46 protein-coding genes, 4 tRNA genes and 3 pseudogenes are annotated in these 56158 nt (G+C 71.1%); 39 read left to right on the forward strand and 14 right to left on the reverse strand.

The genetic code is table 11. From position 1 onward, the window contains the following. Positions 1-479: 479 nt before the first annotated feature. Positions 480-896 carry a hypothetical protein gene (locus tag ACWCXH_RS31725; protein WP_449804948.1) on the reverse strand — a complete coding sequence of 139 codons (417 nt, stop codon included), beginning with the start codon at positions 894-896 and terminating at the stop codon, positions 480-482. A 570-nt stretch (positions 897-1466) separates the two neighbouring features. On the opposite strand from ACWCXH_RS31725, the gene ACWCXH_RS31730 reads away from it, so the two are divergent. Then, the gene (locus ACWCXH_RS31730; RefSeq protein ID WP_449804949.1) at positions 1467-2147 is read left to right on the forward strand and encodes an IS5 family transposase; all 681 of its coding nucleotides are present in this window, start codon (positions 1467-1469) and stop codon (positions 2145-2147) included. Here ACWCXH_RS31730 and ACWCXH_RS31735 read toward each other — a convergent pair. Beyond that, positions 2128-2544, reverse strand: coding sequence for a hypothetical protein (locus ACWCXH_RS31735; RefSeq protein ID WP_449804950.1), 417 nt, complete (start codon positions 2542-2544; stop codon positions 2128-2130). The genes ACWCXH_RS31730 and ACWCXH_RS31735 overlap by 20 nt on opposite strands. Before the next feature lie 345 nt (positions 2545-2889). On the opposite strand from ACWCXH_RS31735, the gene ACWCXH_RS31740 reads away from it, so the two are divergent. From ACWCXH_RS31740 to ACWCXH_RS31765, 6 genes and pseudogenes are all read left to right on the forward strand, one after another. Further along, positions 2890-5091 (forward strand): protein kinase domain-containing protein, encoded by a 2202-nt coding sequence (locus ACWCXH_RS31740; protein ID WP_449804951.1) that lies wholly within the window; start codon positions 2890-2892, stop codon positions 5089-5091. After that, on the forward strand, positions 5088-7208 hold the full coding sequence (locus tag ACWCXH_RS31745; protein WP_449804952.1) for a protein kinase domain-containing protein: 2121 nt from the start codon (positions 5088-5090) through the stop codon (positions 7206-7208). The genes ACWCXH_RS31740 and ACWCXH_RS31745 overlap by 4 nt, the downstream gene beginning before the upstream one ends. Positions 7209-7233: 25 nt before the next feature. Further along, a complete protein-coding gene (locus ACWCXH_RS31750) occupies positions 7234-8088 on the forward strand; it encodes a hypothetical protein (RefSeq protein WP_449804953.1) in 855 nt (284 codons plus the stop codon). 432 nt (positions 8089-8520) lie between these two features. Next, complete coding sequence (locus tag ACWCXH_RS31755; protein ID WP_449804954.1) at positions 8521-9306, forward strand: helix-turn-helix domain-containing protein; 786 nt, start codon at positions 8521-8523, stop codon at positions 9304-9306. Positions 9307-9385: 79 nt separating this feature from the next. Beyond that, a complete protein-coding gene (locus ACWCXH_RS31760) occupies positions 9386-10003 on the forward strand; it encodes a LysE family translocator (protein ID WP_449804955.1) in 618 nt (205 codons plus the stop codon). A 288-nt stretch (positions 10004-10291) separates the two neighbouring features. Further along, a pseudogene (locus ACWCXH_RS31765) lies at positions 10292-10489 on the forward strand (PHP domain-containing protein); the annotation flags it as partial. A gap of 156 nt (positions 10490-10645) precedes the next feature. On the opposite strand, the gene ACWCXH_RS31770 reads toward ACWCXH_RS31765, so the two are convergent. The 3 genes and pseudogenes from ACWCXH_RS31770 to ACWCXH_RS31780 form a co-directional block, all read right to left on the reverse strand. Further along, the gene (locus tag ACWCXH_RS31770; RefSeq protein ID WP_449804992.1) at positions 10646-11167 is read right to left on the reverse strand and encodes a hypothetical protein; all 522 of its coding nucleotides are present in this window, start codon (positions 11165-11167) and stop codon (positions 10646-10648) included. A 202-nt stretch (positions 11168-11369) separates the two neighbouring features. Further along, positions 11370-11897: pseudogene (locus tag ACWCXH_RS31775) on the reverse strand (transposase); the annotation flags it as partial. Positions 11898-11960: 63 nt separating this feature from the next. After that, positions 11961-13403 carry an FAD-dependent monooxygenase gene (locus ACWCXH_RS31780; protein ID WP_449804956.1) on the reverse strand — a complete coding sequence of 481 codons (1443 nt, stop codon included), beginning with the start codon at positions 13401-13403 and terminating at the stop codon, positions 11961-11963. Between the two features lie 132 nt (positions 13404-13535). Between ACWCXH_RS31780 and ACWCXH_RS31785 the strand changes: the two genes are divergently transcribed. Together ACWCXH_RS31785 and ACWCXH_RS31790 are read left to right on the forward strand one after the other, a co-directional pair. After that, complete coding sequence (locus tag ACWCXH_RS31785; protein WP_449804957.1) at positions 13536-14498, forward strand: Lrp/AsnC family transcriptional regulator; 963 nt, start codon at positions 13536-13538, stop codon at positions 14496-14498. A gap of 835 nt (positions 14499-15333) precedes the next feature. Then, positions 15334-15723 carry a barstar family protein gene (locus tag ACWCXH_RS31790; protein ID WP_449804958.1) on the forward strand — a complete coding sequence of 130 codons (390 nt, stop codon included), beginning with the start codon at positions 15334-15336 and terminating at the stop codon, positions 15721-15723. Positions 15724-15732: 9 nt separating this feature from the next. Here the strand turns inward: ACWCXH_RS31790 and ACWCXH_RS31795 are convergent, their stop codons facing one another. Together ACWCXH_RS31795 and ACWCXH_RS31800 are read right to left on the reverse strand one after the other, a co-directional pair. Next, positions 15733-18147 carry a hypothetical protein gene (locus ACWCXH_RS31795; RefSeq protein WP_449804959.1) on the reverse strand — a complete coding sequence of 805 codons (2415 nt, stop codon included), beginning with the start codon at positions 18145-18147 and terminating at the stop codon, positions 15733-15735. A gap of 796 nt (positions 18148-18943) precedes the next feature. Continuing rightward, positions 18944-19360, reverse strand: a complete 417-nt coding sequence (locus ACWCXH_RS31800; protein WP_449804993.1) for a hypothetical protein — start codon at positions 19358-19360, stop codon at positions 18944-18946. A gap of 102 nt (positions 19361-19462) precedes the next feature. Here ACWCXH_RS31800 and ACWCXH_RS31805 point away from each other — a divergent pair. From ACWCXH_RS31805 to ACWCXH_RS31825, 5 genes and pseudogenes are all read left to right on the forward strand, one after another. Further along, positions 19463-19705, forward strand: a pseudogene (locus ACWCXH_RS31805) (steroid 3-ketoacyl-CoA thiolase); the annotation flags it as partial. Positions 19706-19819: 114 nt separating this feature from the next. Then, a complete protein-coding gene (locus tag ACWCXH_RS31810; protein ID WP_449804960.1) occupies positions 19820-21007 on the forward strand; it encodes an alpha/beta hydrolase family protein in 1188 nt (395 codons plus the stop codon). A gap of 347 nt (positions 21008-21354) precedes the next feature. Beyond that, complete coding sequence (locus ACWCXH_RS31815; protein ID WP_449804961.1) at positions 21355-22272, forward strand: aminoglycoside phosphotransferase family protein; 918 nt, start codon at positions 21355-21357, stop codon at positions 22270-22272. Positions 22273-22470: 198 nt separating this feature from the next. Beyond that, positions 22471-23358: a NucA/NucB deoxyribonuclease domain-containing protein gene (locus tag ACWCXH_RS31820; protein ID WP_449804962.1), complete on the forward strand. Its 888-nt coding sequence runs from the start codon at positions 22471-22473 to the stop codon at positions 23356-23358. 33 nt (positions 23359-23391) lie between these two features. Further along, a complete protein-coding gene (locus ACWCXH_RS31825; RefSeq protein WP_449804963.1) occupies positions 23392-24093 on the forward strand; it encodes a hypothetical protein in 702 nt (233 codons plus the stop codon). 74 nt (positions 24094-24167) lie between these two features. On the opposite strand, the gene ACWCXH_RS31830 is transcribed toward ACWCXH_RS31825, so the two are convergent. Both ACWCXH_RS31830 and ACWCXH_RS31835 read right to left on the reverse strand, forming a co-directional pair. Then, complete coding sequence (locus ACWCXH_RS31830; RefSeq protein WP_449804964.1) at positions 24168-24479, reverse strand: hypothetical protein; 312 nt, start codon at positions 24477-24479, stop codon at positions 24168-24170. 288 nt (positions 24480-24767) lie between these two features. Beyond that, positions 24768-25052 (reverse strand): hypothetical protein, encoded by a 285-nt coding sequence (locus ACWCXH_RS31835; RefSeq protein ID WP_449804965.1) that lies wholly within the window; start codon positions 25050-25052, stop codon positions 24768-24770. A 420-nt stretch (positions 25053-25472) separates the two neighbouring features. On the opposite strand from ACWCXH_RS31835, the gene ACWCXH_RS31840 reads away from it, so the two are divergent. The 5 genes from ACWCXH_RS31840 (at position 25473) to ACWCXH_RS31860 (ending at position 27254) form a co-directional block, all read left to right on the forward strand. Then, positions 25473-26474 carry a hypothetical protein gene (locus ACWCXH_RS31840; protein WP_449804966.1) on the forward strand — a complete coding sequence of 334 codons (1002 nt, stop codon included), beginning with the start codon at positions 25473-25475 and terminating at the stop codon, positions 26472-26474. A gap of 402 nt (positions 26475-26876) precedes the next feature. Next, positions 26877-26948, forward strand: a tRNA-Gln gene (locus ACWCXH_RS31845). A gap of 11 nt (positions 26949-26959) precedes the next feature. After that, positions 26960-27046: transfer RNA gene (locus ACWCXH_RS31850), tRNA-Ala, on the forward strand. Positions 27047-27075: 29 nt separating this feature from the next. Further along, positions 27076-27170 (forward strand) — tRNA-Ser (locus tag ACWCXH_RS31855). Position 27171: 1 nt separating this feature from the next. Continuing rightward, a tRNA-Tyr gene (locus ACWCXH_RS31860) sits at positions 27172-27254 on the forward strand. Positions 27255-27528: 274 nt separating this feature from the next. On the opposite strand, the gene ACWCXH_RS31865 is transcribed toward ACWCXH_RS31860, so the two are convergent. Continuing rightward, the gene (locus ACWCXH_RS31865; protein ID WP_449804967.1) at positions 27529-28368 is read right to left on the reverse strand and encodes a hypothetical protein; all 840 of its coding nucleotides are present in this window, start codon (positions 28366-28368) and stop codon (positions 27529-27531) included. Positions 28369-29047: 679 nt separating this feature from the next. On the opposite strand from ACWCXH_RS31865, the gene ACWCXH_RS31870 reads away from it, so the two are divergent. The 5 genes from ACWCXH_RS31870 (at position 29048) to ACWCXH_RS31890 (ending at position 33555) form a co-directional block, all read left to right on the forward strand. Continuing rightward, on the forward strand, positions 29048-30211 hold the full coding sequence (locus ACWCXH_RS31870; RefSeq protein ID WP_449804968.1) for an ATP-binding protein: 1164 nt from the start codon (positions 29048-29050) through the stop codon (positions 30209-30211). Positions 30212-31172: 961 nt separating this feature from the next. Then, a complete protein-coding gene (locus ACWCXH_RS31875; protein WP_449804969.1) occupies positions 31173-31385 on the forward strand; it encodes a hypothetical protein in 213 nt (70 codons plus the stop codon). A gap of 42 nt (positions 31386-31427) precedes the next feature. Further along, a complete protein-coding gene (locus ACWCXH_RS31880; protein ID WP_449804970.1) occupies positions 31428-31949 on the forward strand; it encodes a DUF6228 family protein in 522 nt (173 codons plus the stop codon). Continuing rightward, on the forward strand, positions 31885-32355 hold the full coding sequence (locus tag ACWCXH_RS31885; RefSeq protein ID WP_449804971.1) for a hypothetical protein: 471 nt from the start codon (positions 31885-31887) through the stop codon (positions 32353-32355). Before ACWCXH_RS31880 ends, ACWCXH_RS31885 begins: the two co-directional genes overlap by 65 nt. Positions 32356-32688: 333 nt before the next feature. After that, entirely contained in the window at positions 32689-33555 is an 867-nt protein-coding gene (locus ACWCXH_RS31890) for a hypothetical protein (protein WP_449804972.1), read from the forward strand. 311 nt (positions 33556-33866) lie between these two features. Here ACWCXH_RS31890 and ACWCXH_RS31895 read toward each other — a convergent pair whose 3' ends face one another. Both ACWCXH_RS31895 and ACWCXH_RS31900 read right to left on the reverse strand, forming a co-directional pair. Next, the gene (locus tag ACWCXH_RS31895; RefSeq protein ID WP_449804973.1) at positions 33867-34553 is read right to left on the reverse strand and encodes a response regulator; all 687 of its coding nucleotides are present in this window, start codon (positions 34551-34553) and stop codon (positions 33867-33869) included. Then, positions 34550-35764, reverse strand: a complete 1215-nt coding sequence (locus ACWCXH_RS31900) for a sensor histidine kinase (RefSeq protein ID WP_449804974.1) — start codon at positions 35762-35764, stop codon at positions 34550-34552. Before ACWCXH_RS31900 ends, ACWCXH_RS31895 begins: the two co-directional genes overlap by 4 nt. A gap of 142 nt (positions 35765-35906) precedes the next feature. Here ACWCXH_RS31900 and ACWCXH_RS31905 point away from each other — a divergent pair, with 142 nt between their 5' ends. The 15 genes from ACWCXH_RS31905 (at position 35907) to ACWCXH_RS31975 (ending at position 54940) form a co-directional block, all read left to right on the forward strand. Then, the gene (locus ACWCXH_RS31905; RefSeq protein WP_449804975.1) at positions 35907-36653 is read left to right on the forward strand and encodes an ABC transporter ATP-binding protein; all 747 of its coding nucleotides are present in this window, start codon (positions 35907-35909) and stop codon (positions 36651-36653) included. Further along, positions 36650-39049, forward strand: a complete 2400-nt coding sequence (locus ACWCXH_RS31910; RefSeq protein ID WP_449804976.1) for an ABC transporter permease — start codon at positions 36650-36652, stop codon at positions 39047-39049. The genes ACWCXH_RS31905 and ACWCXH_RS31910 overlap by 4 nt, the downstream gene beginning before the upstream one ends. 410 nt (positions 39050-39459) lie before the next feature. Next, positions 39460-39777, forward strand: a complete 318-nt coding sequence (locus ACWCXH_RS31915) for a hypothetical protein (RefSeq protein WP_449804977.1) — start codon at positions 39460-39462, stop codon at positions 39775-39777. Between the two features lie 135 nt (positions 39778-39912). Then, positions 39913-40608 carry a response regulator transcription factor gene (locus ACWCXH_RS31920; protein WP_449804978.1) on the forward strand — a complete coding sequence of 232 codons (696 nt, stop codon included), beginning with the start codon at positions 39913-39915 and terminating at the stop codon, positions 40606-40608. Next, positions 40601-41695, forward strand: coding sequence for a sensor histidine kinase (locus ACWCXH_RS31925; RefSeq protein WP_449804979.1), 1095 nt, complete (start codon positions 40601-40603; stop codon positions 41693-41695). Before ACWCXH_RS31920 ends, ACWCXH_RS31925 begins: the two co-directional genes overlap by 8 nt. A 70-nt stretch (positions 41696-41765) precedes the next feature. Beyond that, positions 41766-43301, forward strand: a complete 1536-nt coding sequence (locus ACWCXH_RS31930; RefSeq protein WP_449804980.1) for an ISKra4 family transposase — start codon at positions 41766-41768, stop codon at positions 43299-43301. Positions 43302-43413: 112 nt separating this feature from the next. Beyond that, on the forward strand, positions 43414-43947 hold the full coding sequence (locus ACWCXH_RS31935) for a CbrC family protein (protein WP_449804981.1): 534 nt from the start codon (positions 43414-43416) through the stop codon (positions 43945-43947). Between the two features lie 853 nt (positions 43948-44800). Continuing rightward, on the forward strand, positions 44801-45736 hold the full coding sequence (locus ACWCXH_RS31940) for an NADP-dependent oxidoreductase (RefSeq protein ID WP_449804982.1): 936 nt from the start codon (positions 44801-44803) through the stop codon (positions 45734-45736). 92 nt (positions 45737-45828) lie between these two features. Further along, positions 45829-46860 carry a guanitoxin biosynthesis L-enduracididine beta-hydroxylase GntD gene (gene gntD, locus ACWCXH_RS31945; protein ID WP_449804983.1) on the forward strand — a complete coding sequence of 344 codons (1032 nt, stop codon included), beginning with the start codon at positions 45829-45831 and terminating at the stop codon, positions 46858-46860. Between the two features lie 37 nt (positions 46861-46897). After that, positions 46898-48451: a pyridoxal phosphate-dependent decarboxylase family protein gene (locus tag ACWCXH_RS31950; protein WP_449804984.1), complete on the forward strand. Its 1554-nt coding sequence runs from the start codon at positions 46898-46900 to the stop codon at positions 48449-48451. 23 nt (positions 48452-48474) lie between these two features. After that, complete coding sequence (locus ACWCXH_RS31955; protein WP_449804985.1) at positions 48475-48879, forward strand: hypothetical protein; 405 nt, start codon at positions 48475-48477, stop codon at positions 48877-48879. 36 nt (positions 48880-48915) lie between these two features. Next, positions 48916-50688 carry a hypothetical protein gene (locus ACWCXH_RS31960; RefSeq protein ID WP_449804986.1) on the forward strand — a complete coding sequence of 591 codons (1773 nt, stop codon included), beginning with the start codon at positions 48916-48918 and terminating at the stop codon, positions 50686-50688. Between the two features lie 40 nt (positions 50689-50728). After that, positions 50729-51583: a dimethylargininase gene (gene ddaH / locus ACWCXH_RS31965; RefSeq protein ID WP_449804987.1), complete on the forward strand. Its 855-nt coding sequence runs from the start codon at positions 50729-50731 to the stop codon at positions 51581-51583. Between the two features lie 25 nt (positions 51584-51608). Continuing rightward, entirely contained in the window at positions 51609-52868 is a 1260-nt protein-coding gene (locus ACWCXH_RS31970) for a cation:proton antiporter domain-containing protein (protein ID WP_449804988.1), read from the forward strand. Positions 52869-53350: 482 nt separating this feature from the next. Next, positions 53351-54940, forward strand: coding sequence for an ISL3 family transposase (locus tag ACWCXH_RS31975; protein WP_449804989.1), 1590 nt, complete (start codon positions 53351-53353; stop codon positions 54938-54940). A gap of 45 nt (positions 54941-54985) precedes the next feature. Here the strand turns inward: ACWCXH_RS31975 and ACWCXH_RS31980 are convergent, their stop codons facing one another. After that, on the reverse strand, positions 54986-55810 hold the full coding sequence (locus ACWCXH_RS31980) for a hypothetical protein (protein ID WP_449804990.1): 825 nt from the start codon (positions 55808-55810) through the stop codon (positions 54986-54988). Positions 55811-55983: 173 nt separating this feature from the next. Beyond that, positions 55984-56133, reverse strand: coding sequence for a hypothetical protein (locus ACWCXH_RS31985; protein WP_449804991.1), 150 nt, complete (start codon positions 56131-56133; stop codon positions 55984-55986). Between the last annotated feature and the right edge of the window lie 25 nt (positions 56134-56158).

Consider the following 56158-nt stretch of genomic DNA (forward strand, 5'->3'; position numbering starts at 1 on the left):
TCACCCACGGGCGCAGGGATTTGGGAGGGGGGTGCGGGGAGTCGCCGAAGGCGACCGTGCCGGGCGCTGCGACAGCGGCCGTCAGGGCCAGGACGGTGAGCACACGGTAGAGCCGCCTGAGGCGGCCGGGACGGTGGGACATGAGACCCCTTTCCGAACGACACGGCGGGAGCCGGAACGCCGAACCCGTACACCGGCGGTCTCCCCGCCCCGAGCCGTGACCGACAAGCACAGCGTGACGGCCGAAAGCCCGCCCTGCCCCGATTGCTTCGAAAGCGGTATGTCACACACGGACAACGTGGCGCTCATCCGGTATGAAGAATCCCCCGGAAACCGCATGAAACACCCACAAACACCAGACGGACAGGGTGAGCTGTAGGCGCCGGGGCTGGAGGGGTGTGGTGGTCTACCGTCCGGTGCGGAAGCAAAGCCAGTGAGGCGGCCGCCCTGGCGCGAGCGGTCGGCGCTCTGCCGGAGCGTCAGTCGGCGATGATGCGGGCGAGGGTCGCCTGGAGGCGGCGGACAGCGTCCTCGGCTTCGGTGTAGTGCTCGGGGGTCGGGGGGACGGTGCCGAAGGCGTGGTCGTCTGCGGCGGGCAGGGCGCGCCAGCGCAGGACGGGTTCGAGCGCGGTGATGGCGCCGGAGAGGAACCAGGCCAGGCGGCCGTGGGTACTGGCAAGGGCGATGGCGAGGACGGCGAGGACTTCCCGCAGGTGTTCCAGCCGGTCCTTCTCCGGCAGCACCTCCTGGGCGTCCGGCGGGCCGACGGCCTCGCCCAGCCCGGCCTCGACCCGGACCGCGAGGCCGCGGTCGCCCGGGGTCAGTTCCCATACGCGGGCGCGGATCTGCTGCTCGGCTTCCTCAGCCAGGCGCGCGACCGCCGTCTGCATGTCCATGTGGATCACCGTAGTGCGCGTGTCCAGTGGGGCGTCGTCGGACAACGGGTGGACCGGGACACATGGTGGACGAGCATCGATCTCGGCAGCGCCTACATCGTGATGTCCGCCTCGGTCGAGGTGCTCGAAGTACTGGAGGCCCAGCCGCCCACCCACGCGTAAGAAGCGATTCCCAAACCGAGGGATACAGCTGCCGCTCGAACTTCCGTGCTGATCGGGCTCGTTCGGGTGAAGGCTCTGCGGCTGGCGCATAGGAGAAGGGCCTCCTGCACAGTTCGGTGATGTCGAGTCAACGAACCAACAGGAGGCCCTCGTGTCCCACTGTGGCGCGCTTGCTCCGTCCGCGTCCAGCTCCGGCATGTCGTGCGATTGCCTCGCGCACCGACTCGGGAACACCGCCGATCAGCCGGACCGGACCCGCCGCTACGGTTCTGACCTCACCGACGCCGAATGGCATCTGGTCCGGCCGCTTCTTCCGGTGCCGGCCTGGCTGAACGGAATCGGCGGGCGACCGGAGGGCTTCTGCCACCGTCAGATGATCGACGCGGTGGCTACCTGGTCGCCGAGGGCGTGCGCTGGGCCAGCCTGCCCGCCGACCTCCCCAAGTGGCGGGCGGTGTACCGGTTCTTCCGCCGCTGGCGCGACAACGACTACATCAAGGAGCTCTACGGCCGACTGCGCAAGCGTCTGCGCGAACTGGCCGGCAAGAAGGAGGAGCCGACCGCCGCGATCATCGACTCGCAGTCGGTCAAGGCCGACGCCACCGTGCCCGCCGCCTCGCGCGGCTACGACGCCGGGAAGAAGATCAACGGGAGGAAGCGGCACATCGCCGTGGACACCCTGGGCCTGCTGCTGACCGTGCTGGTCACCGCCGCCTCGGTCAAGGACAACGACGCCGGCCGCGACCTCCTCGAACAACTGCGCGCCGAACACCACCGCATCACCCTGGTCTGGGCCGACGGCGGCTACACCGGCTGGCTGGTCGCCTTCGCCACCACCGTCCTGGCGCTCGCGCTGACCGTCGTCAAGCGCAGCGACGACGCCACCGGATTCGTGGTGCTGCCACGCCGCTGGATCGTGGAACGATCGTTTTCCTGGCTGATCCGGGCCCGTCGCCTGGCCCGGGACTACGAGGGGCGCATCGACAGCGCCGAGGCCATGGCCTGGTGGGCCGCGAGCATCCCGGCCACCCGCCGCCTGGCCCGCTCCGGCCGACCGGCACCCCGCCGCGTCAAGCGGTCCGCGGCCTGAACAGCCCCGGACGCACCTCGGTCAACCAGCCCCGCTCCACCAGCCGCTTCGCCCGGAACCGGGCGGCCTGCTCCTTCGCATCGCTCGACGGCCAGCCCAGATGCTCACGCATGACCCGCGCCCGCACTCCCTCCCCACCACCGGTCGCGTCGCGCTCGACCAGGGCCACGATTCGCGCGCAGTCGAGCGGGAGTTCCTCGGTCCCCGCGCCCTCGCGCCACTGCGGCACCTCCACCCGCGGCCCCGCAGCCCCCACGACCGGCACCTCCACCGGCACGTCGACCGCGCCGGCCTCATCGGCCACCTCGGCCAGGGCCTCGACCGTCTCCTCGCGGGCGATGACCGCGCGCCGCGCGCTCTCCTCCGCCTCGGCCAACGCGGCCTGGAGCCGCTCCACTTCGGAGCCTCCGCCCGGGCCAGCGCCATCCGCTCACGCTTCTCCAGCACTCCCAACACCGACGGCATCCGCCACCTCCGAGCACGCCCCGCACCGACACAACGATCCGAGCATGCCTACCGGAGGACGACCACGCACCTCACCTGGGAAAACGTGACCCTACCTTCGGTTTGGGAATCGCTTCTGAAGGACTCTCCTTCGTCTTCGGCCTGTCGAGCAACGCGTCGGACGCCTCCAGCCTGCCCGGCCGGCAGATGGGATCCCACAATGCGGGGAAGGGAACCGCTTGATGAGCTCTACGTGTCACTCTGTCCGTGACGGCGGCGACATACTGGGGGAGGCTTGGTGGCTGCCAATGGTGACACCGAAGGAATAGCGGCGCAGCCGGCCGTGTTCGTGGGCCCCCATCAGTTGCTGCGGCCGTTGGGCGAGGGCGGGATGGGGGTGGTGTACCTGGCCCGCTCGCCTGGACTGAGGCTGCTCGCGGTGAAGGTCATCCGGCTCGAGTACGCGGAGGACCCGCAGTTCCAGCGCCGGTTCCAGCAGGAGGTGGAGGCCGCCCGGCGGGTGACGGGGTTCCACACGCCGCCCGTGGTGGACGCGCAGCCGCGCGGTTCCCGGCCGTGGATGGCCACGGCGTACCTGCCGGCGCCGTCGCTCGGCGAGGTGGTCAGGCGGTTCGGCCCGCTCAGCGAGGCGGGTGCGCGGGCCTTGGGGGCGGCGCTGGCGGAGGCGCTGGCCGCGATCCACGCGGTGGGCGTGGTGCACCGTGACCTCAAGCCGGGCAATGTGCTGATCGCGCGGGACGGTCCGCGTGTCATCGACTTCGGGATCAGCCGTGCCTTCGACGCCGTTCACCTGACCCGGACCGGCATGGTGTGCGGCACGCCCGGATACATCGCTCCCGAGCGCATCGTCTCCGCATCCGTCACCTTAGCCTCGTCGGACGTGTTCTCGCTCGGCTGCCTGCTGGTGTACGCGCTCACCGGCCGTGCCCCGTTCGGCACCGGTGAGCCCGCGCAGATCAACCGGCGGGCGGTCTACGAGGAGCCCGAACTCGCCGGTGTGCCGGCCGTGTTGCGCCCGCTGGTGGCCGCGTGCCTGGACAAGGAGCCTGCCCGGCGGCCTGCGGCGGCGGCCGTGCTGGCCGCACTGGCTCCGGTCGATCCGGCGGCACTGCTGAGTCCGGGCCTGCTGGCCGACCTTGACGCCCGGGAGCGGCAGGCCGCGATCGACCTGGCCGCGCCGCCCGCCGATCCGCCCGCGCTGCCGGTGCGGACGTGGCAGTCGCTCAGCCGCCGCGGCCTGTTCGGCCTCGGTGCCGGGCTCGGCGCGGGTGCGGCCGCCGCCGTCGGCGTCCCGCTGCTGCTCACCCGTCGGGCACGGGTGGCCGCCGGGACGGCGACGGTCGGCAATCCCGTGGACGCATGGGGAGCCGACACGGGAGGCGCGAGCCCCTCGCCCGAAGCCCCGGCCCCGCTGTGGAGCCGGCCGTTCAGCGGTGTGGCGGTCGGCCATCAGCTGTCCGTCCTCGGGCCCACCCCGGTGTGGTGGTCCGAGGGGCTGGGCGCGACCGGCCTCGACGGCTCGACGGGGCGTCAGGCGTGGTCCCGCAAGGACGTCCAGTTCTTCCAGGCGCAGAACGGGCTGCCCTACGGGACGTCCATGGACTTCAAGAGCCTGGTGTGGCTGAACGCCACGGCCGAGGACCACCGGATCCCGCTCACCGTGCCCGCCGAGCAGCGGATGGACGCCGAGATGAGCATCCGGGTCTTCGGCGCGGACGACCGGACCGTGGTGATGGCCCGGCCGACGGCCTTCGCCGGCGGCGGAGTCGTCGTCGGGGCCGATCCGGGCACTGGGGAGGTGCTGTGGCAGCACGACGTCGCCCAGAACATGGCGGTGCCCATGGCCCGCGACTATGAGCCCTTGTACAGCGGTTCCGGCAGCTCGATGGGCCTGGTCGCCGACGGCAGGTGCTACTACCGCGACGGTGACGTCCTGCACGCGGTGGACCTGCGGACCGGCGCGTCACAGTGGCAGGCCGCCGGCCTCGCGGGCGGCGGCGCCGGGCTGCCCTCACGGCTGATCCGCACCGGCGAACTGCTGCTGGTCGTCAACGGCCAGACGGTGGTGGCCCTCGAAACGGCCACCGGGCGGCAGCGCTGGCTGGCTCCCCCCGTCCCGCAGGCGGTCTTCGGCTGTGCACTGGGTGCCGGCAGGCTGCTGCTGTCCGGGAACCTGGGCACCGCCTACTGCCTGGACGTCACGACCGGCAAAGGGCTGTGGCACTCCACCGTGGCGACGGCGACCTCGGCGGGCACGGGGATGGACTTCCGGGTGCCGTCGGCAGGCGACGGCTTCTTCGGCGTCCCCCTGCTGGGCGGGTCGTCGGGGGCCGCCGTCCTGGACGCCACCAGTGGCGCGGTCCGCTGGGTGTCACGCCCGTCCTCCGACGAGGGCCAGTGGACCACCGCGGCCGTCGGCGGAACGCTCTACTGCGCCTCCTCCACAACGCTGCGCGCCTTCCGGGCCGGCGCCGCATGAGCGCGCAGAGCATCGGTCCCTATCGCATCCTGCGAAAGCTCGGCGCGGGGGGCATGGGCGCCGTCTACCTGGCCGCCACCGGCAGCGGGCGCCCCGTCGCGGTGAAGACCGTGCAGCAGGAGTACGCGGCCGACGCCGAGTTCCGGCGCAGGTTCACCCAGGAGGTGGCGGCGGCCAGGTCGGTCAACGGGGCCTACACAGTGGCGGTGGTGGACGCCGACACCGAGGCGGAAGTCCCGTGGCTGGCCACCGAGTTCGTCGCCGGGCCGTCGCTGTACGAGGCCGTGGTACGGCACGGCGCGCTCGCCGGGCCCGCGCTGCAGGTACTGGGAGCGGGCCTGGTGGAGGCGCTCGCCGCGATCCATCGCGCCCGGATCATCCACCGGGACCTGAAGCCCTCGAACATCCTGGTCGCCCGGGACGGCCCGAGGGTCATCGACTTCGGGATCAGCAAGCCGACGGCCGACGCGCTGCCCACCGCGAGCGGCCAGATCATCGGCACCCCCGGGTTCATGTCTCCCGAACACGCGGCAGGGCTGGATCTCACCCCCGCCAGCGACCTGTTCTCACTGGGCGCCGTGCTGGCCTTCGCCGGGACCGGCCGCACGCCCTTCGGCGAGGGGCCGCCGGCGGTGCTGATCTACCGGGCCTCCGAGGAACCTCCGGACCTCGACGGAGTGCCACCGGAGCTGACGGGACTGCTGGTGCGCTGTCTGGACCGGGATCCGGCCCGGCGGCCCGCACCGGCCGAGCTCGCCGAGGCCTTCCGGTACGGCCCGGCCGTCGGCACCGACTGGCTGGGAGGGGCGGAGCGGACCGTACGCCGGCGTGAGCGCGAACTGGCCCGGGTGCTGAGCGATCCGAACGGCACCCGGCGCCGGCTGCTCGTCCTCGGCGGAGCACTGCTCGCCACGGCCGCCGCGGGCGGTGCCACCCGGGCGCTGTGGCCGGGCACGTCGGGGGCGCCCCCGAGAGCCTGGTCGGTGACCCTTCCGCGGGCCGGCATGACACCGGTCGGCTGCGGCCCGGTGGCGGTGGTGTGCGCGGACCGCACGGGGGCCGTCGGCTACGACCGTTCCGACGGACGGGTGCTGTGGAGCAGCACCGCGGAGGCGGGGATGGTCCCGGTCGGCGACGGCGGGCGGCTCTGGTCCGTGGACTCCGACGGCTCGGTGCGGGCACGCGACGCGCGCAGCGGCGACACGGTCTGGCGTTCGTCCGACCCGGTTCCCGGTGCGCAGTCCGTCGCCCTGCCGCTGCCGGGCCTGCTGCTGGTCACCGGAGCGGACGGAACGCTGCACGGCTACGACGCGGCCGGAGGGCGCCGACTGTGGAGCAGTACGGCGCTGGGCACTTCGTTCCGCATCCAGGGCATGCCGTCGGCGGGGTTGCTGATCGTCACGCTCCTCGGGGACCCGGCCCGGCTCGCCAAGGGTGCCCTCCGGTTCGTGGCACTCGACAGCGCGACCGGACGCCAACGCTGGTCGCTCGACGCCCAGGACCTGTACGCGCCGCCGGACGGGAGCCGGCTGTACGCCCTGGGCGCGGATCTCGCCCTCACCGCCGTGGACGGCCAGAACGCAACCGCGCTCTGGAGCCGGCCCACCGGTCTTCCGTCCGGGACCATGTACACCGGTTTCTACCAGGGTTCGCTCTCACTCCGCCAAGGAGTGGTCACCTGCCTGCCCCTCACCGCGACGACGGCCACGGACGGGAAGGTCGTGACGGCGGCCTTCGACACCGAGGGCGCCCGGCTCTGGACCGGCTCGCGCACCGGCGTCATCACCGGGTGCGCGGACGCCGGAACCGTCGTCGTGACCGGCGGCCCGCAGGACGCGTCCGCCCTCGACCTGCGCACCGGGCACACCGCGTGGACCTGGCCGTCGCCACACGGCGCCGCCACCGTGTGGGGCGCCGTCGGAGGGTCGTTCCTGATCACTGCGCCCACCGCCGCCGACGGGATCACCGTGCAGTCGCTCACCAGCGCCGCCGGCAAACCGCAATGGCACCAGACGTTCGCCCGGCAGCCAGGGGCCCCGCAAGTCCTCGTCCAGGACTCGGCCCTGCTGGTCGGCTACGGGACCACCCTGACCGCCTATCACCTGTCAGCCGGCTGACAGCCTCCGAAGGGTTCATCACGAGATGGCCGAGATCGAGGACACCCCACCCGCCACCGAACCGCTGCCGACCCTCCCGGGCACCCGCCCTCTGCCGCCACAGCCCACTCCCGCCACCCTCCCCGACCCGGCGGACCTGCGCCCGGCCGGACCCACCCGGCGGTGGACCTGGCTGCTCGGGGGCCTCACGGCCGGGGCGGGCACCGCAGCGCTCGTCCTGGGCCTGGTGGCCAACCTCGTCACCCCGGCGGCGACCGCGACGACCGTCTCCGCCGCTACGACGGTCTCCGCCGCTACGACGGTCTCCGCAGCGACGACGGTCTCGGCCACGACGGCCGTCTCGCCCGCGCCGACCCTCGCGGTCACGCCCGGACCGGCGAGCCCTACGACGGCGCCCTACACCACCTTGGCTGCGGGCTGCGCCCTGGTCCGCCCCGAGACGGTCGACCGCTATGCGAAGGGAACCTCCTGCAGCGAGCAAAAGGACGTCGGGGGCATGACCAATGCGAGCGCGGGCTGGCACAGCAATGACGGAGGCTGGACCATGATGCAGGTCATGGTCTTGCTGTCCCCGGTCGCCGAGAGTCTCTACGAGACCACCGTGGCCGGGCACCGGAACGGGGGGGCCACCGTCGGAATGAAGGTCACTGACGACCGGGCCGTGCCCGGCATAGGGGAGAAGGCAACCCTGTTCTACACCACCATGAATGGGTACAACCACGCCGACCTCGTGGTGCTCCAGCGCAACGCCCTCATCACCATCGGCTATGAAAAGGGCACCTTTTCCGGGGTCACCCTGAAGGACATCCCGCCCGCCGAGGCCGAAGCCGCCGCCACCGCCTGCGCCCAGGATGTCGTGGCCACGCTCGCCGCCTCGTGAAACCCGCGACGCCACCAACCCCGGCCGTACGTCGATCCAGCTAGTGTCCTGCGCCAGGAATTCGTTCAAGATATGAGGCGAGTCGTTCGAGGATCGCCGCCCCATACGCGCCATGAACAAAGATATGAAGCGAATTCCTGGCGCAGGACACTAGGTCGTGCGGCGGCGCGCCCGGCGGCGACGGCTTGCTACAGGGGTCGCGCCGTTCCCGGGTCTGCCGCGGAGGCTTGGAAGCCGAGCGCCGCGCCGCGCCGACCGACCCGTGCCGTGGCCTCATACGACTGCCTTTGGGCGCGGTGTGCCTCCGGTCCAAGGGCCTTTGACAGGCCGCAGAGGACGCCGATAGCGTCATTTCAGACATTTCAGCGTCGGCGGCAGCCCGGCCGGGGCGGTCCCTGTCCCTTGACACGAGTACGAGGTGGGTGACGGCCGATGCCCGAGTTCTGGCACAGCCCGCTGCTACCGCACCTGGAGTCGCGGCGTTCCTGCCAGCAGATCACCTGCTACCGGCCACACACCCACGACCGCTTCTCGATCGGGCTGATCGACTCCGGCACGACCGTTTTCACCGGGGCGGCAGGCCCGGCCCTCCCGCTCACGGCGGGCGACGTGATCCTCATCCCCGCCGGGCACGTCCACGCCTGCAACCCGGAGCACGGCCGCTGGACGTACCAGATGGTCCAGGCCGATCAGGACTGGATCACGACGCTCCTGTCCGACGGGCCGGGGGACGTGCCCATCGGGATCAACGTCTACCGCCACCCGGGCCTGCACGACCGGTTCAGCGCCGTCAATGACCTGCTCTTCCTCGACACCGATGCCGAACGCGCCGAAGCCAAGTTCCGCCAGGTCCTTCGGGACTGCGCGGAGCTCGAACCGCACCACCGGATCGTTCCCACCGCGGACGCGGCCCTCCTGGCCCGCCTGGGCACGGTGATCGACCGGCTGCACCAGGACGAGCCGATGCCGGTGCTCGACGAACTGGCCGAGACCGTCGGGATGGACAAGTACCAGCTCATCCGGGCGATGAAGCGAGCCACCGGGCTGCCGCCGCTGGCATGGCGGCAGAACGACCGCGTCATCGCCGCGCGGGCGATGCTCCGCGACGGGCGGTCGCTCGCCGAGACCGCGTACGCGCTCGGTTTCTCCGACCAAAGCCACTTCCACCGGGTCTTCCGGGCCCACGTCGCCGCCACTCCCGGCGCCTACCGCCGCTGACGCAACTTCGTACAAGACCCTACCGGGCGGCCGCTCCAGAGTTGGCGGGACAGATCGTCGTCAAGCCCCTGGAGCAACGGTGGAGCAGTTCCTCGCCATCGCGGTCGCGCACTTCCTCGCCCTCTTGATCCCCGGGGTGGACTTCTTCCTCATCGCCCGCACCGCGACGACCAGCGGCCGACGCAGCGCCGGCGGCGTCTGCGTCGGGATCGCCGGCGCGAACGGCATCCTCATCGCGGCGGCGTTCTCGGGGCTGTCGCTGATCTCGGCGCCCGTGGTCCTGCACGTCATCCAGGCGGCCGGCGGCGCGTTCCTCATCTGGATCGGGATCGTGTTCTTCCGGGCCGAGGTCAGCGTCGAGCTCGCGGACCAGCCGCGAGCCGGACGCGCCGGCTGGGTGAGGAGCCTGGGTCTCGGGCTCGCCTCGGGCCTGCTCAATCCGAAGAACGCACTGTTCTACATCAGCCTGGCCGCAGCTCTCACCGACGCCGGTCCGGTCTCGCTGGTGCTCTACGGGACGTGGATGGTCGCGGTCGTGCTCGCCTGGGATCTCTTCATCGCCGTCGCCCTCGGCTCCAGGCGCGCGCTCGCGAAGCTCACCCGCGCCCTCCCGTGGCTGACGAAGGCCGCCGGCGGCTTCCTCACCGCCCTGGGCCTCGGGATGGTCCTCACCCTCGCCACCGGCCGGATCCACTGACCGGCGTTCCGCTCCTCAACCCATCGACCGGTGCGTCGGCGGCTGCCGCGGTCTCGCCCGGTGGACCTCCGTCCAAGCCCAGCCGCACCTCAGGTCGTCCTGGGTCGCGTCGAACCGGCCCCGCCCCGTGTGCATCGCGGTGAACGTCACCGCGTCTCCTCTTCCCACCGTCGGCGTCCCCCGGCCGCCGAGCATCCTCTCCCTCCCCGCCGCACTGCACTGTGGCACCGGGCGGCCGGCCGAGATCGACGACACGAAGGGGGCGACCGGATTAGGAGGCGGTGCAGGGTGTTCACGGCTCATCTGCACACCGCCTCGGACTACTCGGTCCACTACGACGCGTCCCTGCCGACCGCACTCGCCGATCGGGCCGCCGAGCGCGGCGTCACCGAGCTCGCGCTGACCGACCGGGACACCGTCTCCGGTGCCGTCCGGCACGCGAAGGCCTGCGTAGCCGCCAATGTGCGGCCGCTGTTCGGCGCCGACCTCGCCGTCGGCCTGGTCGAACCCCAGCCCGACTGGCCCGCCGCTGCGAAGCCCCGCACCCCGGCCAGGGGAGGCGCGGGGCGCGCGCGAGCCTGCGTCAGATGGTGCGGGCCGCGAGCACCGACTCCAGTGCGCCCCAGTGACCTCGCGAGGGACTCAACTGCCACTGGGCCCGAAGGTGCTGGAAAGGCGGAACGCGTCACCGCTCCCCAGGATCGACGCGCGGTGCTCCATGTACGCGTGGAACCGGGACACCGCCAGGTCCGGGTCGCCGGCCGGGCCGGCCGTTCCCGGCTCCTGCCCGAAGCCCGGTTGGGGCAGCCGGTAGTCGTGGTCGAGCACGACCTGGAAGCCGGCGCCGTACCCGTGGGCGTTGGTGACCGCATCCGGGAATGCGACCAGGTCGAACTCACCCGTTGGCCGCCACCGAACCTCCATGCCGGCGTGCTCCCAGCCCCGGCTGGCGCGAATGGCCTCCGCCCGGCTCCACAGCTCGGGGTAGAAGCCGTAGCGGAGGAACGGCTGCCAGGGTGCCCCAGCGACGGCGTATCCACCGGACCTCAAGCTCCCACCGACACCCGCAACGCAGTTCAGCACCGCCTCGGTCCAGCCCTCCGGCGCATGCCTGACGACCTCCGTGGCGATCCGCCGGACGACCTGCTCGGCCAGCTCAATCACGTCCTGTGCCCCCTCCTGTCGGCTTTGGCGGCCATCATCGCAGTGGGTCGTGACAGGGCACTCCACCGGTGTACGGGCTGGTGGCGAGAGGCCGAACTCGGTGGCGATGGCCGCGCTGGCCGGCCTCGGCGCACTCATCCGCGCGATGGGAGTGTCGACTTAACGGCTCTGTTCCGTAGTCGGTGGTGACGCTGTGTCCCCGCTATGGGAGAAGGATGCGGTGGCGGAGCAGGGGAAATCCGGCTCGGCCGTGCATCTGGCGCATGATCCGCTTTGTTCGCGTGTTGACGCCCTCGGTGCGGCCGTTGTGGTACGGGAGGGTGAGGCCGGCTTCGACGGCGGCGCGGTCGAGTTCGAGGCCGTTGCAGAAGCTCTGAAGGTGGGGCAGGTCGGCGGCGCGGACTCGGGCGATCCAGTCGGTGAGCTTGGCGTCGTTGCCCTCGGCTGGGGTCAGTAGCTTTGCGAAGTCGCCGGTGAGGCCGGCGAGTTCGGTCATCTCGGGGCAGGTTCTGGTGAGTTCCCGCAGGAGGGCGGTGTCCTTGTCGCGCAGGTTCTCGGGGCGGGTGAGCAGGAGGCGGGCGAAGCGCTGCGGGGTGGTGACCGGCCGCTCGCCCTCGGCACGGCCTTGGGTGATGTAGCGGTAGAGCAGGTTGAGGCTGCCGGCGTATCCCCGTTCCTGGATCTCCCGGAACAGCTGCTTGACGGGGACGGCCGGGTCGGCGGCGCGTCGGGCGCCAGCTGTTCGGCGCCCGTACGCGGCGGCGGGCAGTTCTCCGGTGGCGCAGGCCGCTGGTCATCGACGGGGCTCGCCGAACCAGCGGCCGAGCGCGGATTCGATATCACCCGCACCGCCCGCCCAGCACACGTAGCCGTCCGGCCGGATGAGCATCGGCTCGGTGTCGGCGCACTGGGACACGCGGTCCACCCGGTTCGGCCAGAGCGCGGCGACCTCGGCGAACGTGTCGGCCGGGTCGAGCAGGACACCGCGCCCGGACCGCAGCAGTTCGTGGACCCGGACCGAGCCCAGGTCCAGATCCGGCGCAGGCCGGCCGACGAGCGGGTGGGCTTCGGTGCCCGGCATCGGGTAGCGGACGGCCATCCCGGACAGCATCTCGGCGAGATGGCGCTGAACGTCGGGCAGTTGCGCCAGGGCCGTGAAGATCTCCCTGACGGCCGCCACGTCCGGGTCGCGGGTGCCCGCCCAGTCCATCAGCAGGCTCTGTGCCTGGACGTTGTGCAGCACGGCGGCCCCGACCGGGTGTCGCTCCGCGTGGTACGTGTCGAGCAGGTCCTGCGGTGCCCAGCCGTGCACGGCGGCGCCGAGCTTCCATCCGAGATTGAGCGCGTCCTGCATCCCGGTGTTCATGCCCTGTGCGCCGAGTGGAAGATGGACGTGGGCGGCGTCGCCCGCCAGGAACACCCGCCCGTGGCGGTACCGCGCGACCTGCCGAGCCGCGTCGGTGATGCGGCGGGCGTAGCGCAGTTCGAGCAGGCGCACCCGCGATCCGAACACGATGCGCAGGCCCTCGCGGATCTCCTCCTCGGTGACCGGGGCCTCCCTGGGCAGCGGCCGGCCCGGCCCGCTCAGAGCGAGCCGACGCAGCGGCCTGCCCTGCGGATCGGTGCCGAGCGCGAACAGCGCCGCCATGTGCCCGTCGTCGCTCCAGGTGTGCGACATCAATTGTTCGGCGCCGCTCAACCGCACGTCGGCGGCGATCACGGTCGACGTGCCCGGTCGACCGGGGAACTCGACCCCCAGCAGCGAACGCACCGTGCTGTGGGCACCGTCGGCGGCGACGAGGTACCGGGACCGTACGGTGGCGCCGTCGGCGAAGGTCGCGGTGACCCCGTCCGCGTCCTGGACGATGCCGACCAACTCGTGGTCCCGCCGGACGTGGAGGCCGCGTGCGGCAAGGTGTTCCTCGAAGAACCCCTCGATCACCACCTGCGGCACGGACCGCCAGGGCAGACGGTGCAGAGCGGGATCGGTTGGCAGCGGTATCCCGGCGAAGTGGCCGTCGACGACCGGATGGTCGCCGGTGGCCAGCAGCGGTTCCAGCAGGCCGCGCTGGTCGAGTGCCTCCAGCGTGCGGGACTGCATGCCGCCTGCCTTGGACAATTCGCTGCGCACCGGCAGCTTGTCGACCAGCACGGTCGACACCCCCGCCAGCAGCAGCTCGTTGGCCAGGGTCATTCCGGTCGGGCCCGCGCCGACGACGAGCACATCGGTGTCCATGGATTCTCTCCTCGGTTGGGTCGGTCCTTGCCTGTGTCGATCAGGACAGGAGCAACACTCCGCCCGCCGGGAAAACCGAGCCAGAAACCTGCTTGATTGCGCCGGAAACTGACGCTCAGTAGGCTCAGCTCGGTGGAATCCGACTACGACGACCTGGATCGTCGACTCGCGCACGCCCTGCAGATCGACGGTCGGGCCTCGTTCAGCACCATCGCCGAGGTGCTCGGCGTGTCGGATCGCACCATTGCCCGCCGCTACGCCAAGTTGCGATCGGCCGGGGCGTTGCGGGTGCTCGGCGGGGTCGACCCGACCGCACTGGGCGGGGTGCTGTGGTTCCTCCGGGTGCGCTGCGCGCCCACCGCGTCGGTCCCGATCGCCGAGGCCCTGGCCGGACGCCCCGATACGTCCTGGGTGAGCCTCACCTCCGGCGGTACCGAGATCACCTGCACGGTCCGTATCGAGACCGAGGCCGACGGCGAGGCGCTGCTGCTGGCCAAGCTCCCCCGCACCCCGCGCGTGGAGGGGGTCACCGCGCACTCCGTGCTGCACGCCTTCTACGGCGGCCCGGACAACCTGATCGCCAAGCTCGGCTCACTGGACGAGGAGGCGATCGAGCGACTGAGCCCGCCACCTGTGCAGAACCGACCGGGACCGGCGCGGCTCGACGAAGGCGACCGGAAGCTGCTGGCCGCGCTCGCGACCGACGGTCGGGCCGGGTTCGAGGAGTTGGCCGCGGTGACCGGCTGGTCGCCGACGACGGTCCGGCGCCGCATGGCGGAGCTGCGTGAACGCGGGGTGCTCTACCTGGACATCGACTGCGACCGGAGCCTGTTCGGCCTCGGCACCCGAACCCTGCTCTGGCTCTCGGTCGCCCCCGCGTACCTGGAGCAGGTCGGCGAGGCCCTGGCCGGGCACCCGGAGATCGCCTTCGCCGCCGCCACGACCGGTCCGACCAACCTGTGCGCGAGCGTGGTCTGCGCGAACCAGCGGGAGCTGTACCGCTACCTGACCACCCGGGTCGCCGCGCTGCCGGCTGTCACGCACGTCGAGACGGCACCGGTGATCAGAACCGTCAAGCGCGCCGGGGCCCGATGACGGACACGCCCGGCCGCTGCCCCGTCGACTCAAGGGCCGTACGCGCGGGCCGGTGTTCGTCACCGGGCCTGATCTACTTGGATCTTTGGGCCAGTCCTTGGCGTGGAACATCGGGGGCTGGTTCTTGCCCGGCCGGGGCGGGTTGAGGGTGCGTACCGCGGCGCAGTCCGGGCTGAGCGTCATGATGACCTTCTTGCCGGTCAGGATGATGGCGTCGCGATCGATGACCACGGCGTCCCGTGTCGGTGCGCGCATGAGGCGGTCGAGGACACGGTGAAGGGCCTCGCACCGGTGCTCGACGGGTACCTCGCGGAAATACGGGCTGTTCAGTGCGACGACGAGGGGTAGGCGGGCGACGTGGCGGATCCGGGCCTCGTCGGTGATCGGCCGCCGGCGTGCGAGCTCGGGAGCCGGATTGCCGCGTTGGTCGTAGTAGCCGTCCGGCAGCAGCGGCCACGTCGGCACGGGCAGGGCCGACGCCCGTCGGACCGCGGCCTCCTGTGCTCGCTGCTGCTCCTGTTCACGGCGCCGCCGGTTGGCCAGGTCGCGACGGAGATCCTCCAGCGGCACGTGGGCATCTTCGAACCAGGAGCCGCCCAGGCTGCTGTAGCCGAGGACATGCCCAGTGGTCAGGTCCAGGAGGAAGGAGTACGCGTTGTCCCCGTCAACCTTGGGGCTGCGGGCCCGCACGAGCCGCTACGAACGCGCCTCGGTGATCGTGACCAGCAACAAGCCGAAGCGCACATGTTCCGGCGAACCCGTGCAAGGTGGTGCCTGAACAGCACAGGTTCAATCCAGATGATCGTGACTCCGAGGCGGACGTATCCTGCGGATCGTGATGGCAACTTTCGTGCTGGACGGCACTCGGATTCGATCGTTGGATGACTTCTGGCGGGTCCTCATGGACGCGTTCGACAGCCCGGGACGCCAGTACTTCGGCCGAAACCTCGACGCCTTCGCGGACTGCCTCAGTGGCGGGCCCGGGGGCCCCGAAGCGGATGACTATGTCGTCGAGTGGCACGACCATGTCGTATCGCGCGAGCACCTCGGCTGCCCAGAAACGGTGCGCCAGTTGGAGCTTCGCCTGGCGCGGTGCCACCCCTCGAACCGGGCGGCCGTCGAAGCCAGGTTGGCCGCCGCACACGACCGACGCGGACAGACCGTCTTCGACCAGATCGTCGAGATCTTCGAGAGTCGTGCCCCCGGCGCTTTGCACCTGCAGTAGCGGGATGGCTCACCGCTCAGGGAGCCTCCCGGCATCGACGTGATCGGCGAGATAGAAGAGGGCGGCCTGCGGGTCCATGCCGAAGGCCGCGGCGACGAGCTTGCGATCCATGGTGTTGACGAGGTCGACCAGGCGGGTGCCGCGGACCATTCGGGGTGGGTGGCCGTAATCGTCAAGGACGTGGGACAGATAGGCCGTTGAAGCCGCACTCCGGCCGACCTTCGTCCTCTTGGTGACCATGACGTGGGGGTTCTCCGTCGACCAAGCCGCGCGGTGGGCAAGGCACCTCTGCAGCAGCGTCCAAGATGCCGGGTCGAGCGGGATCGGGTGCGGTCGTTTGCCGAGCCGGACCGTTCGTGCCGCTGGGTCGATGTCGTTGACCTGCAGTATGCGGATCTCGGCACTGGAGGCGCCGTGCAGCAGGGCAAGCATGCCGAGCAGGGCCTCGTGGGGGTGGGCCTTGTCGTCGCAGGTCCACCGCCGGAACAGGTCCCGCTGCTGGTCGAGCGTGAGGGGCCGGCCCCGGTAGCCTTTCGTCTCCTTCGCGGTCAGTCCGTGGGTCGGATCGACGAGGATCAGGTGCTGCGAGCGGGCGAAGCCGAAGAACTGCCACAGCACGTCAGCCGGCGCTTGCGGCCCTTCGGCAGCGTGGCGCCTGCGGGGCGCGGGCTGGCCTCTACAGGCCCGCTGCGGATCAGGGGACGGCGTCGCAGCATTCACGGTGGCGCCAGCCCGGGCGCAGGCCGTTTCGGCGGCCGAGCCCCGACAGCCAGCCCGCCTCGAGGAGCAGCCTGACGGCCTCATGGTGCTCGGGCTCCATCCGCTCAGGGTCGCGGTGGGGAAAGTGCGCGTTGCGCAGTTCCCTCCAAGTCGGCCCGTGCCCGTGCGCGGCGCGGTACTCGGCCACCCACTGCGCCAGTCGCGGGCCCGGTCTTCGACCAGCGTGGCGGCGCGGGCCCGCATCTGCGGATCGGGGAACGGTGGAGTGGCCGTGGCATGGACGGGAGTTTGAGTCGGGGCGAAGGGCGTCGCGCCCGCACCGAGGACCACCCGGACACGACCGTCCTCGAACACCGGGGGAGCACCGAGCCACCCGATCCGGTGCAGGCCGGCCACCGCGCTCTTCACCTGCCCGCCGTCGCCGCTGCCGAGGAGAAGCTGCAAGTCCTCGACGGAGGTCTCAGCCCGGTGCAGCACGTCGCTGTGCGCCAGGAAGTGAATGGCGACAAGCCGGGAGGCCGACGCGGCAGCAGCCAGTGGCGCCGAGATCAGGAGCCGGCACTGCCACGACGCGACGTAGTCCGCCGAGGCACGCCCGATGTCCAAGGCCTCGGTGCGCACCGCCATCGAGGGGACGGCCACGAGCTCGGGGTCCGCACCGGTGGCCGCGGCCAGGGCCCGCGAATCCAGGCGCAGCCAGCCGGCCGCCGTCAGCTGCCGCAGGCACTCGGCGGCGCCCGGGACCGGGATGCTGCCGATCCGGAGCCGGGTCATCGCCAGTTCCCCGGCCCACAGCGCCCGGGTAGCGCACCACAGCGCCGCCAGCCGCACGTCCGCGCCGAGATCGGGCGCCGTTCGGGCGACCGTGGCCAGGGCGGCCTGGAGTACGGCGGCCTGCCGGCCGGTGAGCGACGAGCGGCCGGGAAAGGCGGGCCGCCGCTGTGCGGGAACTGAACCTTCCCGGTCCGGGTGGTCGCACATTGGGCAGGCCAGCGCGCGCTCGGTGTCCCCGTCCGGCTTCGGGACGTGCGCACGTCGCCGCCCGGGCCGCTTGCCGGGGCGGTGCTGCCGAGGCCCGGGCAGGCAGCCCGGCCCGTCGGCGGGGGCGAGCTCGTCCCGCAGGTGATACAGGAGTCGGCCATCGCCGCTCTCGTGGCCGGTGACCAGCCCGGTCTCCACCAGGGCCGCCACAGCCGCGGCTACCGTCGCACGATCCACCAGGCAGGCGGCGGCCAGGTCCCCGAGACCGGCCGCGCCACGGCCTTCGGGCCCCACATGGGCGGTGAGATAGGCGGCGGCCAGCCGGATCTCAGCGGGCAGTTGCCGTAGCCGCCTGCACCCGAGCACCCGCTGCGCCAGGCCGGACATCCGGGACCGCAGTTTCTCGGGCACATCAATCGGCCTCACCCCGCCGTCGGCGATGTTGCGGAGGCGGAACTCCACCGCGCGGCACGGATCGCCGTCCAAGAGCGCCTCACGGGGTCCGGACATCCACCCGGAGGCCAGCAGACCGTCGAGCGCCCCGGCCGGGTCGACCAGGGCGAGCGGGCCGGCCAGGTCCCGCGAGGTCAGGTTCACCCGTCCCGCCCGATCGCCCTGCCCGGCGGCCCGGCACACACAGACCAGGGCCAGCAGACGCTGCTCGGGCGTCGTGCCGACGCCTTGGCTGGCCAGGTAGTGCCATGCCTGTCGCAGCGCCGTCACGTGGGCGGCCGGCTCTCCGGTGCCTCGGCGACCTCCGGGACCGCGGGGGGCTTAGCGATCGAATCCCCTGCCAGTGGGGCCGGATTGACGGCCGGGCGGGTACCTGTCGGCGTGTTCACGGTGGTCCGGGGCGAGTCCGCCTGGCCGCGCCCGCCGGTGGCAACCGGGGCGGTGATCACCGCTGCCGCGTTCGCGGGCACGCGGCCCGGCCGGTCCGGCGGGACCGCCGCAGGGACGGGCACGGGCACGGGTTTGGCGTTCGGCACGGCGGCGGCGCAGCGGGTGCAGACCTCCGCGAGGCGCCACACCCGCCTGAGGCGGTCGGGCGCGACGATCAGACGTACGGGCCCGCCGCAGTGTCCGTTGCGCGGGTGCCAGGCGCAGCCGGCATCCCTGTAGCTGCAGGCGGCGCTGGGCGGGGGCGGGCCTGCAGTGCGGGCGTGGACGGCCAGGTGTGTCAACGCCGCCGTGCGGGCGGCGGCCGGTTCCCTGATCGGCCCGGCGGTCCCGGCGGCGCATGCCCGGGCCGAGCACTGGAGGGTGACCACCCCCTCGGCGGGCCGCCCGCGAGGCACGATGCGTACCACCCACAGCCGCCCGGCAGGTCGCTTCTCCACGGAATCCGGCATCGACAGTCCCCCTGGCCGGCTCGGGCCCAGCGGTATCGGAGCCTCTGGCCCATGGTGGCGCAGCAACAGGCCGCGCACCGCGCAGGCACGCGCGACCACCCGGCCACACCCGTCGCCCGCCGGTCGACACCCGGCATGCCGCGAGGCACCCGCCGGCTGGCGCCGCTCTACACCGGGCGCAGGGTGGCGCGGGGCCGATGGACGGCGCAGTCCGGGGACGGCATGGTCGTGCACGCCCAGATTCCACAGTTGGCCTGGTAAATCCCCTCCCACAGCTCCTCGCTGTACTCCACGATGCGTACCGGCTCGGCGGCCGCCATTCCCTTGTCGTGCAGGGCCGTGAAAGGGAACCGGTGCCGGGCGGCAGCGATCCGGGGGTCGGTCCCGCCCCGGCATCCCACTGCCGGGTTGACCCACAGCCGCATGACGTTGTCCACGGCGCCGTCCAGGGCCAGGAAGCGGTGCTTCACCAGCCAGTCGATCTCCGCCAGCAGGTGCCCCTCGGTGCGCCCGATCTCCTCGGCCCAGTACGGCACGTCGAAGCGCACGGCCGTGTCCCCCGCCAACGAACCGGCGAGGATCATCAGCGGGAGGTCGGGCTCGAGGTCGCTCCTGCGGGACCGGAACCTCTTGCCGGTCGCAGTGCGCTCCGCCTGGATCTGGCACCGATACAGGAAGCTCGCGGCGAGAGGAACGAGGCCTTCGCCAGTGCGGTCCTTGCCTGGCTGCAGGAGACCGGCGCCGATCCGGCCCGGCTCAACGTCAACGGCGGCGCGAGCGCCCTCGGCCATCCACTGGGCGCCAGCGGCACCCGGCTGATGACCACCCTGGTACACGAACTGCGGCGCAGCGGCGGGCGGTTCGCACTGCAGACGATGTGTGAGGCGGGCGGCCTGGCCAACGCGACGATCCTGGAGGCGATCCGCTGACCCCGTCCGTCCGCCTGCCCGTCCCCTAGGGGGCGCTCCGGGCGCATCCCGGAAGGGATCAGTACACCGCTGAGGCGACGTCAGTTCCCGTGCCCGCGCACTACCGTCGCTCATATGAGCCGACTTCGCACGACCGCCGCCGCGGCAGCCCTGCTGCTCGCGCTCCCCTTGTCCGTCGCCGCCGCACCGGCCCTGGCCGCGCCCGCCGCATCGGTCGCCGCCGGTGCCTCCGCCACCACCCCCAACGCCCTCCACCTCGAACTCCCGCGCCCGACCGGGCCGTACGCGGTCGGGCAGGAGGTCCTGCACCTGGTCGACGAGAACCGTCCGGACCCGTGGGTCCCCTCCGCCGGGCCGCGTCAGCTGATGGTCACGATGTACTACCCCGCCCACACCGGAACCGGCAGCCCGGCCCCGTACATGACCGCCGCAGCCGCCCGGATGCTGCTGGACTCCGGGTCCTCGACCAGCACCATCCCGACCGAGTCGGTCACCAACACCCGGACGTGGTCCAGCACCGACGCCCGCCCCCAGGGCGGCCACTACCCGCTGGTGGTGCTGTCGCCAGGCTTCAGCAAGCCTCGCGCCTCGCTCACCAGCCTCGCCGAGGACCTGGGCAGCCGCGGGTACGTCGTGGCGCTGGTCGACCACACCTACGAGAACACCGGGACCACCTTCCCGGACGGGCAGACGCTCCCCTGCGTGATGTGCGGCCAGCTCAAGACCCTGGAGGCCTGGAAGGGCCTGGACGAGAGCCGGGCGAAGGACGTGTCCTTCGTCATCGACCAGCTGACCGGCCGCCCCCACCCGGCCTGGCGCTACGCCCGCATGATCGACCGCGACCGGATCGGCATGGCCGGGCACTCCGCCGGCGGCGCGGCCAGCGTTCCCGCACTGGTGACCGACGACCGGATCCAGGCCGGGGTGGACCTGGACGGCAGCATGAACTACCTGGTGCCCGAGTCCGGCATCGGCGGCAAGCCGTTCCTGATGATGAACCACCAGGACGCCGGCAGCAGCGGCGACGACGACAGCTGGTCCAAGAGCTGGCCCCGGCTCGACGGCTGGAAGCGGTGGCTGAGCTTCGACGGCGCCAACCACGGCAGCTTCACCGACTTCCCGATGTTCTACGACGCGCTCGGCATGCCCCAGGACCCGGGCACCACCATGTCGGGCCGGCGCGGGGTGGAGCTCACCCGCCAGTATGTCGGGGCGTTCTTCGACCTCCAGTTGAAGGGCATCGACCAGCCGCTGTTCGACGGGCCGACCGCCGCCAACCCGGAGGTCCGGTTCCACTCCTGACCGGCCTGCGACTCCCCTGGAGGCCTACCGAACCAACCTCGCTGCCCTCGTCTGACGCCGGGCTACGCACCGCCTACGCCGGCCCGTACCTGGCCGTCGTGCACCCTGACCTGGTGATCCCGGGCAAGGTTCACCTGGTGGAGGCGATTGGTGTCGGTCGTACTCGGTGCGGGTCCGGAGGAAGGGGTGACCGTGCTTGTGTCCTCGAGCGCATGGGGCAAGTGGGCCGGACGGGCCCAGCCGGGCGGTGATGACGCTGCCTGAATTTCCCACCTCGCGCTGAGTGGGGGGACGGACCTGCTGGTTTTGATTCCCCGGAGGCCGCCGCAGGGCTACGGTTGCTCCGCATGACCCACACCGAGATCGAGGTCACCGCAGAGCTGATCCGGGATCTGCTGCGCGACCAGCACCCCGACCTGGCCGACCGTCCGTTGAGCCTTGGCGCGCGCGGTTGGGACAACCAACTGTGGCGCCTCGGCGACGACCTCGCCGTGCGGCTGCCCTGGGCGACGCAGTCCGCGGACGAGCTGCTGCGCAAGGAGCACGCCTGGCTTCCCGCACTTGCCCCGCACCTCCCGCTGCCGGTCCCCGTCCCGCAGCGCCTCGGCGAGCCCTCCGAGCGGTTTCCGCGGCCCTGGATCGTCACCACCTGGGTGCCGGGCGAGCCCGCCGACCGGGCCCCTGCCACGCGCGCCACGGAGGCGGCCGACGCCCTGGCCGGCTTCCTCACCGCTCTTCACCGACCCGCTCCCAGCGGGGCTCCCGCCGGTCGTGACCGCGGCGGGCCGCTGGCCGAGTACGCCGAGGGGTTCGCCGGGCAGCTCGCCTCGGCCACCGAGATGGGGCTGATCCCCGACCCGGACGCCGTCCGCACGGTCTGGGAAGACGCCGCCGCTGCGCCCGGCTGGGCGGGCCCGCCGATGTGGCTCCACGGCGACCTGCATCCGGCCAACGTCCTCACCGAGGACGGCACTTTCTGCGGCGTGATCGACTTCGGCGACCTCTGCGCCGGCGATCCCGCCTGCGACCTCGCCGCCGCATGGATCCTGCTGCCGGACGGCGCCGCCGACCGCTTCTATGCCGCATACGAGCCGGCTCCGGACGCAGCGACCCTGCGCCGCGCCCGCGGCTGGGCGGTGCTGAAAGCCCTCGCCGGGATCCTCATCGGAGAGGCCGGCGTCCACGGCCGCCCCGGTGGCAAGCCCACCTGGGGCCCACCCGCCCATGCCGCCCTGCGACGCCTCGTCGCGGCGGACCGCCCCTGAACGTCGGCCGCACACTCAGGAGACAGGCGACTCCGATCCATCAGTGATGCCTCAACCAACCGGGGAGCGAAGAGCACCCCTGGCCGTTTTCGACCGTCCGCATCAGCGGGCCGCTCTTCCTCTTGGGGCTCACACGGCCTGACCTACACGACCCGCCAGACCGCGAACGGTACGACGACCGTCACCGGCGAGGCGCAGATGAACGTGATCAACTACGAGTACTCCGACGCCGGGCAGCCGGTCTGGGCGCACCAGATCGAGATCTCGGCGTACTCCGGATGGGGCGCTGCTCTCAACGCCACCGTTGAGGGCGCTGCCACCTCGAACGGGTCGTGCACGACGAACAACTCGAACTTCCCGGCGCAGGGCGTCTCGCCGCTGCAGAGCTGGCGGATCGGCGAGGCGTTCTTCACGACCACGGCCACAACGCCGGGGGCGATCGGAACCTGCACCACCACTTGGCAGCTCACCTTCCAGAACGGTGCGTACACGCCGGCGCAGGCGGCGTACAACGCCAACGATGTCCGGTGCGACAACGCCACCGCGGGCAACCCGTACGTCGGCTGTGTGGTGCCGTGGTACGCGGCGCCTGTGTCCTACAGCCAGGCCGCGAACCCGACCCTGGCCGGTCACGTCTCGCGGGCTCAGGCGTCCGGTCTGCCCGGTGCCACGTTCGAGGCGCCGCTTTACCGCACGACCAACGACGCCATCAACAACGCCAACCGGACCCAGGCGTGCGGGGATGCGCCGAGCATCGCGGGGCTCAGCTGCGACGAGTACCCGCTCGCTTCCTCCTACCAGGGGCTCAGCGCCGGGGGAACACGCCGGACCTTTGACGGATGCAACTTCAGTCTGCCGAGTCAGACCGGGCCCACCGGGGTCAGCGTCTGCATGATCGCCGAGGGCGACAACAACTCGCAGGGCGGGATCATGTCGCAGTTCTACCGCTGGCAGCGAGTCCTCGACGGAGACCCCTTCCGGGTCCTGGTGCTGACCGCACGCCTGAAGGCTGCCCGCAGCGCGATCCGGTCGCGCTGCGGGCAGCCGTTGTGCGGTTCGGCTTCTTCCCGCCCGCCGGATTGCTAGCGTGGAAACGCCACCTCACAAAGGGAGTTGATCATGTCGTCGGACTGGGTCCACGTGCGCGCAGTCGACCACTCGCTCGGCGTGCTGGACAGCGGACGGATCCCCGCCGAGACCTCCGACTACTCCACCGGCCTGATCGTCCTGATGTCTGCCGGCGCACGGATCTACACCGGCATCGACACCGGCCCGGTCCGCGTCCGGGCCTCGGCCCACGGCGAGCGGCCACCGATGCCCGACCTGGACGACTCCTGGTCGGACATCGTCGAGGCCAGCGTCTTCGCCCCGCTCGGCAACCTGCGCGTGGACTCACTCGCCCACGGCCCGGCCCCGCGCCTGCCGAACCTCAGCGCATCCGGCCCCGGCTGGTACCGGATACGGGTCTGCGCCCGCGGCCGGGACACCGCGTTCGACCAGGTCTGCGAGGAACCGGTCGAGGACTACGTCATCGCCGTCTGGCCGCAGGGGTCCTCCGCACCCGTGACGGTCCGCTCCGGGGACCGGTGCGGGCAGAGCTTGCGCATGTTTGCTGCCGGCCGGGCGAGTCAGCCGACCGCACCGTCCACGACACCCGTGGGGCCGGCCGACGCAGAGCAGGAACGCCAGGCCGCGCTCAGGCGCAGGCTTCTGCAAGCCGCCGGCCGGACCGATGCCACGGTCGCCCCTGAGCTCGGGGCGACGGCGTCCCTCCCCCAGGAGCCGGCTGCCCGGCCGACAGACTGGCGACCAGGCCGCTGAGCAGTCGGGCACACAGCGGTTCCGGCGGGTCCATCGGCGGAGGCGCGGTGTTCGAGGCTCTGGACCGGCCCTTCTCACCGGGGGCTGGGGTTGAGGTGTTGGCACAGTCTCCGCTGGCGGTAGGCGCCGTCGACGCCGGTTCCGACGAAGTTCCAGAAGGGTTTGGCGGCGAACATGTGGCTGCCGAGGGTGTGCCAGGCGATGCCGGGGTGCTCGGTGCGCAGCTGGGCGAGGCCGGCGGCTGCTAGGCCGAGTCGTTGGTAGGCCTCGTGGGTGTGTGGTTCCTCGACCCAGCCGAGGCGGCAGCGGGTGCAGATCCTGTAGTCGACTTCGAAGACGGGCTCGCCGTTGAGGTAGGCGCTGCGGCAGCGCCACGTGGAACGCAAGGGTGACGGGGTGTCCTGCCAGGGGGTGCCTAGTTCAGGCGCGGTGTAAGGGCTGCGACGTCGGCCGAGGCGGCCACGGGTGAGGCGGCGCAGGACTGCTCGCAATGGCTCGCGTCCGGGGTCCCGGCCGACCTGATGGACCTGGGAGAGGAGGTGCCGTGCTGCCTGCAGATCCTCTTCGGTCGCCATGTGCTCAAGCCTGCCCGGGCCTGTTCAACGCAACCCTCCTGTGCGTTGTGGCACGGCACGTGGGTGGGTGGGTGCCCGGCCTGCGGCCGGGCACCCGGGTTAGTTCGGTGCAGCGGCTTTGCCACCGTCCCGGACAGCGACGAGGACGCGCTGGTGGTACGCCGCGAGAGTCTCGCCGTCGGGCAGGGGAGCGGGGGTGCCCGTGAGGGTGTACCACTCCTCGGCGTCGCGGTACTGGACCGCGACCCAGGCCTGTCCGTTGGGGAAGGCGGTGGTGACGACAGTCAGATACCCGGTGACGCAGCCGACCTCCTCGGTCATCACCCCGCCGGGCCCGGCGGTCACGTGCGCCTGGTGGCGTTCAGCGGCAGGTGGTTCGATCACTGGTTGCAGGTGTCGAGCATGTCGGACAGGGCCTGCTTCTCGGGGGAGGTTCTCGGTACCGGCTCGGCGGACACTGCTCGCAATGGCGGCGGCCGCGGCGGAAGCGGCCGCGAGGTGGGACCAGCCGGTGTACGCCGCGGCCGTCCCCTTGTCCGCCTGGCACCTGCGTCACGCCGCGGCACACCTGGTGGCGGTGGGGGAGGGGGATCGCGGCCGGTGCGGCATCAAGCGGCCCGACGTTCCTGCCGCCGCAGCGTGTGGCGCCATGTGACGGCCCGGTGCCGGGGCCGCGACCGAGCCGATGATCGGCGGTCAACCTCTGGGGGCACTGCCGCTGTCACCTGGGCGGGTGACGGCCGGAGCGGTGGGCATCCGGTGGGCGACGGTGAGCCTGTCAGTGGCGCTCGGTTGACTGAGGCCATGGACGACGCCACCGATCACCTCCACCGCATCGACGCCCTGCTGGCCAGCCCGACGCCGGGCATCGCCCGCCTGTCGGTCGGCGGCGACCTCGACGCCGCCCACCGGCGGCTCGTCGAGGCGCTGCGCCCGCGCTGGGGGTCGTCGCGCAACCTCGCGACCGGTGGCTTCGTCGACCCGACTCTCGATGACGACCGCGGACTGCCGCTGGCGGCCCCGTTCGGCGGGCGCCTGGTCGAGCTGTGCGGATGGGCGGTGCGTGAGCGCTGGATCGGCTGCGGGATCGTCCGGGACGACGGTGGCGCACCGTACCTGGTGGCGGTGACGGCCCACCGGGCCGACCCGGCGACGGCCTGCCTGCCCGCCGGGGACGTCGGGGACACGGAGGACGCAGAGGCCGGGGACGAGGCTCCGGGCGCCCGCTGGCTGCGGGGGCTCGCCGTGGTGACCGGCCGGCCGCGGTCGCGGCAGTGGCCCGTCGACTGGCCCTCGGCCCAAGCCCGGCTCGGCACCGCCCTGCCCACCGACTACCGGGACCTGGCTGAGTACTTCGGCCCCGGCACGTTCGCCGGCTTCCTCGACGTCTTCCTGCCCAGCGCGCCGCCCGGCTCCGACGACCCGTTCCCGAACGTCCCGTGCCTCGTCAAGAACGCCCGCAGCCTCGCCAGTCTCGCCACCGACCCCGGCATCGCCGACCTCTACCACCCCTACCGGCTCCACCCCGCCCCCGGCGGGCTCCTGCAGTGGGCCGGCTCCGAACAGGCCGACCAGTTCTACTGGCTGACAGATGGCCCGGACCCGAACCGGTGGCCCGTCATCGCCCGCAACGACGACGGCGACCACCAGGCCCGGTTCGACGGCTCCACCACCGAGTTCATCCACCGGCTCCTCACCGACCACCGGCACCCCTTCTCGATCTCGGAGCTCCTCGACAGCCCCGAGTTCGAGCCCTACGAGCCCTGCGGACCCCACGACTCTTCCGAAGACCGGCGACTTCCGTAAGGCCCTCAACCCCGTGTCCGCAGCGGCTGCCCCGCCTCGGGCACGTGGTTGGGCCGGCAGACCATCGCCGTGCGACCTCCGGCAGCAGTCGGGAAACGGTGCCGCTGCAGGTCTCTCTGACGCCGCCGAAGCCCGTCGCCAACCTGTGCTCCGGACCTGGGGCTTTCGCCGTGAAAAGCGGTTGTCCCCGCCACCGGCGGTGCGCCACAGTGGACGCATTGCGCCAAGCAACCAGGAAGGAGCGCGACCGTGAACGCCGTCATCTGTGGCCAGTCGTATCAGCGCTTTTCGAGTTCCCAGAGCAGCGGGACGTCCTCGTAGCGCGCTGACCGGCTTCTTGCCGGGCCGCCCCGGGGATCGTTCCCCGCCCGGGCGGCCCTTTTCGTGCCGCCCATCCGTCCGTGCCGGATGGTGTAACTGGCAGCACGCCTGACTCTGGATCAGGCAATCGGGGTTCGAATCCTCGTCCGGCAGCGCAGTAGCCGGGAGAGTCGGCCGAGTGGTCAGGCAGTGGCTTGGCTCAAGCCGTCGTCGGGGTCGCACCCGCGCGCGTTCGATCCGCGCACTCTCCGCGCAGTACAGCAGGACAAGAGCAGTTCTCGGAGGAGCCAGCCGACAGGTGGCGCCGGCCTCGGTCTTGAAAACCGTTGGGGCGCGTGAGCATCCGTGTGGGTTCGACCCCCACCTCCTCCGCCAAGGGCGAGCTGGGCACGGGAGAGCCCAAGGGTCTGTAACACCCCCGCTTCGGCTGTGGCGGTTCGAATCCGCCCTCGCCCACCACTCCAGAGCCGAAAACACCTGCACCGAAGAGCCGGGCCCGGCGCGACCAGCTTCGAAGCCGCCGCCGACGAAGGTGCCGACGGAAGCCGACGTCCGGCTCCAGGACACGGCCGAACCGTGTGGTCCGGCCGTCGGTGCGGACGGGGGCCTTCCGCCTGCGGTCCGACGGTTGAGCGGGAGCGTCCGCGCGAATCCCCCCAAATCGCCGGGGCGGTGCCGAGGTACCCATCGGCACCACCCGAACCGGCCAGGTCCGCCAGCGGCGGGACGGCCGTCAGCCGGCCACCGCGTCGTACAAGCCGCGACCCGTCCGCTGCGCCCGTCCGGTCTTGGCGAGGCGCTCGAGCATCGCGCGCACCGCGTCGAGTGCTCCGTCCTGGCCGTCGAGACCGAGCAGGACGGTCACCTCCCGGGCCCGCAGCGGGCCCTTGCCCCGTCCGAGGACGGCCAGCACACTCTGTGCGTCGGTCAGGCGCCGACGGCCCGCCGCCGTGCGCGCGGGCGTCGTCCGGCTGCCTGCACCCTCCGTGGCTTGCGCGGTCGCCGCCTTTCCTCGGGCGGCCGTCGTGCCCGCCCTCTTGGAGGCGCCTCGGGCAGCCTTCCTCACGGCCGGGGCCGAGGCCGGCGCGGGCGCGGGCGTCGCATCCTGTTCCCGGGCGCCCGCCGCCGGCACCTTGCCCGCGGCGGCCTTTGCGGCCGCTCGCTTCGCGGGGGCGGCCACCTTCCGCGTGGCCGTCGTCTTCTTCGCTGCTGCCTTCTTGGAGACGGCCCTGCGCGGGCCCGCGCCCCGGCCCGCAGCCGGTGCCCCAGCAGAGCCGGACTCGGCAACGGGCGACTCGGAGGACTCCTGCGCCGACCGTGCCCGGGCGGCAGACGGCTCGTCCGCGACGCCTACCCGCGCGGCGCCCGGAACCCGGTCCCGCTCCCCGAGCGGAGCCTGGGCCAGAACATCCAACCCCTCCAACACAGCCACCATCGCGTCCTCCTGGGCGATGAGGACCGCCAGCTGCTCCTCAAGCCGCCGCCGCTGCTCCCGTACGGCCGGCAGCCGTGCCTCCACGAGGGCCCGCGTCGATCCGACGCTGCTGTCCGAGTCGAACGTGCGTCCGTCCACAAGTGCTCCTTCAACTTCTGTTCGTGTCAGCGAATGTACGGCGATCACGAGGATCGGCTCAGCGGGATGGCGAAATCCGACCCGTGAGGGTTGCATCGCACCCGTTCGGCAGCAGACTCCGTCGACCCGGCCGGCCGAGCGCCCACTCGGCCAGGGTGCCCGTCCAGGAGAACTCGTGGCCGACGAGGCCCGATACGTCAACCGAAGGGTCAGCTACAACATCCGCCGGGCGCATGACACTTCGATCCCGCTCCAAGTCGTCCTCCTTACCCGCCGTTGACGAGCCGGAGTCGGAGACAACGTCACCGAGATCATCAAGGGTTACCAAGGCTGACCCGCTGCTGATGTGACTGCGCGTTCCGGTTGGCCTCGTCCGGCCTCGTAGGTGCTCGGTCAGGGACCGGATCAGTGCGGCGGCGAAGCCGACGGGCATGGGATCCCGGGCTGACGCGCAAATTGATGAAATTGGGGACCTCGGGGCCGCCAGAAACGGTGTCGTACGCGGCTTCGCCGGGCCCGTGGCAGCGATCCGGCACCAGTTTGCGACCTCGGGATCGACCGTCTCCCGACAGGCTCTCACCCGCCCGTCTACGCACTCGGCAAACATGGTCTGACCTGGTGCTTTCCAGGGATTCGCCTAGGCTGAGGAGTTCTGCCGGACAGCATCGGAGGGGACATCATGAGCGAGGAAGCCAGCAAGTACGACGCCAGCCAGATCCAGGTGCTGGAGGGGTGGAAGGCCATTCGGAAGCGGCCCGGGATGTACATCGGCTCGACCGGTGAACGCGGCCTGCACCACATGGTGTTCGAGGTCGCCGACCAGGCCGTCAACGAGGTCCTGGCCGGCCACGCCGGCCGCGTCGACATCACCCTCACACCCGACAACGGTGTATGTGTGGCCGACGATGGACGAGGCATCCGCATCGACGAAGCGGCGGACACCGGCATCTCCGGCCTCGAAGCCCTGCTGACCCGCATGCAGACCGGGACGGGGCGCGGTGGCCGCCACGACGTGACGCTCGGCTTCTGCGGGGTAGGGCCCTTCGTCGTCAATGCCCTGTCGAGCCGAATGACAGCCGAGGTACGGCGTGGGGGAGCCCGCTGGGTTCAGGAGTACGCGCGCGGCGTGGCTGTCACCCCGCTCACCGAGGCGGGCACGTCGACTGGAAGCGGGACCACCATCACCTTCTGGCCCGACGCCGACATCTTCGGAGCCGCGGAGTACTCGTTCGACGGGCTGGCCGAGCGCTTCCGGGAACTGGCTTTGCTGAACCGGGGCTTGGAGATCTCTCTGACCGATCAGCGCCGCCGAGGCGAGGCCCGATCGGTGCGGTTCCGGTACCCCGACGGCGCGCGGGACTTCGTGGCCATCCTCGACGAGCAGGAGGAGACACCCGTTCATTCGCACATCATCGGCTGCGAGCGGGAAGATCCGCGGATGGCGGGGACGGTGGAGGTGGCCTTCCGCTGGCGTGCCTCCCGCGAGGAGCGGGTCCGGAGCTTTGCGAACAGCCGGCCCACCATCGGCGGCACACACGAGCGCGGCTTCCGCGACGGAGTGGCGGCCGCAGTCACCGCATACGCACGGGAGCGGCAGCTGCTGACAGCGACAGACCCCGACCTTGACGCCGATCGGATCAGCGAAGGTCTGACAGCGGTCGTGTCGGTGAAGCTGGACCATCCCGAGTTCGAGGGCTCCACGCGCGGCTGGCTGAGTAACGCCGCCGTGCGCGCCTGCGTCGAACAGACCGTCCAGGAACACCTCGGCAGGTGGCTGGGAGGACACCCGGAGCAGGCCGCAGCCGCCATCGACCGGATCATCCAGGGCGCCCGCCGGGACTGACCAGGAACAGGCCGCCCTGCCGGTCCCCGGGAATCGGGGCCGACAGGGCGGCCTGCAGCACACGGCGGTCGCCCCTGTATGTGGTCGCCTCTCCTTGGGGCGGGATGGGCAGGCAGCCGCCCTGGTGAGGGGCGGCAGCCGGCCGCCCCCACATCCGCGGGACACCAACGTCTTGCCCAGCCGACTGCCTCTGCTCGCCGACCGCTTCGGCGGACCAGCGCAGCAGTCCCGCCGAACGCCACCCCTGCAACGAGCACCCCGGTGGAACCACCCCTGGACGCTGCCGCTGCACAGCTCATCGCGGACATCGAGCAGGCCGGAGGCGTCCTGCGCATCGCCGACCCACCGCCTGCCGAACGAGCCCGGCTGCGCCAGGCCCTGCACGCTGCGAGGACATCCAGTGCCCTGCCACTTGGGCACTGTCTGGCCCACACCGGGCGCGACAGGGGCGATCTCGTCATCCGGCTCCTTCCCGGCGAGCGGCCGGCCCGAGCCCGGCCGTCCGTTCCTTTAGTGCCCGTGGATGGTGACCTGCCCGTCACAGCCCTTCACCCAGCGGTGCGCGACTGCCCGCTGCCGGTGTGCCCCGACTGAGAGGGGCGTGCCCGCCGCATTCTGCGCGCCCCTGCGGCTGCCGCCGAGAGCAGCGCAGGGCCATCACGAGTTCGCGGGCCAGCAGGTTCCAGGCCGGGTCGGTGAGGCCGGTAGTGAAGGTGATCCGCCACGCGTAGCGGCCCTTTTGGGCGGGCCGCTGGATCACGTCGTTGAAGTCCCACACCGCGGTGTCGCCGCACAGCGGCCCCGGCGTCTCGCCCGCGCCGGGTAGCAGCGGGTGGCTCTGGACGACCGACGACTGGCTCGTCGTCGCGGAACACGGAGCTCGCGAGCGCCGCCGGAGCCGGCAGGGCGGAGGGAGAGGAGAGGGTCATGCGTCGAACCCCGCGGAGGCAAACAGGGGAAGGTGCAGCCGCACGCCCTGGGCGGCGGCCTGGTGGGCAGGTCCTGGCCCGTGACGGCGTTCAGTGCCCCCGGGCCGTTGCGATGCACCCGCCTTGCCGACCTCGTGAACACCCTGGACCCCAAACTCGTCGCCGCAGCCCTCGGCATGGATCCCGAGGGCGTCATGATCTACCTCGCCGACCAGGTCGATGTAGGACGCCTCCCCGATACGTAATCTCCGCGACGGGTGGGGCCTCCGTGATCTACCGTTCAACCGATGAGCTCCCACGACACCGACCTCGACACGCCGACCGCCGTGACCGTCCGCTGCCAGAACCACCGCTCCGTCAGCGTGCGGCTCTGCGACTCTTCCCGGCCTGACGAGGACCGCGTGCAGTACGCCGTCGAGGCGTCCGCGCCGGGGCTGACCATTCGCGTTGACGGGGTGGTCGCCTGGAACTGGGGCGCCGACCTGGCGCCTTTCCTGGAGGGACTGGCGGCCGATTTCCGCGGCTGGGACGGGCAGCGGGTCTGGCAGACCAACGACCGCGATTTCACCATCAGCGCGGTCTTCCGTTCCGGCGGTCACATCGGGCTGACCTGGACTCTTCATCCATGGCGAAGTGCGGCCGGTGGTTGGGAGGCATCCGTCACAACCTGGCTCGACGCAGGCGAGCAGATGTCTGCCCTCGCGGTCGATGTCCGACGCTTCCTCACACAGCAGGACGGTGGCCGTGGCTTATCTGCAACTCGTCTGGACTCTCAACGGACACGGGTGGGCGGACTGCAGCATCGCTGACGGTCAAGCCGATGCCGAAGTCACAGCCTCGTACATCACCAGCGCCCCCGAGGACCTCCTGACGGCGGTCGCCCGACTGGTCAGCGGTGAAGCCGAGACACGTGCCCAGTTCGAGGCAGAGCCCACCGCTTTCCGGTGGATCTTCTACCGCGCAGGCGACGACGTGTGGATCCGCCTCCTTCAACTACCCGACGGCGCCAAGCACGACAACGCCGGGATCGAGATCTGGTCGACCCAGCAGAGCGTCGACGCCGTGGCGCGAGCAGTGATCCGCTGCTTCGACGAAGTCGCCACGAAGTACAGCGAGAGCGGATATCGCGGCAAGTGGGGCGAACACTTCCCCCGTGCCGAACTCGAAGCCCTGAGGTCGCTCTGGCGCACACACCGGTCCGACGCGGCAGCCTGAACTCCCGGAACGGTCGGGGTGAACGCCCGCCCTTCCCGGAGCCCGGGAACGCCGTCTCCGCGCCCGTGCAGGCCCTCGCGCGGGTCCGTGAGCGCCGCCACCAGCCGGTAGAAGGTGGCCTGCGAGCACATCGCGACCGCATCCCCGTGCCGCTCCGTGAGGATCCGGGCGGCCACGGGGAACAGCGCCTTGACGGTTCCCTGGGAGCGGTCGCGCCGGCGCCGGATCGCCTCTTTCACCGCGGCCACGACCCGCTCATCGGTGCGCCCGGCGGGATTGCGCCTACGGGCGCGTACCCTTGTCGGCGATTAAGGATTACGGCGGGAGGGCTCCGTGGCCGGCGACGCCGGAGCGGCCGAGACCAGGATCCGGGAACTTCTGGCGGCCGTCCGCTGGTCGAACAGCCGTTGGCAGGCCGTCCACAACAGCAACCACAACAGATCGACGGGGATGAACCGGCTGATCCAGGAAGCCGATTCCCTTCCCCGGCCGGCACCGAAACGGCGAAAGCCGGAGCGACGGAACGTTCCGCCCAGCCACAGCGGCAGCTTCACCTGGCACCACATCCCGCAGTACCTCTTCGAGGTGTGGCTCCACCAGCACTTCGACGCGCCGCCCGACGCGCACGAGGCGCTTCGGCGTGCCGCGCCTGCCTACCTGGTCCGGATGATCACCGGCGGATCGGTGCAAGCCTGTGCCGATCGGCTCGACCTGTCGTTCGCCACTGTGGCCTGGGCCATGGGCAATGTCCGCCGTCGTCTCGCTGCCGCCGACGCTCTCGGGGCGCTGGAGGCCGGTCTCCAACGGCTCGCTGACCACCTCGACGCAGCGTCGCAACTGGTCGACTACCACCAGCGCCGCCATGCACTCGCCATCTGGTCGCTGCCCGAGCCCGACTGGCACCGCCTGAGCGAACACCTGCCGGAACGCACCGGCCGGCGCTTCGACGACGCCGTCCGCCGCGACACGGCCGCCGTCCTGATCTGGATGGACGTCACCCAGGGCCACCCCCATCAAGCCCCCGTCGTCCGGCAGGCACGGGCCAAGGCGCACCTCTCCCGCAGCAGGCTCCTCAGGTCGATCGCCGAGACCCGCTACCGACGCCGCAATGACCGCTCCTGGGAGCTGCGGCCGATCGCCGCCTACATCGACGCCTACGCGCGCGAACTCGCCGACAAGATCGACGGGCCGAGCAACTGAGCGCAGACACGCTGTTCCGGGCAGCCAGGTCGTGAGCTGGGACGCGATAGCCGGAACCGGAAGGACATCGGGAGCTGGCGTTTCGTGGCCCACGGGACGAGCTTGTTGGTATCAGATGGCCAGGCTTCCTGTAACCATCCACGAACGCCGAAGGCGGCTGCGTGCTGTGTGTGGGGGCGGGGACATGGATCCCAGGTGGGGTCCGTGACTTCCGAACAACCTCGACTCGAATCCCGCTGCGGCCAGGTGGGTGTGCTGGCGCATCTGGAACGCGGCGAACTCGTGGTCTCGATCGTTCTTCTCCCCCTGCCCTACCGTCTGCGCGGCACGAGTCCGGCCTCGAAGGCGGTGATCGCCAGGTGGACGCGGTCCCGAGCTTCGAGCTTGGCGAACAGACAAGAGACATGCGTCTTCGCCGTCGCCGCGCTGATCACCAACCGCTCGGCTATCTCAGCGTTCGACAGTCCCTGTCCGACCAGTGCCAGTACCTCGCGCTCCCGGTCGGTGATCCCCGCGATGAGACTTGAGTCCGCGGCGGGCTCGGTGTCCGGTGCGGGGGCCGCGGGGGTGGCGGAGGTTCCGGCGAAGTCCGCGATCAGCCGTCGGGTCACGCTCGGCGCGATCAACGCGTCGCCGGCCGCTACCACGCGGATCGCGTCCAGGATCGCGTCCAGGGCCATGCTCTTGAGCAGGAATCCGCTGGCCCCGGCGCGCAGTGCGCCGTAGACGTACTCGTCGTCGTCGAAGGTCGTCAGCACCAGCACCTTGGGCGGGTCCGGCTCGGCGGTCGCCTGCCGGGTCGCCTCGATCCCGTCCATGCCCGGCATCCGGATGTCCATCACCACGACGTCCGGCCGCAGTTCACGCACCAGGCGCACCGCCTCGCGGCCGTCGCCGGCCTCGCCGACCACCTCCAGGTCGTCGGTGTCGCCGATCAGGATCGCGAGCCCGACCAGCATCAGCGGCTGGTCATCGACCAGCAGCACCCGCACGCTCATGCCGGGAGCCTCGCAGCCACCCGGAATCCGCCCTCCGGACGCCGGCCCGCGCTGAACTGGCCGGACAGCAACGTCACCCGCTCGCGCATGCCGAGCAGGCCGAAGCCGCTCCCGCCGGCCGCCGCCGAGGGCCTTGGACGGCCGGGCCCGCCAAGACCGTCGTCCCCGTCGTCCACCACCTCGATCGTCACTCCTGTCGGCTCGTAACCGACCGCGACCCGGCACGTGCGCGCACCGGAATGCCGCACCACGTTCGTCACCGACTCCTGGACGATCCGGTACGCCGACAGCTCGATCTCCGGCGGCAGCGGACGCTGCTCGCCCCGCCAGGTCACGTGGACCCGCACCCCGGCGTCGGCCGTGCTTTCGGCGAGCCGCGGGACGTCCGCCAGGCTGGCGCCCGGCGCCAGCGGAGCGGCCTGCGGCATGGCGTCGTCGGGCTCGGCGCGGCGTAGTGCTCCGAGTATGCGCTGCAGTCCGAGCAGCGTCTCCCGGCTGGTGGTCTCGATGCCGGTCAGTGCCTGCCGTGTCTGCTCGGGCTTGGTCTCCACGACCCGCGCCGCCGCTCCCGACAGCACCGTGATGATCCCGATGCTGTGCGCGACGCTGTCGTGCAGTTCGCGGGCGATCCGCAGCCGCTCGGCCATGACGGCGCGGGCCGCGGTCTGCTCGTGCAGGGCTTCGAGGTATTCACGGCGTTTGCGGTACACCCCGCCGAAGACCCACGCGACCGCGAACACGAACGCGAGCTGCCCGGCCCGCCGGGCCGCGTCGCCGACGGATTCCCCGTGGGGGACGAGGGTGCGTTCGACGAACGCGGTCGCGACGGCCGCGACGGAGCCGACGGCGGCAGCCGTCGGCCGCCGGGCGGCGAGGTACCCGCCCAGGACCGGGAGCAGGGGGAGCGCGATCCAGGGCTGCGCGCCGAAGAAGTCGCCGAGGGCTGCTTCGCCCAGGACCGCCGCGAAGACCGCCGCGGGCAGACGGCGCACCAGCAGGATCGGAAGGGCGAGCACGAGGCAGAGACCGATCCTCTGGTCGGGCCTGAGGTCGGGGAACAGGAACGGGCCACCGTGGTGCGGGATCGGACCGAGCGGCATCGTCCAGAAGAGCATCACCGCGTAGAAGCAGGCGGCGGCCAGCACCACGGCCTGCGCCGTCAGCCAGGCCACGGGTGCCGATGTCGAAAAACGCCGGAGCAGCTCTTCCATACGGAGATCGTATGGACTGGCATCGGCTCTGCGCGTCGCCCCGGGGATGTATGCCGGATACGCCCCCGGGCCGATCGCCCGGGAAGAGGTGACGTCCGCCGGCCGACGCGGTGGATCACGGTCCGTTCCTAGGTTCGTGGCCATGACGAACGCACCGATGATCGAGCTTCACGACGCGACGAAGAAGTACGACGACGGCCCGCCCGCACTGGCCGGCGTCACCCTGTCCGTGGCGGCCGGTGAGTGCGTGGCGATCCTCGGCCATTCCGGCAGCGGCAAGTCCACGCTGCTGAACCTGATCGCGGGTCTGGACAAGCCTTCCAGCGGCACCGTGACCGTCGACGGCATCCGCGTCGACCAGCTCGGCGAGGCCGATTCGGCGAAGTACCGCCGGGCCTCCATCGGCATGGTCTTCCAGTTCTTCAACCTGCTGGACGACCTGACCGTGTTGGACAACGTCATGGTTCCGGCGCAGCTGGCCGGGATGGGCAAGGGCGAAGCGAAGCAGCGGGCCGTCGACCTGCTCGGCTCGCTGGGCATCGACCGGCACGCCAAGGCCTATCCGCAGCGGCTGTCCGGCGGGCAACGGCAGCGGGTGGCGGTGGCCAGGGCCCTGATGAACGACCCGGCGCTGCTGCTGGCCGATGAGCCGACCGGCGCGCTGGACTCGAGCTCGGCCGAGGACGTGCGCCAGCTGCTGCTGGAGCTGAACGCCGACGGCCAGACCATCCTGCTGGTGACCCACGACATCCAACTGGCCGCGAACACCGCGGGACGCACGATCGAGCTGGTGGACGGTGCCGTGGCCCGAGACGTGGTCAATCCGCTCAGCGGCGCCACCGCCACCGCCACCGCTCCCGCCAACGGCTCGGCGGGAGCGGTCCGATGAGCGCCCTGGGCAAGGTCGTGCGCTCCGGCGTCGGCCGGCGTCGGGTGCAGTCCCTCGTCATGGCCCTGACGACGTTCGCGGCCGTCACCTCCTCGGTGCTCTCGCTCGGTCTGCTGGCCGCCGTGCAGGCCCCGTTCGAGCACGCCTTCAAGGCCCGCAACGGCGCGCATCTGTCGGTCCAGTTCGACGGCTCGAAGGCCACTGCCGCGCAGGCCGCCGCCACCGCGCACGCCGCCGGCGTCACCGAGGCGTCCGGGCCGTACCCGGTCACCTCAGCCCTGAACACGAGCTTCGGTACGGACTGCACCGCGAACATCGCCCCGGGCATGCCGATGGCCGGTCGCGCCGACCAGCCGGTCATCGCCACCACCCGGCCCGACCTGGCCGCCACCTCCGGCCTGGACCATCTGGCCCTGGTCGATGGCAGGTGGCCGACCAGCGCGAACGAGATCGTCCTAGCTGCATGGGACCATCACTGCGCAGGCGGTTCCGTGGTGTTCGACTCGCTGCCGGGCAAGCCCTCGTTCAAGGTCGTCGGCCTGGCGAACTCGCTGACCAACACCGCGACCGGCTTCCTCACCGGCGACGGCTTCGCGCGGCTGACCGCCGCCGGCGCCAAGACCGACGAGCAGATGCTCTACCGGTTCGCCAAATCCGGGACCGACGCCGACCTCACCACGGACAAGCAGGCGATCGCCGCCGCCGCGCCGGCCGGCTCGGTCGAGAGCGGACAGTCCTACCTGGCCGCGGAGAAGCAGGCCATCGGCGCCACGGAGTCCTTCGTGCCGTTCCTGGTCGTCTTCGGCGTCCTCGGCCTGTTCCTGTCGGTGCTGATCATCGCGATCGTGGTCAGCGGCGCGGTGGTCTCGGGAATCCGGCGCATCGGGATCCTGAAGTCGCTCGGCTTCACCCCCTGGGAGGTGGCCCGCGCCTACGCCGCACAAGCCCTGATCCCGGCGACGATCGGCGTGCTGGGCGGCACACTGGCCGGCAACCTGCTGGCCGTTCCGGTCCTGGGCAAAGCCAGCAAGGAACTCGGTGCCGCCGGCACCGGCCTGCCGGTGTGGGTCAGCCTCGTCGTGCCGATCGGCACCCTGGTCATAGTCGGTGTCACCGCGCTCATCCCGGCACTTCGGGCCGGCCGCATGCCGGCGGTGCAGACCCTGGTCGTCGGCCGCGCCCCGAAGGCCCAGCGCGGCCAACGCGCGCAGCGCCTGGCAAGCAGGCTGCCGCTGCCCCGGCCGATGTCGCTGGGACTGGCCCAGCCGTTCGCCAAACCGGCCCGGACCGTGCTGGTCGGCGCCGCGGTGCTGTTCGGCGCGGTCAGCGTCACCTTCGCGATGGGATTGGAGACCGCGTTCACCAAGTACCAGGACGCGGGTACCACCGGCCTCAATGCCGCGTCGATGCTCGTGGTGCCCGCCGGCACGCCCGCCGGCCTACACTCCGCCGGCGGCCCCGCCAACCCCCACATGGACTCCACCGAGGTGGCCGCCGCGCTCGCTTCGGTCCCGGGCACGAAGGCCGCGTTCGGCTGGGGCGTCAGCGGCGCGACCATGATCGGCGCGTCGCCGGGGGACAATACGATGGTGGACACCACCACCGGCGACCTGTCCTGGACCAACGTGGAGCTGCTGCACGGCCGCTGGTACCAGAACCCCGGCGAAGCCGTGATCAACGACCACCTGGCCTCGTCGGCCGGGGTGCACGTCGGCGACACCGTCACCGTGGCGCAGGACAACAAGCGACTGCCGCTGCGGATCGTCGGCATCGACTTCGATGCCAGCGGCAACGCGATCGTGATGACCGACAATGACACGTTCACCGCCGCCGGTCTGACGCCGTACATCTCCCAGTTCAATGTCAAGCTGGCCGACAACGTCAGCGGCCCGGACTGGTCCGCCTCGGCCACCGCCGCGCTGACCCCGCTGCACGCCGCGGCCACCCCGAACATCACGTACGAGAACTACACGGTGCTGACCATGGTCGCCCTGGTGGCCACCCTCACGCTGATGATGATCGCGGTCGCCGCGCTCGGCGTGCTGAACACCGTGGTGCAGGACACCCGGGAACGGATCCACGACCTGGGGATTTTCAAGGCCCTCGGGATGACACCCAAGCAGACCATCGCGATGGTGCTGACCTCGGTGAGCCTCACCGGCCTGGTCGCAGGGCTGATCGGGGTCCCGATCGGGATGGCGGTGGAGAAGGCGACGCTGACCCAGATGGGGAACGCGATCGGCAGGAACCTGCCGCCGAGCGCGACCCACGTCTACACCGCCGGGATACTGCTCCCGCTGCTGGCCGGCGGGATCGCGATCGCCCTGCTCGGGGCACTGCTGCCGGCCGGCTGGGCGGCGCGCTCCCGGACTGCCACCGCGCTGCGGACCGAGTAGAACCGGTCGCTCGTAGCATTAATGTTTCTCCGCCTTGATCGGCGGGCGGGGCCCGGGGGACCTTGACACACTTCCAGTCAAGGTCCTCGGGCCCTCCTCCGGTGCTTGGGCCAGAGAGCCGGCGTACGCCGCCAGTGCCTTGATGAGCTGGCGGTATCTCTGTGTGGGCGCGCGGTTGGTCAGGGCTTTGATAACGCGGTGTTCCGGTCCGATGGGGTCGGGGTGGCCGATGGGGGAGAGCGGGGGCCGCATGGCGGGTGCCAGGCGCCATTCGCTGCCGGTGGCTTTGGCCCACACGACCGCGGACGCGCAGTCGCGCAGGAGCTCGTCCGTGAAGTGGTGCTTCCCGGGGCGCCTGGAGAGGGTCTGTACGGTCTTCGGTGTAACTCCCGATCAAGGAAGAACACCTGATGAGCGACGTGATCGTCTCTGCTGAGGCGGTTGAGGAAGTCCGGCCGGTCGACGGCTGGCGCGAGTACGACGACGCGGTGCCCATCGTCGCGACCACCCTGGAGCTGCTGGCCACCCGCGGGCCGCTCGGCCCGGTGTGGTGGCGCTACGGCCGCGACGGACGGCACTCCCTCATCGAGGCGCTGGAGAACCCGAACAACCGGGCCGCCTACGACCTGCGCCAAGCCGCCCGGGAGAAGAAGGCCCAGCAGGACCACCGCGAGCTGGGCCGATGGCGCGGTCGCGGGCGAGTGGCGGCATTCGAGGCGCGCCGGTAGCGCTTTTGCCGGCGGGCGGCCAGGAAGCGGGGTGCGAGTTTGGAGGCGCCGTCGCGGCGGACGACGGCATGGCTGAGTCCGAGCCGGGTGAAGATGCATACGTCGGCGATATGCCGAGCTGCTTAGGCTCCAGGCATGCGTGTGTTGATCGTGGAGGACGAGCCCTACCTGGCCGAAGCCGTCCGGGACGGTCTCCGGCTGGAAGCGATCGCCGCCGACATCGCCGGCGACGGCAACTCCGCTCTGGAACTGCTCAGCGTCAACTCCTACGACCTTGCGGTCCTCGACCGCGACGTCCCCGGCCCCTCCGGCGACGAGATCGCCCGACGAATCGTCGCCTCCGGCAGCGGCATCCCGATCCTCATGCTCACCGCTGCCGACCGGATCGACGACAAGGCGTCCGGGTTCGAGCTCGGCGCCGATGACTACCTCACCAAGCCGTTCGAGCTCCGGGAGCTCGTCATGCGGCTGCGGGCACTGAACCGCAGACGCGCGCACGCCCGACCCCCGGTCAGCGAGATCGCGGGCCTGCGGCTCGACCCCTTCCGCCGGCAGGTGTTCCGCGACGGACGCTACGTCGCGCTCACCCGGAAGCAGTTCGCAGTGCTCGAAGTCCTCGTCGCCGCCGAAGGCGGCATCGTCAGCGCCGAAGAACTCTTGGAGCGGGCCTGGGACGCCAACGCCGACCCCTTCACCAACGCCGTCCGCATCACCGTCTCCGGCCTGCGCAAACGACTCGGCGAACCATGGTTCGTCGCCACGGTACCCGGCGTCGGCTACCGAATCGATACCGGCATGGGTACCAGTTGCCCGGGCAGCACTCATGAATAGGCGTCCAGGGCTCAGCGCTCGCCTGAAACTCACCATCAGCTATGCCGGATTCCTCCTCATCGCCGGCACTCTCCTGCTGGCCGTGGTTTGGGTGTTCCTGCTGCGCTACGTACCCGACAGCCCCCAGGGCCTTCTCCGGGTCGCGCCCAACCGCTACCTCCTCCTGCACATGTTCGCCCCCGCCGCAGCCATGGCACTGGCCTTCCTGCTGGCGTTCGGCCTCCTGGGAGGATGGATCCTCGCTGGCCGGATGCTCGCACCACTCAGACCGATCGCAGACGCGGCACGGACGGCCGCGAACGGATCACTGTCCCACCGGATCCGCATGCAAGGTCCCCGAGACGAATTCCGCGAACTCGCCGACGCGTTCGACACCATGCTCGAACAACTCGAATCCCACGTCACCGAACAGCAACGATTCGCCGCGAACGCCTCCCACGAACTGCGCACCCCGCTGGCGATCTCGAAAACACTCCTCGACCTCGCCCGCAAGGACCCCAAGCGGGACCAGGGCGAACTCATCGAACGCCTCCACACCGTCAACACGCGGGCGATCGACCTCACTGATGCCCTCCTGCTTCTCAGCCGCGCCGACCGCAAGAGCTTCACCCGCGAGAGCGTCGACCTGTCCCTCATCGCCGAAGAAGCCGCCGAAACGCTGTTGGAGCGGTTGAGGATCGCGCGGGAGACGGTGGCCGAGGTGCTCGCCGAGATGACTCCGGAGGCGATCACAGTGATGGTCGTGCCCGCAGAGGCGGTCGGCGACGAGCGCGCGGCGTCGGCGTATGCGGGGGCTGAGCGGCGGGTGATCGGGGTGCTGGCGGTGCCGAAGTGGCAGCCCGGGATGGGGGCGGACCTGCTGCCCCAGGTGTATCGGGACATCGTCGAGGTGGTGGCCGATGCGCCAGGGCCGGTCCGTGCCAAGCAGATCGTGCCCAGGATCGGACTGCCGGCTGAGACCGGGAAGATCGAGGGCACGCGGTCGAAGCTGAAGCGGCTGGTGGAGCGGGGCTGGCTGGACGAGGACGCCCCGGGACTGTTCACTCCGGCCCGTCACCGAACGGCTGGCTCGCCCAACTCCCTTTAGCAGCAGGGCTCTTCCGCCTACATTCGAGGGTGCGAACCATGTCGGATGCAGGACGGGAAGAGCCCTGGAGATGAAACAGTACGACACCGATGCCACCGCTGACCCGTTTGCCCGCTCGGTCAGCGCCTTCGAGACGCTGATGTGCTCCCTGTCGGGTGGCGAGGCGGGAACGTGGACTCATGCCGAGCTGGAGGAACGCCTGGAGGTAGCCGGGCGGGAGCTGTTGCGGCGGCTGCTGCAGGACCACCTGGACCTGCGCGCGGTGCGGGAGGAGGAACAGGTCCGTGCCAGTGTCGGTCCGGTCGTCGTGGGGCCGGAGGGGCGGGTGCGGCCCTGGCGGGAGACAGGACACTCGCGCTGGTTGGCCAGCGTGTTCGGGCTGGTCCGGGTCACCCGCATCGCCCACAGGGGCCCCGGCGTCTGCAATGTCCATCCGGCCGACGCTGGGCTGTCGCTGACGGTGGGGCGGCACTGGCTGGGTCTGCGGCGGCTCGCGGTCACCGAAGCCGTGCGGGGGTCGTTCGACCAGGCCAGGGACGCGGTCGAGCGCCGCTGCGGGAAGGTACTCGGCAAACGGCGGCTCGAAGAACTCGTGGTCGCCGCGGCCGTCGACGTCGACGACTTCTACCAGGCGATGATCCCCGTCCCGTGCAGCCGGGACATGCCTCTGGTCCTCCAGGCCGACGGCAAGGGCGTGGTCATGCGGCCCGAGGCCCTGCGTGAGGCCACCCGCCGGGCCGCCGCCAAAGCCGCCGCCGGTGGCCATCGGGGTCGGCTCGCGCCGGGCGAGAAACCAAACCGCAAGCGAATGGCGACCGTGGCCTGCGTCTTCGATACCCGGCCGGCCCGAAGACGCCCCCACGACGTGATCCACCCGCCCGGCGGGCGCAGCGGCGAACGCCCCATCCGCCCGGGGCCGAAGGCCGAGCACAAGTGGTGCACCGCCTCCCTGGTCCGCCCGCCCGAACAGCTCATCGCCGACGCCTTCGAGCAGGCCGAAGCCCGCGACCCGAAGCACCTGAGTCCCTGGCTCGTCCTTGTCGACGGCGCCCGCCACCAGCTCGACCTGATCACCGGCGAGACCGCCCGACGCGGCGTCACGGTCCACGTCCTGCTGGACTTCGTCCACGTTGCCGAGTACGTGTGGGCCGCCGCACACGCCTTCCACAAGCCCGGCACCGCCGAGGCCGAAGCCTGGGCTGCCGATCATCTGACCGCGATCCTGGCAGGTCACGCCGCCCGAACCGCCGACGAGATGACCGCCCAGGCCGGCCGGGAAGGACTACCGGCAGCCCGGCGCGAGGCCGTCGACACCTGCCACCGCTACCTGACCGGCCACATTGACCAGCTCCGCTACGACACCGCGCTCGACAAAGGGTGGCCGATCGCGACGGGCGCGGTCGAAGGCGCCTGTCGCCACCTGATCGCCGACCGCCTCGACATCACCGGTGCCCGCTGGGGCCTTTCCGGAGCCGAAGCCGTCCTCCGGCTCCGCACCCTGGTCGCCAAGGGCGACCTCGACTCCTACTGGCGCTTCCACACCGCCCGCGAGCACGGGCGCATCTACCCCACCCCTGACCAGCAGGGCTTCGAACTCACCGCTTGATCACGGGCCAGCTTGCGGACAGACTGCGACCCATGAGGTTCACAGGAGTGCCCGCCGACACGCAGACCACCGGCGTCGAGGCGGACCTCTCCTTGCGGCGGCAGGCTCATCAGTGAGCGCCAGCCTGCCCCACTTCCGCTACCACCCCGACCCCGTCGCAAGCGGGTCCGTCCGCGAGAGCGCCGCGACCTGCGCCTGTTGCAACCACAGCACGGGGTGGATCTACACCGCGACCTTCTACACCACCCAAGACGTCAGCGGGAGATTCTGCCCCTGGTGCATCGCCGACGGCAGAGCCGCTGAACGATTCGAAGGCGAATTCACCGACGCATACGGGCTCGACGGCGTCAGCGAGGAGACCCTGGAGCAGGTCACACGCCGCACCCCTGGCTTCCACGCCTGGCAGGATCCGCACTGGCTTGTCCACTGCAACGATGCGGCCGCATTCATCGGCGAGGTCGGATACACCGAACTGGCGGCCCACCCCGAGGCACTCGACCAGCTCCGGCTCGACCTGCGTATGGGCGGATGGCACGACGCGTCCCAGCTTGAGAACTTCCTGGCCCACCTTGGGCAGGGGGCAAGCGCCATGCTCTTCCGCTGCACTATCTGCGGCACCCATCTCGCCTACGCCGACGCTTCGTAGCCACGGCCCAGCTCGGCACGCGCCCTTCCCTTCAGAGGATCTGCACCCTTCGAAGAATTGGCTCCGAACTCGAAGCCCGGGTTCGACAGTCTGCGGGCACACGACCGGGTCTGATCGGTTGTCTTCGCTGGTCAGCATGATTTGAGTGGTCTAGAGCAGGTCAGGGGTGCGGACATGCGGGTTTGCTGATCTGGCCGCCGTGAACTGGGGTTTTGCCGCATCCTGCGGGCATGTACGTGCGGAAGACCCAGTGCCGGAACCGGGACGGCAGTGTGGTGCGCTATGTGCAACTGGCGACGAACCGGCGCGTTGGCGGCACGACACAGGCCGTTCAGCGAACTTCGGGCGTCTTCGCCCGCCGCTCGGCGCGGCCGTTCGCCCGCCGATCGTCGCAGCTCCGCCAGATGGCGCGAAACTGCAGGTAAGCGCCTTGATGGTGAACCCGCGGCGGGTCGTGGGCAGCTGCCCGGCCCCGGTCGGTCGACCGTACGGCGGCCGGAACCGGCCGTTCGTCGTGCGCAGCGCCCGCACCGAGGGGCGAACCGTGGGCCGAGTGCTCCGTGGCACCGGCGCTGCGGCGGCAGTTGGCGGATGTCCGGGTGCCGCCGCGACGCGAGTGTCGGATCAGCGCGCCCCGACCGGGGGCGACAAGCACCTGTTCGAAGGACCACCATGACCGAGCTCACCCGACCCCGGCCGGGCCGAAGACGATGCCGTACTGATCACCGGAACCGTTCTCCATCGTGGCGAGGGCCGGCCGGTGGTCACGAAAGTCGGAGAACCCGCTGAACCACACTGCTGTGCAGCGCGTAAGACGGTGCGTCAGAGGGAAGCCGAACAGAGGAGTGAGCCCGTGCGCGCAGCGTACATCGAGTCCTACGGAGCCATCGACGACGTCGTCCGGGTCGGTGATCGGCCTGAACCGGCCGTCGGCGCCGACCAGGTGCTCATCCGGGTCCGCCGGGCGAGCGTGAACCCGATCGACCACATCGTCGCCTCCGGGGCCCTGCGGACCGTGGCCCCGGTCGAGTTGCCGCTGATCCTCGGCAACGACGTGGCAGGTGTGGTGGTCGGGCGGGGCGAGGCGGTCACCCGTTTCGAGGTCGGCGACGAGGTCTGGTCCCGGGTCGATCCGACCACCTCCGGAACCTTCGCCGACCACGTCGCGGTCGACCAGGCCCTGGTCGCGCTCAAGCCACCGACCATCGGATTCGACGAGGCGGCCTCGCTTCCGCTGGTCGCGCTGACGGCATGGCAGGGCCTGGTCGAGCGGGCGGGCCTGGGCGCGAACCAGAAGGTCCTGATCCACGCGGGGTCGGGCGGGGTGGGCTCCGTCGCCATCCAGCTGGCTCGGCACCTGGGCGCCCACGTCACCACCACGGTCTCCGCCGAGGCCGCAGCGCAAGCCCGGGAGCACGGTGCCCACCAGGTCGTCGACTACCGGACGCAGAGGTTCGAGGAGGTCGACGGCGACTTCGACGTGGTGCTGGACACCCTGGGCGGCGAGACCCAGGAGCGGTCGTACGGCGTGCTGAAGCCCGGCGGCGTCCTGGTCTCCACCGTGTGGGTCCCCGATGCCCAGGAGCGGGCCGCCCGCCACGGCATCCGCGTCGAGCCGTTCTTCATGCGTCCCAGCGGCGAACAGCTGGCGCAACTCGCCGCCCTCGTCGAGTCCGGCGCCGTCCGACCGTACCTCGACCGCTCCTACGACCTGACCGAGACCGCTGACGCCCTCCGCTACAGCGCCTCGAAGCGCGCCAAGGGAAAGATCGTCATCGCCGTCTCCTGATCCCTCCCCACTCGCCGTTCCACCAGAAGACGCCCATGGCCTCCGACATCCGTCGTACACGCCATCTCCCGCCTCCGAAGGGCGATTCCAGCATGTTCCACATCCAGCTCGGCCCGTCCGATGTCGAGGTGGTCGACGCACTCGTCTCGACCGTCGCGAGACGCTACCCGGCGGCCGATGACGCCGAATTCCTCAGGAACTCCACGGTCCTCGCGCAGCAGCTGCCGGCCCGGCTCCGCATGTCGCTCAACACCTTCCGATTGACCGAACCGGCCGGTGCGTGCCGGATCTCCGGGTTCCCGGTGGCTGACGACCGGATCGGCGAGACGCCGCGGCACTGGGCGGACACCGCCGGTCGGCCCGGCCCGGCCCTGCGTGAGGAGTTCTTCTTCGTCCTGTGCTCCTCGCTGCTCGGTGACGTGTTCGGCTGGGCGAGCCAGCAGGCGGGCCGGCTGGTGCACGAGGTCGTGCCGATCCCGGAACACGAAGGGCTACAGATCAACTCCGGCAGCAGCACGGCCCTGTTGTGGCACACGGAGGACGCGTTCCACCCCTACCGGGCCGACTACGTCGGGCTGATGTGCCTGCGCAACCCCCAGCGGGCGGAGACCACGATGGCGTGCATCGGGGACGTCGAACTCGACGGTGCGGACGCCGAGATCCTCTTCGAGCCCCGGTTCGTGCTCCGCCCGGACGAGGCCCACCTGCCCCGGAACGGCAACCCGAGGCCGCCGGCGGACCCGGGGCACGCCGAGGTGATCGCCCGCGGCCACGCCCGCATCGAGCGGATGCTGAGCCATCCGCAGAAGGTCGCCCTGCTCTTCGGCGATCCGGCCTCGCCCTACCTCAGGCTGGACTCCGCCGAGGTGGAACGAACCGACGACCGCGACGCCATGGCGGCGCTCGACCGTCTGCTGGCAGCCGTGGACGAGCAGTTGAACGGCGTCGTCCTGGAACCCGGCGACCTGTTGTTCGTCGACAACTTCCGTGCGGTCCACGGACGGCAGCCGTTCGCCGCCAACTACGACGGCCGCGACCGCTGGCTGAAGCGGGTCAACATCACCCGCGACCTGCGTCGATCGCGCGACGCGCGGATCTCGACCGACGACCGCATCGTCCACTGACCGTCAGGAAAGACAACAGAGAAAGGCAGGTTTTCGCATGACCGACATGGTCGAACGGGCCGCCCCTCCGCCCGCATCCGAACGTTACGCGGGACCGCAGCTGGCCGGCGGGCCGGACGGACCGGCCGAGCTGCGCCGGCTCCTCGACATCGTCCTGACCTCCCTGGTCGACGGCGGCGCCGCACGCGGCGGCCCGCTCCCGGCCGGCGACCCGTCCGAGTTGAGGCGCGAGGTGCGGGCCTCGCTGGGTGAGGTGCTGCCGAAGGAGGGCGCAGGGCCGGGCGTGCTCGGACCGATGGCCCGGACCTTCGCCTGGGGCGCCGCCGACCTGGCCGACCCCGCCTGGTCGGCGCACCTGCTCTGTCCCCCGCTGGCCCTGTCGGTCGCCGCCGACGTGACGGCGACGGCCCTCAACGCCGATCTGGCCTCCTGGGACCAGACGCCGGCCGGGATCGTGCTCGAGGACGAGATCATGGCCGCCCTGGCCGAGCTGGTTGGCTTCGACCCCGCCGCCGCGGCCGGTGTCATCACCTCGGGCGGTACCGAGTCCAACTTCATGGGTCTGCTGCTGGCACGCGACGCGGTGCGGCCGCGGTACTCCGGTGCGGCAGGCGGGCCCGGTCATGACGGCGGGCGCCTGAAGATCTTCGCGTCACGGGTGGCCCACGTCTCCGTCCAGCGCAACGCCGCGCTGCTCGGCCTCGGCACGTCCGCCGTGGTGCCGGTCGACGTGGACGAGCGCTACCGGATGGATCCCCAGGCCCTGAGCATGGCGATGAAGCGGGCCAGGGCCGCCGGTGACGTGCCCCTTCTCGTGGTCGCCACCGCCGGCACCACCGACTTCGGCTCGATCGATCCGCTGCGCGAGATCGTGCCGATCGCCCGCACCTACGGCGCCTCAGTGCACGTGGACGCCGCGTACGGCGGTGGCGTGCTGTTCTCCGAGCGGCTGTCCGGCCTGCTGAACCACATCGACACCGTCGACAGCGTCGCGCTCGACCTGCACAAGTTCGGTTGGCAGCCGGTCGGTGCGGGGGCGTTCCTCGCCCGGCGGGCGAAGACCTTCGACCCGCTGGCGGTCCGGGCGGCCTACCTCAACCCGGAGGACGACGAGGAGGCGGGCTACACCAGCAACCTCGGCCGCTCGCTCCTCACCACCCGCCGCGGTGACGTGTTCAAGATCGCGGTGACCCTGCGGGCGCTGGGCCGCTCCGGTCTCGGCGCCCTGGTCGAGACCTGCTGCGACCGGGCCCGCTACGCCGCCGACCGCGTTCGGGCGGAGCCGCGCCTGGAGCTCGTCACCGAACCGACCCTGTCGACCGTGGTCTTCCGCTACCGGCCGACCGAGGACGACCCGGCGATCTCCGACCGGATCAACGCGGGCCTGCGCCGCCGCCTCCTGCGCAGCGGCACCGCGGTCATCGGCCGCACCGACCTGACCGGTGAGCCGGGCGGGATCCGGCTCAAGTTCACCACCCTCAACCCGAGGACCACCGAGGCCGACGTGCGCGGACTCGTCGAGTCCGTGATCGCGGCCGGGGCGGCCGAGGAGGCCCAGTGCACCGACCGGATGAACACCGAAGTCAACTGACAGCACGTGAGGAGACACCTGTCGTGAACCCGACCATCGACCTTCCCGACCACACCGCCTTCGTCCTGCCGGACCGGGACGCGCTCGTCAGCGCGGCGGCCGTCCTCCAGCAGTGCGAGGAGGCCGTGACCGGTTGCGCCTCCGCCGTCTTCGACGAGCCCGAGCCGATCGAGATGCTCTCGGAGGTGTGCCGGGACATGGACTGCGCCGACGTCCTGGCGGTGACCCGGCGCGTCCTGACCCGACGCAGCGACCCCGACCCCGAGCTGCTCCGCGCGCAGCTCGCGGCCTGCCTGGTGGCCCTGCGACTGAGCCACGAGCTGTGCAGCAGCCACGCCGAGGAGTACCCGCAGGCCCGCACCTGCTCGAACGCGACCGTCCACGGCATCGAGGCGTGCCGCCGCCTGCTCGGCGAGCTGCGCCGGTGACGGCCTTCTCCCTGCGCGACCCGGAAGGAAACAACCATGCTCCACTCACCTGACAACAAGAACGAGAACGGCACCGCCACCGACTCCGACCTGGCGGGCGTCCTCGACCCCGACTTCCTGGCCCTGGGCCTCGGCGGCACCAACATGATGGCGACGCTGTGGAGCGTCGCCATGGGCCGACGGGCGGTGGGCGTTGAGATGCGCGGCGACCCGTTCCTCGGCGTGCACTGGAACATCCGCGAGGACCTTTACCACCAGTTCGGCCTGATCGACCAGTTGATGGTGGAGCGGTACGGCGAGGACCGGGTGCCGCGCCGGGCCGACGGCCGGCTGTTCCGCCTCGCCGAGTGCTTCCGCAGCGCGGACACCTGCGCCGGGGACATCGTCGCGGATGAGATCATCGACGGCTTCGACAAGGACCAGCACATTTCCGGCGGCATCCAGCACGTCGAGTTCATCGACGACCGGTTCAGGGGCGGCCGCCCGAACCGTGAGATCACCGTGCTCTCACCCCCGGAGCCGCCGGAGCGGCCCGACAGCACCATGATCCGCGGTGACGTCGCCGACATGCTCAACGGTGCGTCCACCTTCCAGGCGGAGGCCGCGGCGACGTTGACCCTGATGCGCCGGTACCTGGAACGGATCGAGGAGCAGGACCTGGCCCAGGGCCACGAACCCCGGGTCCGGCTCTTCTCGCGCCACCGGGTCGTCACCACGGAGGGCGACGGTTTCCTCCGGCTTCCCGACGGCCGGCTGCGGATCCGCATCGAGCCGCTCCAGGAGTACGACTTCAAGGGCAGGTTCGTCCGGGTGCGCGCGCCCGGCAGCGAGACCATCGAGATCGGCGTTCCGGAGCTGTTCGTGATCGCCCAGGGCTTCCACAGCAGCGACGCGAAGCGGCTGGGCTTCCAGCAGCAGGACGTGGAGGTGGACCACCAGGACGGCCGCGGGCCGGTGGTGGCCCAGGCGGACTTCGTGGCCGGGCTGATGGAGGTGCTGATCGACGGGCGACTGCGCCGCCGGATCTCCTCGATGTTCGACGCCGACGGCAGGGAGTACTGGGTCCGGCAGATCGCGGTGGGCCACGAGAACGACCCGGAGGTGGGTTGGGTCCTGGTCCAGGTCCCCGACCACATGTCGTTCGATCCCATCGAGGCGGGACTGATCCCGGTCGGCACCGACCCGGAGTCGCCCGAGTACTTCGCCGCCTACCAGCACCTGATCTTCGAGTTCTACATCGGGCAGGCCTCCGAGGTCCTCGAACTCCCGAGGTCCGAGCTGGCGAAGGTGCAGATGGCCTACGGGCCGAAGCTGTTCAGCCTGGTCGAGCGGATGGGCGACGACGCGCTCATCGCGGCCAACGGCGTGGTCGCCGGCGACTCCTTCGGCAACGGACACTTCCTGACCAGCGGTGGCGCGATGACGGGCATGATCGGCCACAGCGCCCGGATCCTCCAGTACTGGCAGTCACGCGACGCCGGCAGCTCCCCGGAGGAGGCGATCCGCTGGCTCGCGGACCGCATCAAGGAGGACACCCAGGCCTGGCTGGACGTCAGCGCCCAGGAGTACAGCCAGGCCGTGCCGATCAACTTCGGCGCGGAGCGCATCCAGCAGATCACCGCGGCGAGCGGCATCGACGTCAACGACCGGGCGCACGGCATCGACTCCTCCCGGCGCAAGCGGCACTCCCTCCTGCCGCTGGACGCCTCGGACTGGCGCAAGCGCACCCTGCGCAACGGCAAGGTGCTGTCGGCGCCGCTGCCGGAGTTGCAGCCGACGCACCCCGCCCTGCGCGGGACCGCCGTCTGACGACCCGCACCGCTTCCCTCTCACCCGAAACGGAGCCATCGTGAGTCCCTTCACCACCGACCCGGTCGAGGACCGGACCTCCCCCCGCGAAGCGCGTCACCGTCGGTACCTCATGTGCCGACCGACGCACTTCGAGGTCACCTACCGCATCAACCCGTGGATGGACCCCGCCAAGCCCGTGGACGCCGGCCTCGCCGTCGCCCAGTGGGAGCGGCTGCGCGAGGTGTACCTGGGTCTCGGCCACCAGGTGGACCTGATTGAGCCGCTGCCCGGGTTGCCGGACATGGTCTACGCGGCCAACGGCGCCACCGTGATCGACGGACGGGTGCTCGGAGCACGGTTCCGGAACCCGGAACGGGCCGCCGAAGGACCCGCCTACCAGGAGTGGTTCCGCACCCACGGCTACACCGACGTCCTCGACCCGCGCCACGTCAACGAGGGCGAGGGGGACTTCCTGGTCACCGGCGGCTGGATACTGGCGGGCACCGGGTTCCGCACCGATCCGCAAGGGCACGCGGAGGCGCAGGAGTTCTTCGGGCGCCCGGTGATCGGCCTGGAGCTGGTCGATCCCCGGTACTACCACCTGGACACCGCCCTGGCCGTGCTCGACGACGACGAGGTCATGTACCACCCGGCCGCGTTCTCGCCGGGCAGCCGGGCCGTGCTGGAGCGGCTCTTCCCCACCGCCGTGCTCGCGAGCGGGGCCGACGCCGAGGTCTTCGGCCTCAACGCGGTCAGCGACGGCCGCAACGTGGTGCTGCCGCAGGCCGCCACCGGTCTGGCGGAGCAGCTGCGGCGGCGCGGCTTCGAACCGATCGGGGTGGACCTGTCCGAGCTACTCAAGGGCGGTGGCAGCGTGAAGTGCTGCACGCTCGACGTACGGGACCCGTGCTGACGGCAGCGCGGAGAGGCGGCTCGCGATGGTGACGCACGCACCGGACTTCACCCTTGCCGTCGTCATGGCGGACATCGCGCTCGTCCTGGCGGCCGGGCTGGTCCTGGCCCGGCCGCTGCGCCGCCTGCGCCAGCCGCCGGTGGTGGCGGAGATCGCCGTGGGGATCGTGCTCGGCCCGAGCGTACTCGGGCTGCTGCCCGGCGAACTGCCACAGCGGATCTTCCCCCCGGCCGGGCGCCCGCTGCTGTCGGCCATCGCGGAAGTGGGCCTGCTGCTTTTCATGTTCATGGTCGGCTGGGAGCTCGACCTCCCGTCGCTCCGCTCCCGGCGCGCCTCGGTCGCCGCGGTGTCACTGTCGTCGCTGGCCGTGCCGTTCCTGCTCGGGTCGGCCCTGGCGGTGGCACTCTACGATGGGCATCGCCAAGTGGCCGGGCACCAGGTCGGCCGGCTGCCCTTCGTGCTGTTCATCGGGACGGCGATGTCCATCACCGCCTTCCCGGTGCTGGCGCGCATCCTGGTGGAGCACCGGTTGCAGTCCACCGCCCCGGGCCTGCTGGCCATGACCAGCGCGGCGGTCGGCGATGTACTGGCCTGGTCGATGCTCGCGGTGGTCACGGCCGTCGCCACCGCGAGCGGGTCTCGGGGGCTACTGTCCACACTGGGCGGATTCGCCGTCCTCCTGGCGCTGCTGGGACTGGTGGTGCGCCCGCTGCTGCGCCGGTGGCTGGCTGCCGGCACCGCAGGGGGCCGGCCGGTTCCCGCGCTGCTGGCCGTCATCTGCGCGGGGATCCTGCTCAGCGGCTATGCCAGCTCGTGGATCGGGATCGACGCCGTCTTCGGCGCCTTCGCCTTCGGGGTCGTCACCCCCGGGCAGCCGCGGGAGTACCTGATGCGGCACCTGCGAGAACCGCTGGAGCGAGCCGGCTCGCTGCTGCTGCCGGTGTTCTTCGTCGTCACCGGCCTGTCGGTGGACCTCGGGCAGCTGGGCGCCACCGGACTCCTGGAACTGCTGGCCGTCGTCGCCGTCGCCTGCGTCGGCAAGGTGTTCGGGGCGGCCGTTCCGGCGCGGCTGACCGGCCTGGGCTGGCGGGACGCGCGCGTGGTGGGGGTACTGATGAACACCCGCGGGCTGACCGAACTCGTGATCCTCAAGGTTGGCGTGGAACTGGGCGTGCTGGACGGCCGGTTGTTCACGATCATGGTGCTGATGGCGCTGATCACCACGATGGCGGCCGGTCCGCTGCTGCCGAAGAGGACCGCCGGAGTCCTCGCCGGGGCGTCCTGAACGGCCCGTGGCGCACACGAACGGGGGTGGGTGGCTGCTGACAGCGACCCGCCCCCTCGCCTTTCCGGGCGGCCGTCAGGGCAGCAGGCCGTGCTCGGCCAACGTTGCTGCAGATTGCCGTCTCCCGTGCCCACCGGGCAGGGGCGATCCCCCTACGGCCAGCCGGGCCAGCCGGGGAATCGAGCACCGCACCGACAAGCGCCCGCAGCTGTTCGACCTGCGACCTGCGCGACTCCGGGACATCGATCGGGTCGGCCATCCTGGACGCCGATGACGACCAACTGGCGGCAACCCCTGGTCGTCAGCGGCACGGATCACGGCCAATGTCGGCGTCGGTTGGAACCGGGTTCAGGCACGGATTTCGTGAAGTCGATCGTGCTTCCGTGCGCCGGTGACGCTCCGTCATCTCAGGGTGGAAGCTGACCGCGTGTGAGGAGATATCCGTTCTGCTCCCGCATCTCGCGGGGATGCGGGTCTAGTGCATGGAGGTACGGGACGGCCTCGTGGTGATCGAAGCATCGACACCGGAGGACGTGCTCATGCCGTGTCCCGGCTGCGGGACACGGTCCGGCCGGGCGCACAGCCGGTACGGTCGACGGCTGGCGGACGCGCCGTGCGGCGGCCGAGGCGTTGTGATCGAACTGTCGGTCCGCCGGCTGTTCTGCGACAACCGCGAGTGCCTGCGGGTGACCTTCGTCGAGCAGATAGACGGGCTGACCTGCCGCTACGGCCGCCGAACGCCCGTCCTGCAGCGGCTGCTCAGCGCGCTGGGCGTCGTCCTGGCCGCCCGCGCCGTCGTCCGCCTGGCCCTGCTGCTCGGCGTCACGGTCAGCCGGATGACCGTCCTGCGCCTGGTCATGGCACTGCCGGACCCCGCCTGGACGACCCCGCGGGTGCTCGGCATCGACGAGTTCGCCACCAGGAAGGGCCGCCGCTACGGCACCATCCTGGTCGACTGCGAGACCCACCAACCCCTCGACCTGCTGCCCGACCGCGACGTGGACAGCGTCGCCGCGTGGCTGCGCGAGCACCCCGGCGTCGAGATCATCTGCCGCGACCGCGCGACCGTCTTCGCCGATGGCGCCCACACCGGCGCCCCGAACGCCCAGCACTGCGCGGACAAATGGCACGTCTGGCACAACCTCGGCGAGGCCGTCGAACGCCTCGTCTCCCGCCACCGCTCCCTCCTGCGCGACCTTGTCGAACCCGCGCCCGAACCCGAGCCGCCCGAGCTGGTGCCTCCACCGATCGAGACGATCGAAGCCGTGGATGCACCGCCCGAGCCCTACCCGCAGGGGAAGTTCCTCGACCGGCTCCGCGACACCCACGCCGCCGTCCGCGCTCACGTCGAACAGGGCCTGAGCCTGCGCGAGACCGCCAGGCGCCTCGGCCTCGGGCGCAACACCGTCCGCAAGTACGCCCGCGCTGCCAGCCCCGAGGCCATGCTGCACGGCCAGTGGCAGAACCGGTCCAGCAAGCTCGACCGGTTCAAGCCCTACCTCGACCAGCGCATCGCCGAGGGCTGCACGAACGTGTCCCGGCTCCACCGCGAGCTGCAAGAACGGGGGGCGCAATGCAGTTACAGCACCCTGCGCGACTACGTTCGGCCGCTCCGTCCCGACCGGGCTGCCGGGAGCACGCCGCCGATCGCCCGTCCGCCCTCACCCCGCCAAGCCACCGGCTGGATCATGAGCCACCCCGACCACCTACGTGAGGGCGACCAACAGCAGCTCAAGACCCTGCTGGCCCGCTCACCCGAACTGACGGCCGCCGCCGGACACGTCCGCACCTTCGCGACCATCATGACCAACCGCGAAGGAGGTCGGCTTCGACATTGGATCGCTGACGTCTGCGCAGACGAACAGGCCGGGCTGGCCGGCTTCGCCGCCGGACTGCTCCCCGACCTCGACGCCGTCGTCTACGGCATGAGCACCGACTGGTCATCCGGCCCAGGCGAAGGCCGCGTAAACGACCTGAAGGCGCTCAAGCGCAGCATGTTCGGCAGAGCGAAGCCACCGCTGCTGCGCAAGCGGCTCCTCCTGACCGCGGCCAGCCGACGACCACCCGTGTGACCGAGCGCGCTAATTTGCGGACCGAGAGCGCTGCCGTGCCCGAGTTCAGCGGCGGGTTGGCTGGCAGCGCTCGATGCGGTCGAGGTCGCCGGCGAGAAGGTCGCGGTGGCTGATGGTGAAGTCTCCGTTGAGCAGGGCGTCTCCTCCGCCGTAGTACTGGCCCACGACAGCGGCGGGGAGGAAGGAGCGCAGGCTGTGGCGCATGCCCTTGGGGTAGTCAACGATCTCGCCCCAGTCGGCGGGAGCCTGGTCGGTGGACAGCAGGACCCAGTGATCGACGGGGACGACAGCGTCGAGATCGGGTACTGCTCCGGTGTGGCTGTCCAGCGCGGGCACGGTCAGCTGGTCGGGGTCGAGGGGCGAGTACCACAGCAGTAGGGGTTTGGCGCGCTGTGCGTCTGCGTTGTCGAAGCAGCAGAGGGCGACGGTGTGGTCGGGGAAGTGGTCGGCGTAGAAGCGCAGAAGGTCCGGGTCGAGGGATGGACGCCGGTGTGCTGGCACCTGCTGCAGTGCGGCTGGGATCGCGGTGGGGTCAGCGGCCAGGAGCACCGTGTAGACGTCGTGCTCGAAAACCTGGACGGCCTCCGGCTCCGCGCTCATCCACGCGATCTCGTCGACTGCGACGGCGATGGGTCGAACGGCGGCAACCATGCGCTCCAGGACGTCGCCACTGCGTCCGACAGAGAGGAAGTGCCCTGGGGTCAGCTGCTTGGTGGGCAGGTGCAGCAGCATTGCATTCGGACCACCGGCGAGGTTGACGGCGGTGTTCTGGTAGCCCAGGACATGAATGAGGCCGTGCACTGGGTGGTGTTGCCGACCGCAATACACGATCGTGCCGGAGAACGCGGCCTCACTGGTCGAGATGCACATGGTGGCAAGGTAGCGCCCCCGTTCGTGCGGGAACCGGGGGGGCTGCAAGACTCCCGTTCTCAGTCGCACACAGATCGTCACGGCCTGCTGATCGCCTTCACGGAATCTGTGCCTGAACCAGATCATGCCGATTCGCAGGGGACAACAAGGCGTGAACCGGTAAACGAGGCGCATCACCACCCCGGGCCGCCCTTCATTCCGTCGGGGTCGCCCGCGTACCAGGCGTCGTCGCGGACCGGGATCGGGCCGGGCAGGCCAACGGCGGGGGCGGCCTTGGCGAGTGCCGTCGTGTCGCCATCGTCATCGATGCACGCCGCGGACACGAATGACCCTCATGCCTGACCCGGA

This window comes from Kitasatospora sp. NPDC001660 (assembly GCF_053596725.1).

What these genes read in the sequence shown, in the direction of transcription:
- ACWCXH_RS31725 (WP_449804948.1), bottom strand. Translation starts at nt 896, where the DNA reads ATGGACATGCAGACGGCGGTCGCGCGCCTGGCTGAGGAAGCCGAGCAG.
- ACWCXH_RS31745 (WP_449804952.1), top strand. Translation starts at nt 5,088, where the DNA reads ATGAGCGCGCAGAGCATCGGTCCCTATCGCATCCTGCGAAAGCTCGGC.
- ACWCXH_RS31750 (WP_449804953.1), top strand. Translation starts at nt 7,234, where the DNA reads ATGGCCGAGATCGAGGACACCCCACCCGCCACCGAACCGCTGCCGACC.
- ACWCXH_RS31755 (WP_449804954.1), top strand. Translation starts at nt 8,521, where the DNA reads ATGCCCGAGTTCTGGCACAGCCCGCTGCTACCGCACCTGGAGTCGCGG.
- ACWCXH_RS31780 (WP_449804956.1), bottom strand. Translation starts at nt 13,403, where the DNA reads ATGGACACCGATGTGCTCGTCGTCGGCGCGGGCCCGACCGGAATGACC.
- ACWCXH_RS31800 (WP_449804993.1), bottom strand. Translation starts at nt 19,360, where the DNA reads ATGATCCTCGCCGGTTCGTTGGCGGGGGACACGGCCGTGCGCTTCGAC.
- ACWCXH_RS31810 (WP_449804960.1), top strand. Translation starts at nt 19,820, where the DNA reads ATGAGCCGACTTCGCACGACCGCCGCCGCGGCAGCCCTGCTGCTCGCG.
- ACWCXH_RS31815 (WP_449804961.1), top strand. Translation starts at nt 21,355, where the DNA reads ATGACCCACACCGAGATCGAGGTCACCGCAGAGCTGATCCGGGATCTG.
- ACWCXH_RS31820 (WP_449804962.1), top strand. Translation starts at nt 22,471, where the DNA reads ATGAACGTGATCAACTACGAGTACTCCGACGCCGGGCAGCCGGTCTGG.
- ACWCXH_RS31825 (WP_449804963.1), top strand. Translation starts at nt 23,392, where the DNA reads ATGTCGTCGGACTGGGTCCACGTGCGCGCAGTCGACCACTCGCTCGGC.
- ACWCXH_RS31840 (WP_449804966.1), top strand. Translation starts at nt 25,473, where the DNA reads ATGGACGACGCCACCGATCACCTCCACCGCATCGACGCCCTGCTGGCC.
- ACWCXH_RS31870 (WP_449804968.1), top strand. Translation starts at nt 29,048, where the DNA reads ATGAGCGAGGAAGCCAGCAAGTACGACGCCAGCCAGATCCAGGTGCTG.
- ACWCXH_RS31880 (WP_449804970.1), top strand. Translation starts at nt 31,428, where the DNA reads ATGAGCTCCCACGACACCGACCTCGACACGCCGACCGCCGTGACCGTC.
- ACWCXH_RS31895 (WP_449804973.1), bottom strand. Translation starts at nt 34,553, where the DNA reads ATGAGCGTGCGGGTGCTGCTGGTCGATGACCAGCCGCTGATGCTGGTC.
- ACWCXH_RS31900 (WP_449804974.1), bottom strand. Translation starts at nt 35,764, where the DNA reads ATGGAAGAGCTGCTCCGGCGTTTTTCGACATCGGCACCCGTGGCCTGG.
- ACWCXH_RS31905 (WP_449804975.1), top strand. Translation starts at nt 35,907, where the DNA reads ATGACGAACGCACCGATGATCGAGCTTCACGACGCGACGAAGAAGTAC.
- ACWCXH_RS31910 (WP_449804976.1), top strand. Translation starts at nt 36,650, where the DNA reads ATGAGCGCCCTGGGCAAGGTCGTGCGCTCCGGCGTCGGCCGGCGTCGG.
- ACWCXH_RS31915 (WP_449804977.1), top strand. Translation starts at nt 39,460, where the DNA reads ATGAGCGACGTGATCGTCTCTGCTGAGGCGGTTGAGGAAGTCCGGCCG.
- ACWCXH_RS31920 (WP_449804978.1), top strand. Translation starts at nt 39,913, where the DNA reads ATGCGTGTGTTGATCGTGGAGGACGAGCCCTACCTGGCCGAAGCCGTC.
- ACWCXH_RS31925 (WP_449804979.1), top strand. Translation starts at nt 40,601, where the DNA reads ATGAATAGGCGTCCAGGGCTCAGCGCTCGCCTGAAACTCACCATCAGC.
- ACWCXH_RS31930 (WP_449804980.1), top strand. Translation starts at nt 41,766, where the DNA reads ATGAAACAGTACGACACCGATGCCACCGCTGACCCGTTTGCCCGCTCG.
- gntD (WP_449804983.1), top strand. Translation starts at nt 45,829, where the DNA reads ATGTTCCACATCCAGCTCGGCCCGTCCGATGTCGAGGTGGTCGACGCA.
- ACWCXH_RS31950 (WP_449804984.1), top strand. Translation starts at nt 46,898, where the DNA reads ATGACCGACATGGTCGAACGGGCCGCCCCTCCGCCCGCATCCGAACGT.
- ACWCXH_RS31960 (WP_449804986.1), top strand. Translation starts at nt 48,916, where the DNA reads ATGCTCCACTCACCTGACAACAAGAACGAGAACGGCACCGCCACCGAC.
- ACWCXH_RS31970 (WP_449804988.1), top strand. Translation starts at nt 51,609, where the DNA reads ATGGTGACGCACGCACCGGACTTCACCCTTGCCGTCGTCATGGCGGAC.
- ACWCXH_RS31975 (WP_449804989.1), top strand. Translation starts at nt 53,351, where the DNA reads ATGGAGGTACGGGACGGCCTCGTGGTGATCGAAGCATCGACACCGGAG.
- ACWCXH_RS31980 (WP_449804990.1), bottom strand. Translation starts at nt 55,810, where the DNA reads ATGTGCATCTCGACCAGTGAGGCCGCGTTCTCCGGCACGATCGTGTAT.